Origin of the sequence: Endozoicomonas sp. SCSIO W0465 (assembly GCF_023716865.1) — a bacterium.
In the GTDB taxonomy this organism is placed as follows: domain Bacteria; phylum Pseudomonadota; class Gammaproteobacteria; order Pseudomonadales; family Endozoicomonadaceae; genus Endozoicomonas.
The window spans coordinates 3,839,625-3,897,295 of record NZ_CP092417.1 but is presented as its reverse complement, the minus strand read 5'-3'; the positions used below and the strand labels follow the sequence as shown (position 1 = coordinate 3,897,295).

At 46.4% G+C, this 57,671-nt stretch carries 56 protein-coding genes and 2 tRNA genes; 20 read left to right on the top strand and 38 right to left on the bottom strand.

Translation table 11 applies throughout. The features are described 5' to 3' along the window. Positions 1-25: 25 nt before the first annotated feature. The gene (locus MJO57_RS17520; protein WP_252017514.1) at positions 26-1,276 is read left to right on the top strand and encodes a NupC/NupG family nucleoside CNT transporter; all 1,251 of its coding nucleotides are present in this window, start codon (positions 26-28) and stop codon (positions 1,274-1,276) included. A 182-nt stretch (positions 1,277-1,458) separates the two neighbouring features. Beyond that, on the top strand, positions 1,459-1,788 hold the full coding sequence (locus tag MJO57_RS17515; RefSeq protein WP_252017513.1) for a helix-turn-helix domain-containing protein: 330 nt from the start codon (positions 1,459-1,461) through the stop codon (positions 1,786-1,788). Positions 1,789-1,878: 90 nt separating this feature from the next. Here the strand turns inward: MJO57_RS17515 and MJO57_RS17510 are convergent, their stop codons facing one another. The 3 genes from MJO57_RS17510 to MJO57_RS17500 all read right to left on the bottom strand — a co-directional run bounded on the left by MJO57_RS17510 (position 1,879) and on the right by MJO57_RS17500 (position 4,838). Next, positions 1,879-2,151, bottom strand: a complete 273-nt coding sequence (locus tag MJO57_RS17510) for an HU family DNA-binding protein (RefSeq protein ID WP_252017512.1) — start codon at positions 2,149-2,151, stop codon at positions 1,879-1,881. 272 nt (positions 2,152-2,423) lie between these two features. Beyond that, the gene (locus tag MJO57_RS17505) at positions 2,424-3,284 is read right to left on the bottom strand and encodes a universal stress protein (RefSeq protein ID WP_252017511.1); all 861 of its coding nucleotides are present in this window, start codon (positions 3,282-3,284) and stop codon (positions 2,424-2,426) included. A gap of 294 nt (positions 3,285-3,578) precedes the next feature. After that, entirely contained in the window at positions 3,579-4,838 is a 1,260-nt protein-coding gene (locus tag MJO57_RS17500; protein WP_252017510.1) for a pepsin-like aspartyl protease, read from the bottom strand. A 348-nt stretch (positions 4,839-5,186) separates the two neighbouring features. Between MJO57_RS17500 and MJO57_RS17495 the strand changes: the two genes are divergently transcribed. After that, positions 5,187-5,900: a tRNA-(ms[2]io[6]A)-hydroxylase gene (locus MJO57_RS17495; protein WP_252017509.1), complete on the top strand. Its 714-nt coding sequence runs from the start codon at positions 5,187-5,189 to the stop codon at positions 5,898-5,900. Here the strand turns inward: MJO57_RS17495 and MJO57_RS17490 are convergent. The 3 genes from MJO57_RS17490 to MJO57_RS17480 form a co-directional block, all read right to left on the bottom strand. Then, positions 5,886-6,371: a hypothetical protein gene (locus tag MJO57_RS17490; protein ID WP_252017508.1), complete on the bottom strand. Its 486-nt coding sequence runs from the start codon at positions 6,369-6,371 to the stop codon at positions 5,886-5,888. The two genes, MJO57_RS17495 and MJO57_RS17490, sit on opposite strands and share 15 nt — an antisense overlap. A gap of 190 nt (positions 6,372-6,561) precedes the next feature. Further along, entirely contained in the window at positions 6,562-7,293 is a 732-nt protein-coding gene (locus MJO57_RS17485) for a UDP-2,3-diacylglucosamine diphosphatase (RefSeq protein ID WP_252017507.1), read from the bottom strand. Further along, positions 7,293-7,820 carry a peptidylprolyl isomerase gene (locus MJO57_RS17480; RefSeq protein WP_252027060.1) on the bottom strand — a complete coding sequence of 176 codons (528 nt, stop codon included), beginning with the start codon at positions 7,818-7,820 and terminating at the stop codon, positions 7,293-7,295. The genes MJO57_RS17485 and MJO57_RS17480 overlap by 1 nt, the downstream gene beginning before the upstream one ends. 301 nt (positions 7,821-8,121) lie before the next feature. On the opposite strand from MJO57_RS17480, the gene MJO57_RS17475 reads away from it, so the two are divergent. Next, positions 8,122-9,795 (top strand): glutamine--tRNA ligase/YqeY domain fusion protein, encoded by a 1,674-nt coding sequence (locus tag MJO57_RS17475; RefSeq protein ID WP_252027059.1) that lies wholly within the window; start codon positions 8,122-8,124, stop codon positions 9,793-9,795. Between the two features lie 47 nt (positions 9,796-9,842). Then, positions 9,843-11,222 (top strand): cysteine--tRNA ligase, encoded by a 1,380-nt coding sequence (gene cysS / locus MJO57_RS17470; protein WP_252027058.1) that lies wholly within the window; start codon positions 9,843-9,845, stop codon positions 11,220-11,222. A gap of 160 nt (positions 11,223-11,382) precedes the next feature. Here cysS and MJO57_RS17465 read toward each other — a convergent pair whose 3' ends face one another. From MJO57_RS17465 to MJO57_RS17450, 4 genes are all read right to left on the bottom strand, one after another. Next, positions 11,383-12,015 (bottom strand): deoxynucleoside kinase, encoded by a 633-nt coding sequence (locus tag MJO57_RS17465; protein WP_252017506.1) that lies wholly within the window; start codon positions 12,013-12,015, stop codon positions 11,383-11,385. Positions 12,016-12,179: 164 nt separating this feature from the next. Continuing rightward, complete coding sequence (locus MJO57_RS17460) at positions 12,180-12,491, bottom strand: TusE/DsrC/DsvC family sulfur relay protein (protein WP_252017505.1); 312 nt, start codon at positions 12,489-12,491, stop codon at positions 12,180-12,182. Positions 12,492-12,575: 84 nt separating this feature from the next. Further along, positions 12,576-13,172 carry an HNH endonuclease gene (locus tag MJO57_RS17455; protein WP_252017504.1) on the bottom strand — a complete coding sequence of 199 codons (597 nt, stop codon included), beginning with the start codon at positions 13,170-13,172 and terminating at the stop codon, positions 12,576-12,578. A 1,011-nt stretch (positions 13,173-14,183) separates the two neighbouring features. Continuing rightward, positions 14,184-14,906 (bottom strand): transposase, encoded by a 723-nt coding sequence (locus MJO57_RS17450; RefSeq protein WP_371924635.1) that lies wholly within the window; start codon positions 14,904-14,906, stop codon positions 14,184-14,186. Between the two features lie 25 nt (positions 14,907-14,931). Between MJO57_RS17450 and MJO57_RS17445 the strand changes: the two genes are divergently transcribed. After that, positions 14,932-15,966: a transposase gene (locus MJO57_RS17445; protein ID WP_252026884.1), complete on the top strand. Its 1,035-nt coding sequence runs from the start codon at positions 14,932-14,934 to the stop codon at positions 15,964-15,966. Here MJO57_RS17445 and MJO57_RS17440 read toward each other — a convergent pair. Further along, on the bottom strand, positions 15,927-16,484 hold the full coding sequence (locus MJO57_RS17440) for a hypothetical protein (protein ID WP_252017503.1): 558 nt from the start codon (positions 16,482-16,484) through the stop codon (positions 15,927-15,929). The two genes, MJO57_RS17445 and MJO57_RS17440, sit on opposite strands and share 40 nt — an antisense overlap. A 211-nt stretch (positions 16,485-16,695) precedes the next feature. On the opposite strand from MJO57_RS17440, the gene MJO57_RS17435 reads away from it, so the two are divergent. The 5 genes from MJO57_RS17435 to MJO57_RS17415 all read left to right on the top strand — a co-directional run bounded on the left by MJO57_RS17435 (position 16,696) and on the right by MJO57_RS17415 (position 21,236). Next, on the top strand, positions 16,696-18,213 hold the full coding sequence (locus MJO57_RS17435; protein WP_252017502.1) for an IS1182 family transposase: 1,518 nt from the start codon (positions 16,696-16,698) through the stop codon (positions 18,211-18,213). A gap of 251 nt (positions 18,214-18,464) precedes the next feature. Continuing rightward, positions 18,465-19,193 carry a hypothetical protein gene (locus tag MJO57_RS17430; RefSeq protein WP_252017501.1) on the top strand — a complete coding sequence of 243 codons (729 nt, stop codon included), beginning with the start codon at positions 18,465-18,467 and terminating at the stop codon, positions 19,191-19,193. Between the two features lie 139 nt (positions 19,194-19,332). Next, positions 19,333-19,767: a DUF3429 domain-containing protein gene (locus MJO57_RS17425; RefSeq protein ID WP_252017500.1), complete on the top strand. Its 435-nt coding sequence runs from the start codon at positions 19,333-19,335 to the stop codon at positions 19,765-19,767. Positions 19,768-19,803: 36 nt separating this feature from the next. Then, positions 19,804-20,058 carry a DUF3081 family protein gene (locus tag MJO57_RS17420; protein WP_252017499.1) on the top strand — a complete coding sequence of 85 codons (255 nt, stop codon included), beginning with the start codon at positions 19,804-19,806 and terminating at the stop codon, positions 20,056-20,058. Positions 20,059-20,183: 125 nt separating this feature from the next. Next, a complete protein-coding gene (locus MJO57_RS17415) occupies positions 20,184-21,236 on the top strand; it encodes an aldo/keto reductase (protein ID WP_252017498.1) in 1,053 nt (350 codons plus the stop codon). Between the two features lie 135 nt (positions 21,237-21,371). Here the strand turns inward: MJO57_RS17415 and MJO57_RS17410 are convergent, their stop codons facing one another. Then, a complete protein-coding gene (locus tag MJO57_RS17410; RefSeq protein ID WP_252017497.1) occupies positions 21,372-21,995 on the bottom strand; it encodes an outer membrane beta-barrel protein in 624 nt (207 codons plus the stop codon). A gap of 287 nt (positions 21,996-22,282) precedes the next feature. Here MJO57_RS17410 and MJO57_RS17405 point away from each other — a divergent pair, with 287 nt between their 5' ends. Next, a complete protein-coding gene (locus tag MJO57_RS17405; RefSeq protein ID WP_252017496.1) occupies positions 22,283-22,480 on the top strand; it encodes a hypothetical protein in 198 nt (65 codons plus the stop codon). 336 nt (positions 22,481-22,816) lie between these two features. On the opposite strand, the gene MJO57_RS17400 is transcribed toward MJO57_RS17405, so the two are convergent. Both MJO57_RS17400 and MJO57_RS17395 read right to left on the bottom strand, forming a co-directional pair. Then, a complete protein-coding gene (locus MJO57_RS17400) occupies positions 22,817-24,067 on the bottom strand; it encodes an IS66 family transposase (protein ID WP_256493353.1) in 1,251 nt (416 codons plus the stop codon). Between the two features lie 128 nt (positions 24,068-24,195). After that, on the bottom strand, positions 24,196-25,533 hold the full coding sequence (locus MJO57_RS17395) for a transposase (protein WP_252017304.1): 1,338 nt from the start codon (positions 25,531-25,533) through the stop codon (positions 24,196-24,198). A 173-nt stretch (positions 25,534-25,706) separates the two neighbouring features. Here MJO57_RS17395 and MJO57_RS17390 point away from each other — a divergent pair, with 173 nt between their 5' ends. Then, positions 25,707-26,264, top strand: coding sequence for a recombinase family protein (locus MJO57_RS17390; protein WP_252017495.1), 558 nt, complete (start codon positions 25,707-25,709; stop codon positions 26,262-26,264). A 13-nt stretch (positions 26,265-26,277) separates the two neighbouring features. On the opposite strand, the gene MJO57_RS17385 is transcribed toward MJO57_RS17390, so the two are convergent. The 5 genes from MJO57_RS17385 to MJO57_RS17365 all read right to left on the bottom strand — a co-directional run bounded on the left by MJO57_RS17385 (position 26,278) and on the right by MJO57_RS17365 (position 31,888). Beyond that, positions 26,278-26,589, bottom strand: a complete 312-nt coding sequence (locus MJO57_RS17385) for a HigA family addiction module antitoxin (RefSeq protein WP_252017494.1) — start codon at positions 26,587-26,589, stop codon at positions 26,278-26,280. An 80-nt stretch (positions 26,590-26,669) separates the two neighbouring features. Then, positions 26,670-27,686, bottom strand: coding sequence for a macro domain-containing protein (locus MJO57_RS17380; RefSeq protein WP_252017493.1), 1,017 nt, complete (start codon positions 27,684-27,686; stop codon positions 26,670-26,672). A 4-nt stretch (positions 27,687-27,690) separates the two neighbouring features. Further along, positions 27,691-28,341 (bottom strand): DUF4433 domain-containing protein, encoded by a 651-nt coding sequence (locus MJO57_RS17375; protein WP_252017492.1) that lies wholly within the window; start codon positions 28,339-28,341, stop codon positions 27,691-27,693. Positions 28,342-28,371: 30 nt separating this feature from the next. Beyond that, positions 28,372-29,073 carry a M48 family metallopeptidase gene (locus MJO57_RS17370; RefSeq protein WP_252017491.1) on the bottom strand — a complete coding sequence of 234 codons (702 nt, stop codon included), beginning with the start codon at positions 29,071-29,073 and terminating at the stop codon, positions 28,372-28,374. Between the two features lie 16 nt (positions 29,074-29,089). Then, positions 29,090-31,888, bottom strand: a complete 2,799-nt coding sequence (locus MJO57_RS17365) for a type I restriction endonuclease subunit R (protein WP_252017490.1) — start codon at positions 31,886-31,888, stop codon at positions 29,090-29,092. A gap of 728 nt (positions 31,889-32,616) precedes the next feature. On the opposite strand from MJO57_RS17365, the gene ltrA reads away from it, so the two are divergent. Genes ltrA through MJO57_RS17345 form a run of 3 tightly spaced genes read left to right on the top strand, consistent with a single transcriptional unit; the run spans position 32,617 to position 36,247 of the window. Then, complete coding sequence (ltrA, locus tag MJO57_RS17355) at positions 32,617-33,879, top strand: group II intron reverse transcriptase/maturase (RefSeq protein WP_252017357.1); 1,263 nt, start codon at positions 32,617-32,619, stop codon at positions 33,877-33,879. Beyond that, positions 33,876-35,291, top strand: coding sequence for an IS4 family transposase (locus MJO57_RS17350; RefSeq protein WP_252017488.1), 1,416 nt, complete (start codon positions 33,876-33,878; stop codon positions 35,289-35,291). Before ltrA ends, MJO57_RS17350 begins: the two co-directional genes overlap by 4 nt. A 53-nt stretch (positions 35,292-35,344) precedes the next feature. Further along, positions 35,345-36,247, top strand: coding sequence for a tyrosine-type recombinase/integrase (locus MJO57_RS17345; protein ID WP_252017487.1), 903 nt, complete (start codon positions 35,345-35,347; stop codon positions 36,245-36,247). A gap of 215 nt (positions 36,248-36,462) precedes the next feature. Here the strand turns inward: MJO57_RS17345 and MJO57_RS17340 are convergent. Further along, a tRNA-Ser gene (locus tag MJO57_RS17340) sits at positions 36,463-36,553 on the bottom strand. A gap of 46 nt (positions 36,554-36,599) precedes the next feature. Beyond that, a tRNA-Ser gene (locus MJO57_RS17335) sits at positions 36,600-36,690 on the bottom strand. 207 nt (positions 36,691-36,897) lie between these two features. Between MJO57_RS17335 and MJO57_RS17330 the strand changes: the two genes are divergently transcribed. After that, a complete protein-coding gene (locus tag MJO57_RS17330) occupies positions 36,898-37,569 on the top strand; it encodes a Bax inhibitor-1/YccA family protein (RefSeq protein WP_252017486.1) in 672 nt (223 codons plus the stop codon). Between the two features lie 71 nt (positions 37,570-37,640). Here the strand turns inward: MJO57_RS17330 and MJO57_RS17325 are convergent, their stop codons facing one another. Both MJO57_RS17325 and MJO57_RS17320 read right to left on the bottom strand, forming a co-directional pair. Further along, positions 37,641-38,666, bottom strand: coding sequence for an ISL3 family transposase (locus MJO57_RS17325; protein WP_252017485.1), 1,026 nt, complete (start codon positions 38,664-38,666; stop codon positions 37,641-37,643). Beyond that, positions 38,667-38,828 carry a hypothetical protein gene (locus MJO57_RS17320; RefSeq protein WP_252017484.1) on the bottom strand — a complete coding sequence of 54 codons (162 nt, stop codon included), beginning with the start codon at positions 38,826-38,828 and terminating at the stop codon, positions 38,667-38,669. Between MJO57_RS17320 and MJO57_RS17315 the strand changes: the two genes are divergently transcribed. From MJO57_RS17315 to istB, 3 genes are all read left to right on the top strand, one after another. Continuing rightward, complete coding sequence (locus MJO57_RS17315) at positions 38,827-40,341, top strand: IS66 family transposase (protein ID WP_252017330.1); 1,515 nt, start codon at positions 38,827-38,829, stop codon at positions 40,339-40,341. The genes MJO57_RS17320 and MJO57_RS17315 overlap by 2 nt on opposite strands. Before the next feature lie 162 nt (positions 40,342-40,503). Then, entirely contained in the window at positions 40,504-42,057 is a 1,554-nt protein-coding gene (istA, locus tag MJO57_RS17310) for an IS21 family transposase (RefSeq protein WP_252017310.1), read from the top strand. A gap of 12 nt (positions 42,058-42,069) precedes the next feature. Beyond that, positions 42,070-42,825, top strand: a complete 756-nt coding sequence (gene istB / locus MJO57_RS17305; protein WP_252017309.1) for an IS21-like element helper ATPase IstB — start codon at positions 42,070-42,072, stop codon at positions 42,823-42,825. A gap of 3 nt (positions 42,826-42,828) precedes the next feature. On the opposite strand, the gene MJO57_RS17300 is transcribed toward istB, so the two are convergent. The 15 genes from MJO57_RS17300 to MJO57_RS17230 form a co-directional block, all read right to left on the bottom strand. Beyond that, positions 42,829-43,113, bottom strand: a complete 285-nt coding sequence (locus MJO57_RS17300) for a hypothetical protein (protein WP_252017483.1) — start codon at positions 43,111-43,113, stop codon at positions 42,829-42,831. A 287-nt stretch (positions 43,114-43,400) separates the two neighbouring features. Continuing rightward, positions 43,401-44,510: a glycosyltransferase gene (locus tag MJO57_RS17295; protein ID WP_252017482.1), complete on the bottom strand. Its 1,110-nt coding sequence runs from the start codon at positions 44,508-44,510 to the stop codon at positions 43,401-43,403. A 24-nt stretch (positions 44,511-44,534) separates the two neighbouring features. Further along, positions 44,535-45,248: a nucleotidyltransferase family protein gene (locus MJO57_RS17290; RefSeq protein WP_252017481.1), complete on the bottom strand. Its 714-nt coding sequence runs from the start codon at positions 45,246-45,248 to the stop codon at positions 44,535-44,537. Next, a complete protein-coding gene (locus MJO57_RS17285) occupies positions 45,245-45,844 on the bottom strand; it encodes an SIS domain-containing protein (RefSeq protein ID WP_252017480.1) in 600 nt (199 codons plus the stop codon). Before MJO57_RS17285 ends, MJO57_RS17290 begins: the two co-directional genes overlap by 4 nt. Beyond that, positions 45,841-46,881, bottom strand: coding sequence for a GHMP kinase (locus MJO57_RS17280; RefSeq protein WP_252017479.1), 1,041 nt, complete (start codon positions 46,879-46,881; stop codon positions 45,841-45,843). Before MJO57_RS17280 ends, MJO57_RS17285 begins: the two co-directional genes overlap by 4 nt. A gap of 263 nt (positions 46,882-47,144) precedes the next feature. After that, positions 47,145-48,482: a transposase gene (locus MJO57_RS17275; RefSeq protein WP_252017304.1), complete on the bottom strand. Its 1,338-nt coding sequence runs from the start codon at positions 48,480-48,482 to the stop codon at positions 47,145-47,147. Between the two features lie 47 nt (positions 48,483-48,529). Beyond that, entirely contained in the window at positions 48,530-49,486 is a 957-nt protein-coding gene (locus tag MJO57_RS17270) for an NAD-dependent epimerase/dehydratase family protein (protein ID WP_252027057.1), read from the bottom strand. Between the two features lie 71 nt (positions 49,487-49,557). Continuing rightward, positions 49,558-51,141: a glycosyltransferase gene (locus MJO57_RS17265; RefSeq protein ID WP_252017478.1), complete on the bottom strand. Its 1,584-nt coding sequence runs from the start codon at positions 51,139-51,141 to the stop codon at positions 49,558-49,560. Beyond that, positions 51,138-52,151 (bottom strand): STELLO glycosyltransferase family protein, encoded by a 1,014-nt coding sequence (locus MJO57_RS17260; protein WP_252017477.1) that lies wholly within the window; start codon positions 52,149-52,151, stop codon positions 51,138-51,140. Before MJO57_RS17260 ends, MJO57_RS17265 begins: the two co-directional genes overlap by 4 nt. Positions 52,152-52,158: 7 nt before the next feature. Further along, positions 52,159-53,166 carry a GDP-mannose 4,6-dehydratase gene (locus MJO57_RS17255; RefSeq protein ID WP_252017476.1) on the bottom strand — a complete coding sequence of 336 codons (1,008 nt, stop codon included), beginning with the start codon at positions 53,164-53,166 and terminating at the stop codon, positions 52,159-52,161. Further along, a complete protein-coding gene (locus tag MJO57_RS17250) occupies positions 53,163-54,329 on the bottom strand; it encodes a hypothetical protein (RefSeq protein WP_252017475.1) in 1,167 nt (388 codons plus the stop codon). The genes MJO57_RS17255 and MJO57_RS17250 overlap by 4 nt, the downstream gene beginning before the upstream one ends. Then, positions 54,326-55,036: an ABC transporter ATP-binding protein gene (locus tag MJO57_RS17245; RefSeq protein WP_252017474.1), complete on the bottom strand. Its 711-nt coding sequence runs from the start codon at positions 55,034-55,036 to the stop codon at positions 54,326-54,328. Before MJO57_RS17245 ends, MJO57_RS17250 begins: the two co-directional genes overlap by 4 nt. A 9-nt stretch (positions 55,037-55,045) precedes the next feature. Further along, on the bottom strand, positions 55,046-55,828 hold the full coding sequence (locus tag MJO57_RS17240) for an ABC transporter permease (protein ID WP_252017473.1): 783 nt from the start codon (positions 55,826-55,828) through the stop codon (positions 55,046-55,048). Between the two features lie 396 nt (positions 55,829-56,224). Further along, positions 56,225-56,917 (bottom strand): hypothetical protein, encoded by a 693-nt coding sequence (locus MJO57_RS17235; RefSeq protein WP_252017472.1) that lies wholly within the window; start codon positions 56,915-56,917, stop codon positions 56,225-56,227. Continuing rightward, entirely contained in the window at positions 56,914-57,561 is a 648-nt protein-coding gene (locus MJO57_RS17230; protein WP_252017471.1) for a transposase, read from the bottom strand. The genes MJO57_RS17235 and MJO57_RS17230 overlap by 4 nt, the downstream gene beginning before the upstream one ends. Positions 57,562-57,671: the final 110 nt, after the last annotated feature.

Here is a 57,671-nt window from a genome sequence, read left to right as displayed (position 1 = left end):
CATTCATCTGAGGTAACCTGTTCCCATGCAAATACTTATGAGTCTGGTGGGTATTGCCAGCCTTTTGGCGCTTGCCTTTTTACTGTCCGATAATCGAAAAGCGATCAACCTGCGAACGGTAGCTGGTGCCTTTGCCATTCAGGCCGGACTGGGAGCATTGGTTCTTTACGTTCCTTTAGGCCAGGAAATTCTGGGTGGTGTCTCCAACGCGGTAAGTAATGTTATCAGTTACGCCAATCAGGGTATTGGTTTCCTGTTTGGTGATCTGGGTAACTTCAAGGTTGGCTTTATTTTTGCCATTAATGTACTGCCGATTATCATTTTCTTCTCCTCTCTGGTAGCGGTGCTTTACTACCTGGGCATTATGCAGAAGGTGGTTATCTTTCTGGGTGGTGCACTGCAAAAAGTACTGGGTACCAGTCGTACTGAGTCTCTCTCTGCAACAGCAAACATTTTTGTCGGCCAGACGGAAGCCCCGCTGGTGGTAAGACCCTATATTGGTCGTATGACCAATTCAGAGCTGTTTGCCATTATGGTGGGTGGCCTGGCTTCGGTTGCCGGCTCTATCCTGGCAGGTTATGCGGGTATGGGTGTTGAGCTTAAGTACCTGATTGCAGCAAGCTTTATGGCGGCACCTGGCGGCCTTCTGATGGCTAAAATGATCAAGCCGGAAACGGATACACCGGATGATTCTGAACTGGTTGATGAAGAAGGTAGCAACGAAAAGCCTGCCAACCTGATTGATGCCGCTGCTTCCGGCGCTTCCTCCGGTATGAAACTGGCGGCTAACGTCGGTGCCATGTTGCTGGCATTCATCGCGCTGATTGCCATGATTAACGGTATTATGGGCTGGGTTGGCGGCTTCTTTGACTACCCACAGTTAAGCCTGGAAATTATTCTGGGTTATCTGTTCAGCCCTCTGGCATTTTTGATTGGCGTGCCGATGAATGAAATTGTGACTGCGGGTAGTTTCATTGGCCAGAAGCTGGTGGTGAACGAATTCGTTGCCTATATGGATTTTGTCAATTATCTGAACCCTGAAGCTGCTGCTGCTGCCGGTGTTGAAGTGCTGTCACAGCGTACTCAGATCATCATCACCTTCGCACTGTGCGGTTTTGCTAACCTTTCTTCGATTGCTATTCTCCTGGGTGGGCTGGGGGTTATGGCGCCACACCGTCGTCAGGATATTGCCCGTATGGGTATCAAGGCGGTAGCCGCTGGTACTCTGTCTAATCTCATGAGTGCAACCATAGCTGGTTTGATGCTGGCTCTGTAATTGTCTTATTCAGGCCATGGTTTAACCCTGGCCTGCTATCCTTTCCCTGTTTTTCACTTCATCTGCTGAATCTAACGCTTTTCAAGTAATGGCCGAATCACATAGTGAACGAATTATGTGTTGGGTATTTGTGTATTTTGCTGGCATGGATATCGGTCTGAACCTTTTGTGAGTGTGCAAGGATGAACCTGACAACAAGGATTTTATGCTCCCGTAAAGACAGGAAGCTTTCGCAGCAGGCGCTGGCTGATTTGATTGGTGTGTCCAGAAGTGCGCTGGCCCAGTGGGAAACCAGCATGAGCAGCCCCAGTCTTGATAATCTGCGCAAAATGGCTGAAATTCTTGAGGTGTCTTTCGAGTGGCTAGCTACCGGTCGTGGTAATCAGTATCTGGTCAGTTCTGATGAGGTGATCAGTGATTCTGAAGTGGATGGAGAGATTATCGGTCAGTTACACCGAATGAATCTGATGAAGAAAAGAGCCATTCTCAATGTGATGAGAGCAATGGCATAGGGAACCCGCAAAATCGTTCAGAATAAAGCGCCTTACTGGCGCTTTATTTGCTTTTTACTGCAAAGTTTCAGAAATGCAGCGAGCGATAGTCTATTTGATCATTTCCCTGAACTTATTGCCTGGCTTGAACTGAGGCAGTTTGCAGGCAGGGATATGAATTTCTTCACCGGTTTGCGGATTGCGCCCCTTTCTGGCGGCCCGGTCTGTTACTGAAAATGTGCCAAAACCAATAAGTTGAACGATGTCACCACTTGCCAGTGTCTCCTGTGTGTTGCTGATAAAGGCATTGACAACCAGCTCGGCCTTGCTTCGGGGCAGGTTAGCTTGTTCAGCGACTTGCTCAACCAGTTCTTTCTTGTTCATATCCAGTCTCAGGGAATTACCAGTTATGTGGAAAGAAAATACCAGAAGACAAGGGTTCGCTTCTGGCTTCGCTTGGCTCAGGATAAACCTGGGCAGGTGGTGAAACATAATCGGCCTGAAGTGTATCTCTTACTTTAAAAATCTATGAAGGGAGAAAGACCTTGATAGAATACTATAGAAGTTTTCAGGCGCTTTATCCGGTTTCATTACACAAAGAAGCGAGTTTATGTTGCGATAGCTGCCAGCATGGAGCTGGCTGCTATCATGTTGGCTTATCTGCCCAGTTCGCGCTCCAGTGGAATCATGTGATGTTTAGGCTGCAGTATCAGAATATCGGTTTTGACTTCAGAAATAAGATGCTCAGCGGTATTGCCGATTGCCAGGGCACTGATACCAGTTCTTGCGTGAGTTCCAAGAATCAACAGTTTGGCATCCGTTTCTTTCAGCAGTGCAGGGATCATTGTCTCTGTGGGGCCTGGCTCAATATGGAAATGGTCTTCATTCAGATTGAACTCCCGGGCGTATTCCCGGCAATGCTTTTCGTAATAGTCCTTGTCAGTCCATCCATCACCCTTATCCTGAATCACCAGCATGGTGGTCGGGTAAGCGGTGGCCAGGTGCAGCTCTGATGAAAACTCTTCAGCGATATCCGTCGCGTATTGCAGAATCGCCTGATTAAGAACGCTGTGATAGTGGTCTCTGGGGTCGGCATTAATGGCAGCAAGGATTTTGCCATTGGTCCAGTCGCTATTATCCTGGGCCAGTAAGACAGGAACCCGGCAGCGACGAAGGAGGCTCCAGTCTTCAGGCGTTGAAAAGGCTTTCTGGAGAGCGGTGGTTAACTTGGCATCTTTAACCACAAGGTGACAGCGCTCCATCTGACGCACATGAATAATGGTTTCGATAACTGAGCCATTCCACGTTTCATGTAGATAAACCTCCAGACCCTCAGCCATCAGTGGTTCAGCCAGTGCTTCCAGGCGAACCATTGACTCACCATCCGCTTTAGGGTTTGGAGCAAGAATATGCAGGGCAGCACCGGTTACCCGGCAGATCTGGCTGGCACGATCAAGGGCAAGCTGCTGGTCCTTTCTGGTATCAACCACGGCCAGAATCTTGGTGATTCTACGCATAATTTACCTCTCTTGCTGGATATTCTGTTTTTTATCGTTCCATCATGCATGAGCGTAACTGATGTTTTTATGACGACGGTCAATAAAATACTGTGCAGTTAGGAGTAGGTAGAGGGTGTCTGGTGAGAATTTACAGTAACAAAAGATATTTTACGACATTGGTTGTTCTTTTTGGCGGTTTGCTCTGTGCCAGTAAAGTAGGTTGTAGTTATACAATGGCATTTCCTGAGATTAATCCCGGACTAATAAGTTAACTGTACAACCGCTACCAGTTGCCTGGCAGCGGTTTTTTTACTACTGGTTTAAGCTTGACATGGGCGCAGGGTGAGAAGCAAAAAGCTTTCTCAACTCTCCGGGCGCACTCAGCTCCTCTGCCAGTGTGGCGAAAGCTATGCGGCTATCAGTCTTGTCAAACACAACATAGAAGCCCCGCATAAAGGCATCTCCGAAGATCCAGAAGTCCTGATTTCCAGGAGCCAGTCCTGCAGTGCATTGTTCCTGACCCCACCAGTCTACCTGTTTGACGACATAAAACTCGGGAGGGACGCTGTATCGGGTGTCATCAATGGTGAAAACAAGGTCTGGCTGTTCATCAAGGTTCGAGCAGTCCGGATTGATATTCAGGGCATTCTGGAGGTTGGTAATGTCATTGGCCGGGCCTACGATCAGCGAGGTGCCAGAGTCAACAATGGCTCTGCAGTTGCCCTGAGACTGGCAGCTCAGAGGGATGCTGTCGTTGTTAACGGCAATACCGTCAAAGGCAATGTTGTAGTAAAAATCAACCGGGCCACCTGTCTCAAGCGGTTGCAGTGGGTGCCAGGTGATATCCCCCTGGTAATAATCCGGATCCGGTTCACCAATAATCAGACGACCAGTACCATTGCCTGGCGTGTTGGATAGATAGAATGAGAAAACAGCTTTTGGAATCAGCCCTTGTGTAACTGCATTATCCATCCAGGGGGTGACCTGATCGCTGGCTATCGACTTGTAGGCAAGACCAAAGATGCCATCAAATGGTGAGTTTTGAAAGTCGTCGGACAGTTGACTGGCCAGACCGATGCCCTGATTGGTGACCGTGATGCCACCAAACGTGACGGTATCATAGCCAACATAGCCCTGCATACTTCCGGTGCCATACTGAATCGAGAGTTCCTGGTCTTCGGTGAAGAAAGTGCTGCTAAGGTTGGGATTGAATTTTTCCTTCCCCTCACAGCCCGGTGTGTAGCAGTTAGTTTCCGGTGTCCAGATATTGCTTGAGCCGGTATCCAGTACGCCCGTGAACTGTTGCTTTTGAGATCCCATGGTGAAGGTGCCGTAATACTGCGTATTCTGATGGTCAGTAAGGGGAACTTCACCGTCTTCCGGGGCTGGTGTGATCAGTTCACTGCTCTGGAGCCTCTGTTCCGTGGCAGGCTCATGAACCTGGATATAGGTTCTTTTTTCGCTGGAAACCGCCTGTTGATCGAAAAGCGACTTGTTGGCTACATCCCCTTGAGCTGCGAAGGCCTGAGACAGAAGAATGGGAGGAATTGCGGCAAACAGAAAACGGTTCATAGTGCCATCTCGAATGAGGGTAAAGGTGATGATCGTGCCTGTTCAAATTAGTCAATATCTCTCTTCTTATCCAACATGGCTTTTTATCATTTTGCTCATAATTTTGTGCAGCAAAACCTCTGCTCATTTCACCTGCTTAAGGTGTTTATGAATTCGGGGCATATCCCCTTATGAACCGGTGAGGTGGTAGGTACTGATGCATCTGACGTTTGTTGCTTCAGCGTTGTTTATGAGCCTGCCCGATCCCCTGCTTCATCAGAAAAAGAAGGATGATGATACCTCACTCCAATGCTTTCCTACCGGTAAGTTGATCGTGTTACCATACTGGCTCAGTCAGGTGAGCCAGTTATGACCGATATTTCTTACATTCTTGAATTCTTACCCTGTCCAACGCCTGAGGCATGGATTGATGAAGCGTGCAAACCGGAAAATCTGGCTGTAATTCTGGTTGATCATGCTAATAATGAACTTAAGGCAGCTCAATCAGCGATGGCAATCATGAGTCGATACCGTTCTGGAACGTATGGTCGCAATCGCGCCGGCAGTCACTCTGATGATGCCTTCGATGAAGAGAAAGTTGGGCTGCAACTTAAAACAGAAGATCAGTTAAGTCTGTTAAACAAAATGTCCAGACTGGCCCGCGAGGAGCTGCGGCACTTCGAGCAGGTGCTTGCCATTATGGCACGCAGGAATATTCCCTATGATCACCTGGGAGCCGGTCGCTATGCGGGCCGGTTAAGTACTGCCATCAGAACGTTTGAGCCATACAGGCTGGTGGATACCCTGATTATGGGCGCTTTTATTGAAGCCCGCTCCTGTGAGCGCTTTACTGCACTCGCTCCCTGGCTGGACGATGAACTGAAAACGTTCTACCAGTCACTGTTGCGTTCTGAAAGTCGACATTTTCAGGACTATTTGGCACTGGCAGAAGCGATTAATGGGGCATCTGTCGCTGATCGGGTGACAGTATTTGGCGAGATTGAACAAAATGCCATTGAGTCACCCGACCAGGTTTTACGTTTTCACAGTGGTGTGCCTGATTTTTCGTTAGACCAGAGTTGAGAGCTCATTCATTTCCATTTGGTTATGTTGTGCTGCAGACTGGCTCTCAGGCCGGATTGTGGTATCAGAGGCATTAGGTTGAGGGGACTTACTGCAAGAAAGTAGTTGTTTACCCGCGCTAAAAAGGTGATGGGTAACAAGCATGATTGATCCAGTTACCACTGCACTGGCAAAAAAGGACAAACGGGAATAATCGTTAAGCGTATTGTTATATTGGACACTTTCATCGGAAGTTAGATTTTTAAGGCAATGATGGTAAACAAAATCTTTGGCAGGTTGGTCAAAGTGAGACTGAATCGCACTACTGCATAAGACACTGACCAATCCAGAACCCAGCGCGCAAGCGCCATACAGAGCATATTTACCAGCCTTGACAGTGACCTTGGAAGTGACTGAGGTTGAGGGGGTGGGCTCTTGTCTATCGATTGGTTGGGATGTTACAGAATTACCTGTGGTGGCACTGCTAATCATAAATGAATCTCCTTCGTTATTGTTCAGTTTATTTTTATTGGCACTATATACAGACAATATCAGGAGATAATAAGTTCAATTTTTGAAAAAATTATGATTGGTCGTTTGTTTATGTGTTTTTGCCTCTGTTGGCTCTTCAGGATCTTATAGCGGTTTCCGGGGGGAGGGGCAGTTATATTTTTCTCACGGATCATGGATGTTTAATCGGGAAGGCATCCAGCGTTATGCCATTGCTGTCCAGCTCAATCTCCCAGCCCTGATTGGTCCAGTCCCCCAGTACATAGCGCTTGCCGACCCTGTTTTTCAGGGCAACGTCATGGATGTCCGGGCGGTGGGTATGGCCGTGGATCAGGGTATCTACCTGGAATCTCTCCATCGCATCAACAACTTCGGATAGGGTAACATCCATGATGTCCGGTGCTTTTCCGATTTTCGCTGCTTTGCTGTTTTGCCGAATTTTACGGCCCAGATTTTTGCGGTACGACAAAGGTGTCATACGCAACAGAGCCATCACCAGGGGGTTGCGGATAATTTTCCGGTAGTACTGATACTGCTTGTCATCAGTACACAGTAGGTCACCGTGCATCAGCAGGATTTTTTGGTTATTAATCGTTATCAGGGTCGGATCTTTCAGCCATTGTGCACCGGTTGAACGCAGGAAGGCTTTCCCGATAGCGAAATCCCGGTTGCCGGGCATCAGGTACAGGGTCTTGCCACTGTTTGTGTAGTGCCTGAGTTGCCTGGCAATATCGTACTGGAAGTCATCCATGGCATCGTCCCCAACCCAGTACTCAAAGAAGTCACCCAAAATATAGAGTGCATCAGCCTGAGGGGCCCGATCGGCCAGATAATGGCAGAAAGCCCGGGCAACTGCCGGGCTTTCCGGAGTGAGGTGAAGGTCTGAAATAAACAGAGCCTTCATCAGGCAGTTTCCGCCGTCTCAGGAGCCTCAGCTGATGCCAGGATTTCAGCGGACTCAATCATCACATCGTCTACCGGAACATCCTGATGGCCAGCACGGAAAGTGGTTTTAACCCCTTTGATCTGATTAACGATATCCATGCCTTCAACCACCTTACCAAATACACAGTAACCCCAGCCATCAGTGGTTTTTGCGCTGTGGTTAAGGAAGTGGTTGTCTTTGACATTGATAAAGAATTGGGCTGACGCCGAGTGCGGGTCCATGGTTCTGGCCATGGCAATGGAACCGGTTTCGTTCTTTAGGCCATTGTCGGCTTCATTTTCAATAGGCATCTTCGTTGACTTTTGCACCATGCCTGGCTCGAAACCACCACCCTGAATCATAAAACCATCAATAACGCGATGGAAAATGGTGCAATCAAAATGGCCGCTTTTTACATACTCCAGGAAGTTGGCAACGGTTTTTGGTGCTTTTTCAGCATCAAGGTCCAGTTTGATATCACCAAAGTTAGTGTGTAATACAACCATCATGTGGGTCACCACTTTTGTTAAATAACGTTCACAGACCCGGAAAGGGTCAGGAAAGCCACGGATTTTAGGTGTTTCTCCTGCCAGTGTAAAACCTATTCGTTAAACCGTATCAGATAATCAACACGGTTGAAGGTTGCCTGGTAAAGCTGTTCATGAACCCCGAAGGCCTGTCCTGTCAATTTCGTCAGCAGGAAATGAGTTATTTTCCAGAATTTGCAGATATGGTAGTCTCAGCCGATCATGGCGTAGGTGGATAACCCATATTCGCCAGTAACCCTTCATAGATGCATCAGTGACAATGACTGCTACCGACAAAGCCAGAAACTTTCTGGAACAGATTATTGAAAAAGACCTGGCAGAAGGCCGGGTCAGTCGTATTCACACCCGTTTTCCTCCTGAGCCGAACGGTTTTCTCCATGTAGGCCATGCCACTTCTATTTGTCTGAACTTTGGCCTGGCAGAAAAGTACCAGGGAGAATGTAACCTCCGTTTTGACGATACCAATCCGGAGAAAGAAGAGCAGGTCTATGTTGATGCCATTCAGGAAGATATTCGCTGGCTGGGCTTCCAGTGGTCCGGCGAGGTTCGCTATGCATCCAGCTATTTTGACCAGTTTTATGACTGGGCTCTGCACCTGATCCGTGCAGGCAAGGCCTACGTTGATCATCAGGACGCTGAATCCATGCGCATTAACCGGGGTGATTTCAATAAGCCCGGTGTTGAGAGTCCTGACAGAAACCAGTCTGTCGACGAAAACCTGGCTGAATTTGAGAAAATGCGGGCCGGTGAATACCAGGAAGGCAAGGCTTCCCTGCGGGCTAAAATCGATATGCAAAGCCCCAATATGAATATGCGGGACCCGGTTCTCTATCGAATTCGCAAGGTGCCTCACCATCAGACCGGCGACAAGTGGTGTATCTATCCAAGCTATGACTTTGCCCATGGTCAGGAAGACGCCATTGAGTATATTACTCACTCTATCTGCACTCTGGAGTTTCAGGATCACCGTCCTTTGTATGAGTGGTTCCTGGATAACCTGCCCGTTCCGGCCAGACCCCGTCAGTATGAGTTTGCCCGTACCAACCTGAACTACACCGTCACTTCCAAGCGCAAGTTGAAGAAACTGGTGGATGAAGGTGTGGTTAACGGTTGGGATGATCCGCGGATGCCAACCATCTCCGGTATGCGACGCCGTGGTTATACGCCGAATGCTATTCGTCGTTTTTCCGAGATGGTGGGGGTCAGCCGTTCCGACGGTACCGCTGATGTGTCGATGCTGGAGCATGCCATTCGTGATGACCTGAATACCAATGCAGCCCGTGCCATGGCGGTGCTCTCTCCACTTAAACTGGTGATCCGGAACCTGCCGGCGGGCGAGGTGCAGGAAATGGTGGCAGCGGCTCATCCGAACCGTCCGGAACTGGGGCAGAGAACCCTGCCATTTACCCGGGAAATCTATATTGATCAGGAAGATTTTACCGAGGACACCACGCTCTCCCGCAAGAAATTCAAGCGCCTGGTGATTGGTGACTATGTGCGCCTGCGAAGTGCTTATGTGATCAAGGCGGAAGACGTGATTCGGGATGACAACGGTAATATTGTTGAAGTTCATGCTGCTTATGTGCCGGGCACTGTTGGTGAAGAACCACCCGAAGGCATTCGTCCACGGGGTGTTATACACTGGGTTTCGGCAACCCATGGTAAACCGGCTGAGTTGAGAATCTATGATCGTCTGTTCAGTCACCCGGCGCCGGATCGTGGTGAAGAGGACTTCCTGAGTCATGTCAATCCCGACTCCCTGAAGGTGACACAGGCATGGGTCGAGCCATCACTGGTGAATGCGGCTCCGGAACAATCCTTCCAGTTTGAGCGGGAAGGTTATTTTGTGGCCGACCGTTGTTACCATTCAGCAGAGCATCCGGTGTTTAACCTGACCATCGGCTTGAAAGATACCTGGGCCAATAAAGCCTGAATGGGCTTTCATGGGTAATAACCGTCAGAAAGGATACCGATAAAGTGCTGCAGATTTATAACAGCCTGACTCGTAAGAAAGAGCCGTTTACCCCGCTGGATGGAAACCACGTGCGCATGTATGTCTGTGGTATGACGGTTTACGACTACTGCCATATTGGTCATGCGCGGACTGTGACGGCTTTCGATGTGGTGGCCCGTTATCTGCGCGCCCGTGGTTACGACCTGACCTATGTTCGCAATATCACCGATGTGGATGACAAGATTATTCGTCGGGCGGCAGAAAACGGTGAAGACTTTTTGGCCCTCACCGGCCGTATGATCGCGGCCATGCAGGAAGATTTTCAGCGGCTGGGTAATCTGCCGCCGGACCATGAGCCAAAGGCAACCGAATTTGTGCCCGGCATGGTTGACATGATTGAACAGCTGATAGCAAAAGGATTTGCCTATGCACCGGGTAATGGGGATGTCTATTACCGGGTTCACAAGTTTGCGGATTACGGCAAGCTTTCCGGTAAAATTCTTGCAGAGCTGGAAGCCGGTGCCCGAATTGAGGTCGAAGAGCAGAAAGAAGATCCGCTGGACTTCGTGCTATGGAAAGCCGCCAAGCCAGGGGAGCCGAGTTGGTCATCGCCCTGGGGCGAGGGGCGTCCGGGTTGGCATATTGAGTGCTCCGTAATGGGTAAGTGTTGTCTCGGTGATACATTTGATATTCATGGTGGCGGTTCTGACCTGAAATTCCCCCATCATGAGAATGAGATTGCCCAGAGTGAAGCCTGTAACGATGCCAGGTTTGTCAATACCTGGATGCATTCCGGCGCGATCCGTATTGATAATGTGAAGATGTCCAAGAGCCTTGGCAATTTCTTTACCATCCGTGAAGTGCTGGATAAGTACGACGAAGAAGTGGTTCGCTACTTTATGATCTCCAGTCACTACCGTAGCCCGATCAATTACTCTGAAGATAGCCTGAAAGAAGCGGGTGTTCGTCTTGAACGTTTGTACACTGCCTTGCAAGGCCTTGGTCTGGAAGGCGTGTCTGCACCCGAACATCATGAGTTTGAGCAGCGTTTCTTTAAGGTGATGGACGATGATTTCAATACTGCGGAAGGGCTTGCCGTATTGTTTGAATTGGTACGGCACCTTAATATCGTCCGCAGCCAGGACGAATCGGCAGCCCTGCCACTGGCTGCGCTGCTGGTAAAACTGGGCGGTATGCTTGGCATCCTGCAGCGAGATCCGGAAGCATTCCTGAAGTCGGGTGCGGATGTCGATGAAGCCATGATTGAAACCATGATTCAACAACGCAACGATGCTAAAAAGAGCCGTGACTTCACTGAAGCAGACCGTATCCGTGATGAACTTGCTGCCCGGGGAATCATTCTTCAGGACAGCAGGGAAGGTACAACCTGGCGGATTGAGCGCTAAGGTGACTGGTTATGCCGACGGGTTTATTCCTGTCGGCTTTCCCGGTAGGCTGTCCGAAATACATAAGTCAGGGGATATATTGTCAGTCACACAAGTAATATTTCACCAGATACATCAAAACCGGCCAGGCAGAATTTATGGGAATGACCCGGTTTTCACATCATGGATTGACCGGTTGAACTGTTTTCAGCAGTTGTTTTGCCAGATTTTTTTCACAGCCAAAATCATCCCAGTCCACGGTGATCAGTGGTGTGCCCATTGAGCGGCAGATCTGTGGCAGAATGGCCTCATGATAGTTATGAATGTCGCTGAGGTACGTTAGAGGAGTTCCATCTTCTGCACTTCTTGCTCTTTCAATCAGACGACGGTGGGCAATTTTCGGAGCGGTTCTGAGATAAATGACCGTGCTGATGACCGGATAATCTTTCAGTCTGCGCTGGATTTCACAGTAATGCAGCATATAGCGCTCATCGGGTGTTGCCATACCCAGAAAGTTCGCCTGGGTAAAAATCAAATCTGAGTAGAGGGAACGCTCAATCAGATAGTTGCGGTCAGTCGGCAGCTGCTCAACAATACTGGCTCTGCGATTGGTAATGTATTCCTGAAACTGAATGCGTTTAGCCGCATCATTAGGGTGATCAGTGAAATCCTGAAGTAGCCGTGTAAATTCCGGGTCATTCACTGGCTCCTGAATGGCATCCCAGCCGAGCTCTGCTGCAAGTTTGGGAAGAAGGGTTGATTTCCCTGCAGCAATGTTGGCTTCTACAGCGACAAAGTGATTGGTTTGCTTCATTAACGACCCCGGTGGCTGATGACACAACTCATGACGCTTTTGTACTGGCCATGTGAACTGGTCATGTGTGCTGACCATGTGTACTGGTCATGAGAAGGCCAGCCACTTTATGAGGTTAAGCTGCTACGATCAATAAGTAATAATAATCCGATGGTTTATTGAGATCAGAAGCAGTTGGTTGGGCGTGGCAGCCCGGCAATACGGGCGGCAACTCTGGCTGGACTTTCAGGAAAAAGCTGCATCAGATAGAGACTGTTACCCTTCTCTTTCCCAAGCGTATTGGCAATGTGTTTAACAAAAGGGCGTTGATTTGGGGCCAGTTCATATTGTTGATAGAACGCCCGTAGTGCATAAATGACTTCCCAGTGGGCGTCAGTGAGCGCAATACCCTCAAGAGCGGCCAGTTCAGTGGCAACATCGGCATTCCATTGGTCAAGGTTGGCCAGATAGCCATCGTTGTCGAGATTCAGGGGCATTGCTGATTCCAATACGAAAAATGAACAGGCGGGGATTTTACACCGGAGCTCTGCTCATAGACAGGATCTGGCATATCCTGAGATTTAAAGGGGTTGTAGTATTCCGGATGGTTTATTGTGGTTACGGCTTTGCCATCGACAGTTTTTGGAAAACTGGGTTTTGAGGTATTCAGCCTGATCCGACAGGATTCGCTGACTGTTTACCAGTGCAAGGTACTCGGCAGTATTGGGGCGATAGGGCAGGGCGATCAGTGACATTCCAGTGTTTTCCAGCAGTTTGTCACCTTTAAACTGATTACAGCGTCGGCAGGCAGCTACAACGTTCATCCAGTCATCCATGCCTCCCCTGGATTTTGGCAGTATATGATCGCGGGTCAATCCTTTTCTTTTGAAGAAGTGGCCACAATACATGCACCGGTAATTGTCTCTTTCAAACAGTGAGTAATTGGTAAGGGCCGGGTTGTTTCGGTAGGGGAAAAGGCGTTTACCACCACAGGCAACAATACTGGGAAGTTCGATAATGGTTCGATCTTCAAGCCATCGGTTATAGCCGCCATGGATTCGGTAAATAATGTCTCCCAGACTCCAGCGAACCAATTCTCTTGAGTAGAGGCATACTGTTTCCTGCCAGGTAAGCCACTCAACAGGCTGGCCGGCAGTATTCAACCGAAGAATATACACGACAGAGGCTCCCGTTTATCAATCCCTGACAAAGGTCAACCTGTAGGGCCACTCCCACTCACGATCAACACATTTGCTGAGCAGAGTTCTCTTTAACCGGGTAGGCCACTCCGACCATAATAGTCGTTTGGTTAATCATTTTATCGGCTCTATTACTCTGTTTTACCATTTCAGGCTAACACATTCAGTCAGTCATAATAAACCCGGAGTCATAATATGGCCTGATCCAGTTTATCTGACTGTTCGTACAGAATTTGAGGGCCTGATAACCATCATTTTTTGATTGTGGGGATTTTTGGCTAACCGTTACTGGTAAAAGTTGCTATAAGTAGCCTGTGATTGAAGTAATCCCCAGCATCCACCCGGGCCACATCAACCCTGAAGTGTGGAATATAGAGGTAGATTGTGAGTAAGGTTTCGGTAAACCCATTGGTGGCGCTCGCAAACCCTTGGGAATCAAGGAATGTTATTTTTAGTACGACATGACCATATCGCTACAACCCTTGAAAAATGGGAACTCTATATGGGTTCACCGAAACCTTACGATTGTGACATAAGCCGACTTAATAATGATCGCGAATTACCAGTGGACTGCCTTACAGGAAACACTGAAATTGAGATGTCGTTTAGCGAGGCAAAAACAGTGGTCAGAACTCTTCTAACTGCACTGGCGAAATCCAGAGCCACCTATAAAACAATCTTGATGAATTTGGTGCATAAGCAAAAATGCTAAGGGATGATCAAAATAAAACGGCGACTTGGTAGCGACATATCAAACTGATGAGTTAGAGCAATTGACAAAGTAGTTAGTTCTCGTCCAAAAACGCATCAGGCAATCATAATTAGATTGTACGTTCGTTTTGATATTTCCTGAAATTCCAGAGAGCTGCAAAAACTCTTCCCTTTTTTTCTCTAATCTGGGACGGATATTGGAGAAAAACGCGAAAAGCAGGCAGAAAACATCCTCCCACCATGCTGGAAAGGTACTTTCATGTAGCGTGGAGGTGGCTATCAGGATGGTGCCGGGTGTCTGGCCAGAATCACCAGGTTGTAACAGACCACCGATAACCAGCAATGAGAATCAAAACGCTCAGAACCCTTGCAGTGGCAACGTGATAGCCCAAAACATCTCTTTAGCCACGAAATTCCCGCTTCAATACCTGCCCGGAAGCGAAAGAGCGTTTTATACACATACTGACTTTTAGTCATCTCTTCGACTTCAAGTCCGCGCTTCTTATTAAAAGCTACATCGCTGATTCCCATGGCCTTGGCTTTTTCCAAATTAGCGCGACACGCGTATCCGCCGTCACCGCTTGTCTGGCGAGGTACACGACCATAAATTTCTTTTTGTCTTTCCATCATCGGAATGAATTGGTCCGAATCCGCTGGGTTACCTTCCTCAATAACCAGGTCCAGGATCAATCGACTTTTTCCCTGAACCAGGTTCAGTTTATGGCCATACTGTACTTGCCGCCTGTCTTTTACGATGATATCCGTATGGGGTTCATACAGGCTAACCACTTTTTCCTGGGCTGGCACCTTTTCACCCTTAAAGACCCTGCGCTCTGTCTGGGAGACTATTGCATCCACCAGGGGTAACAGGTGATCCACATCGGCCTGCCACTTGTCGGCATCATCAGCCAGGAGACACTGCCCCTGCTGACGGGCGTTTGCTAGCGTGACAGTAGTAGGACTTACGCATTGACAACAGGCTCTAAAATTTGATAATGCCAAAAAACAGATGTCTTCAGGGATGAAAGTGAGAACTACCACTCGACCGACCACTGCACGATGCACTCTTGCAAAATACATTGGCTTTTTGATTAGTGAGCCAAAATCATCAACATGCACAAGACTGGCCGAGGTTACCGACTTTTCTCACGATAGCGCAAACCGCTTTCTTAAGCGTGAAAACTATCAGCCCAAAGATATGTACGATGAAGCAGTCAAAAGTTTAAACCCTATTGGCGGCACCCTGAGCGTTGATGACAGCGTGCTCGACAAACCTTATAGCTACTCCGTGGCACTGGTTGGCCACTTTTGGTCGGGTAAACATCACCGAGTGGTTAAGGGAGTTAACCTCATCACCCTTTATTACACCGACGTATCCGGGCGCCATATGCCGGTGAATTACAGGATATACGACAAATCGGAAGACAAGACAAAAAACGACTACTTCCGTGAAATGTTGATTGAAGTGCTGGTATGGGGGCTGAAGCCAGCGTTCGTTACCGGTGACTCCTGGTACAGCTGCACGACTAACCTGAAGACGATTAAAAACCATCAGACTGGGTTTATGTTTGCCGTTGAGAAAAACAGGACAGTATCACTGGAAAAAGGTAAATGGCAGCAGGTTCAACACCTCGACATCCCCGACAATGGTCTGGATGTATGGCTCAAAGACTTCGGTAAGATCCGGTTGTTCAGGACGATGCTAAAAGACCAGCGTCGCCACTACGTGGTTTACTTGCCAGAGGAAGTCCCTTTTGAACGCAATGACTTCAAGCAGATCCATGACCAGCACTGGCAGATCGAACAGTTTCACAGGGCGATCAAGCAGGTTTGCCATATTGAGCACTTTCAGGTTCGCAGCGAACGACCCGTCAGAAACCATATATTTGCTGCAATTTTAGCTTTTGTTTATCTCCAGAAAATGCAGATAGAGCAGGAGTTTACGAATATTTATCAGCACCAACGGGGGCTGTTTAAAGAGACAATAGGCGCTTTCATTGAGAGTTTTGCAAAGGGGAAGGATCACCTCCTACCAAAATTTATCGGTGTCATCAATGCGTAAGTCCTAAGTAGCTTCGATAAGTACCTTCCGGGATTTAAAAGATCACTGTCGCAAGGAGGTTTGATATCCGATTCGGTGACTGTGCTGTCAATAGCCACAGTGCGCCCTTTTTCAATACCCTGATCTTTAGCGGTCATTAGCTGACAGTTATTAATCCGTTCCCATGTAGATGCAGTAAGAAGGCTGATGAGCCCATGCAAACTGGAGCGACTGGGGCGCTGGTTTGGTTCGAGGCGACAAAAGTCTCGAAAGAGCATGGAGTCCATCAAAACAAACGACAAGTAGTCATAATCACAATTCAAATACTGTTTCAGGAGTGCCGCACGAAGAACGGATTCTGCTGATAGTCCGTTCCGCCCAGTGTTCTGTTTATCACCAGAACTTAAGTCCTCATAAATCCAGTCATTGAACTGTGGATGGGCGTCAAGCCATTGCGAGATACCGGAAAGCTGGGAGCAGATTTCATGAGGTACGTAATGGAGTTCCATACTACACTGCGGGTTGCGTTTTTTGCGCATTTGGAGTCCTCTGTTTTTGGCAATCCCTTATGTTTCTTGCTCTTGGGAAGTTTAGTCGCCAGATAGCAGTAGGGCTCCACTTAATTTTTCAGGATAAAATCTACAGTTTTCAATTGGTTGTGTTTTTGGACGAGAACTAGGAGGCTGTCCGAGAATAGCCTGATTAAGTATAATCAGGCATCTTCTGCCCACTTTGTTGTTGCCGAAACGGATGTCATCAATCAAATTCAAAGATAACCCTGCTGATTTTGACCAGCACCTGATGTTCCCATCGAACATCTTCGACCTGCTGCCACCAGATCATGATTGCTTCGTTTTTGAAGATATCTTCAAGCATATCGACACCTCTGAAGTGGAAAAGCAGTATCACCATCTTGGCCAGAATGCCTACCACCCACGACTGATTATATCGATCCTGATCTATGCCTATAGCCATGGTGTGTTCAGCTCCAGGGAGATTGAACGGCGCTGCAATCAGGACTTGGCTTTCATGTATATCGCCAAACAGCACTGCCCAAATTTCCGGGTGCTCAGTGACTTTCGTAAAAACCAGGCCACCTTTTTTAAAAGCAGTTTCAAACAGAGCGTGCTGCTCGCCCGGGAACTACAGATGGCCTCGCTGGGCCACATCGCTCTTGATGGTTCCAAATTCAAAGCCGACTCATCAAAGCATAAGGCCATGAGCTACGCACGACTTAAGGCCAAAGAAGCTGAATTAATGGCTGAAGTTGAGGCCCTGATTAAAAAAGCCGAAACCAGTGACAGTGAAGAGGACGATGCTTATCAGCAGGAGACTGGCTACAGCATTCCTGAAGACTTGCAATTCAAGCAGGAACGGTTAGAGAAAATCCAGGAGGCCAAAAAAGCGCTTGAAGAACGGGAACAGGCCCTGAATCCCGATAAGCCGATAGACGACAAAAAGCAAATCAGCTTTGCTGATCATGATGCCAGGATCATGGGTAAAAAAGGCAGTGGCTATCAGTACAGTTATAACGCCCAGATCAGCGTCGACAGCGATAATGGTATCATTGTTGGCCAGCACATCAGCCAGCATGCCAATGACAAGCAGGAAGTAAAGCCTGCACTTGAAGCCATTGCAGAAGCAACAGATAACGCGTCCATTGGCAAAATGAGTGAGGATAATGGCTATTACTCAGGGCCCAACCTGCAAGCGTTTGATGATGCGAACATTGACGCTTACATGGCTACGGATCGACAGGAGAAGCCTGCAACAGAGGGACTGGAAGACTCTGACAGAAAGTTTGTCAAAGCGGATTTTATTTACCATGAAGCAGACGACAGCTTTACCTGCCCTGCCGGTGAGAAGCTGATTTATAACACGGCTAGCAAAGCAAAACACAAAAGCTACCGCGTCAGTAAAGATATCTGCCGGGATTGCCCGTTACGTAAAAGGTGCAGTGGTGACAACAAAGACCCGGGGAAAGTGATTCGCACAGACCGCCACGAAGCCATACGCCAGGCGATGAACCGCAAAATGGAAACCAAAGAGGCCAAAGCGGTTTATGAGCGTCGCAAGGTGATTGCGGAACCGCCTTTTGGCCAAATCAAGAACTCAGGATTCAGAGGGTTCAGTGTCCGGGGTAAGGAAAAAGTGGCTGGAGAATTTTCACTGGTCTGCAGTGCTTATAATTTCAAAAAAATTGTCAAATCGGTTTCAACGGGATCAATCCGTCTTGAAGAAGCAAAAAGGCTTAAAATGGCAGCATAAAGGCAAGCAAAAGGGTAAAAAACGCAATTTTTACCCCAAAACAGGCTAAATTTAGGTCAATATTTGATCAGCCAAGAAAATGCTGAAGCTTTCGTTTTTTCAATAGCTAGTTCTCGGACAGCCTCCTAGTTAGTGATTGTCTGGAGTCGAGTGGTTAGGGTTTTAACCATCAGGGACCAATTAAATAACTGCCCGGAACGCTGATAATTTGAAAAATGGCTGTAGAAGGGTGAACCAGGAGGCTGGCAGTGATGATAAATTTGCATGTTGTTCCCCCTCACGTTAGAAACCTGTTAATCAAGGACAGTGTTGATGGCATTAACTGTTTACCCAAGACAACTGAAGCACAGCAAAATATCCCCAAGAGCAGTAACTTGATGTGCCATGAAACCGCCCACAGACTTTCTTCCCGTGATATTACTGGTCATGATGATTCTGCTTCAGCTGGAAATGCAGTGAAATCCCGTAAAAGGCCCTTTTCTGCCGACTCAGATGTTGAAGTGGTGCCTCAGAAATCAGCAAAAAATGAGCCAATTACCGTTAGCAACAACGCTGCTGCATACATGGTTTGTTTTCGATACAAGATGAGCAAAATTATCGAAAAAGCCAATTTTCAGCTCTTGCTGGCAACACAGCAAAAAATGAACGAGTTGGAAAACAAAAAAAAGGAAATGGCCACTCTTGTTGAAAAGATAGAGAAGTGTGAAAGCAGTCTGAGTGATCCAATGCACCCAATGATATATGCCTTCAAGCTGATGTCACAAGATCTATCTTTAAAACAGTGGGCTAAATTGCAACGTGAGGTTCAAAAACTAACACTTTTGCTGGGGCAGATTGAGTGGAAAAAGCAATTCATCATGGAGAGTGTGTCTAAACAGGCGACTCAACTGATACTCACTTGTAAAGAGTTACCTGGAGTGGAGCAACTGGTAGAAGAATATATGAAAAACTTAAATTTAACCCCACCTCCTGCTTCATAAATGTCAATCATTACATTACCTGGAATCAGGCAATGCTTCGGGAAACGAGCGGGTCGCTGTTGAGATATAAACGGTGATATAAACGGTGAGACAAAAGGATAATCAGAAGGAGAAACCAGTGGATCGCTTGCAACGACTCATGTACTGGCTTGCCTGGCTTGGGATAACGCCTTTTATTATTTCGCTGTCACTATCAATCAAGGGCCAGTCGCTGTTTGAGACTAGCGGAGAGCATCTTTTCATTATCTATTCCGTCATTATCTGCAGCTTTATGGCCGGATCCTTATGGGGGCAGGTGGTTTACAGTGAGAATCGATCCAGAAGCATTATTAAACTCCTGACCAGTAATGTCATTGCGCTGTGGGTATTCGGCGGGCTTGTGGCAGGGCTGGCGAATCAACAGATGCTGGTGGTTCTCGCTATTGGCTATCTGGCAACACTGATCATTGAGTGCATTTATACCGGGCCTATGGCCGATGGGCGTGTAAAGTCTTATCTGTCCATGCGAGCAATGGTAACCCTTGTGGTGTTTATTTTGCACTGCTTTCTCTATGCTGCTCTGAATATTGCGTAAGAGAGAGCGTATAGATTGTCCTGAAGGAGGTAGTCAGTGGAAAAGCATATCGATATTCAAAAGTGTCTTTTGGCGTTTGCCCGAATATTGGAAAAGGGGGAACAGGTCGCTGAGGGCTATCTTCTGGAAGGCGTTACGGCAAGGTCACTGGATGACGGCTATACCGTTATTCTGGGCAATCGGGAGTGCCAGCTGTCCATCTATTTTCATAATAAATTCGGGATTGAATCCGCCAGCCAGAAAAGTACAGATGCTTTCATTAAGCTTCTGTATCGGATTGCAGAGGAATAACCGGCTCTTTGTCCGTAGGCCCGGTTCGGGGATAAGTTTACAGAGTTGATTTGATTATTCCCCCGATTGTGTTTTTCTATTACTGGTAATGCACGTTAACCCTTAAAATGCCGGGGAGTCGGTCAGTGAAAAAAATCAAACTGGGATGCAGTGAGCTGCAGGTGACGGAGATCTGCCTGGGATCCATGACCTGGGGGCAACAGAACTCCCTCAGCGAGGCTTTTGAGCAAATTGACTACGCGCTGGATCAGGGGGTTAACTTTATCGATACAGCCGAGATGTATCCGGTCCCCCCTAATGAAAACACCTGTGGTGATACCGAACGGTTTATTGGTGAATGGCTCCGGGCCAATCCCGGCAAGCGGGATGATGTTGTCATTGCTACCAAAATTGCCGGTGTCGGGCTACCGTGGATACGTAATGGCAGTCCAATCAGCGGTAAACGTATCAAAGAGGCCGTGGAAGGCTCGTTGAAACGTCTGAATACAGACTGTATTGATCTTTACCAGCTGCACTGGCCAAACCGGATCTCTCCGCATTTTGCCAGACACTGGCCGGGCATGGTTCCCCATACTCAAGTGGATCGTACGCAGCAGGAAGCGGAAATGCTGGATATTCTTCATGGACTGGAGGATTGCATTAACGCTGGCAAGATTCGCTATTGTGGCCTCTCAGATGATACCCCCTGGGGGCTTGGTGAATATATGCGGCTGAGTGAGAAGTATGATCTGCCCACAATGGTGTCGATTCAGAACGAGTTCAGTTTGATCCATGCCAAGGACTCACCCTATTTACTGGAATCCTGTGTTTTGAACGATGTCGCTTATCTGCCCTGGTCACCACTTGGCGGCGGTGTACTTTCTGGTAAGTACCGAAATGGCCAGATTCCGGCAGGTTCCAGATGGTCTGTCAAGCAGAGGAATGGTCAATTCCGCAATACCCCGATGACTCATAAGGCGATTGAAGGCTACCATGCGGTTGCAAAGCGCCATGGGCTATCTTTGGCACAGATGGCACTGGCCTGGGTATATCAAACAGAAGGGGTTACTGCAACGATTATCGGAGCCAGCTCGCTGGCGCAGCTTAAGGAAAATATTGACGCCTGCCACCTTAAATTATCAACAGAGGTGCTGGACGAGATCAATGCTGTCTTCCGTCAATACCCGGTACCTTTCTAAAGAACCATTATTTAACAGGAAAGGTATCGTCTGCCCAGTTTTGCAAATAATAAGGAAATCAATGATGCTGATACTGCCCGGGATAAAGTCCGGGCTGGTGAAATTTTGATTTGATACCAGCCTCCGGTTAATTGTTTAATAGAATACCTTGGCAAATAAACGGGTGAGGTTATTATCTGAAGTAGTGTGATAGTCCAAGCCTAATGCCCAGTGATCATTCACTACATATTCGGCACCGATGTTAAAGACATTGCTCTTATCAAGTAGTTTTTCATCGTAATCCTGATATGCATAGCCTGTTGTCAGCCAAAGGTCCCGCTCAAGTTGGAATCGCACATCGAGTGACGCGCTATAGAAGGTGATCTCGGTTTTAACTTCGCCAGAACCCAGGGTTGCAGACGAATCTGTTCTGCCAACAGCGATGCCGGGCAGAATATCAAGACGCTCAGTTGGCGAGATAACGAATTTGCTGCCGACAAAATAGCTGTGTCCATCAAGGCTGGCATCACTGACTAATTCATCATTATTTACTGAAGAGTAGGCATAACCCGCTTCAAGGATAAGCGGTAGGGCATCAAATTCATAAGCCCCTTGAACAAACCAGCTGGTTTCATCAATGGAGAGCTCATCAATTTCAGAATTCCCAAGTCCAGCCCCGACAGTGATATGGGAATAGTGGTAATTGTCCCCGGCGTTTACCAAAGTTGAAGTAACCAGTGATGCTACAGTGGTGAGCATGAGAAGAGGCTTTTTTCTCATTCTGTTTCCTTATTGTTAGTGTTTTTGTATTTAGTCTGCCTTGTATGTGCTTTGCAATCATACCTGCGAAAAGACAGATAAGCACGACATCTTAAGTGCAAATACTTATTACCCAGATGCGTCAGCACCACCTCAATATAAACATTTGCCCTTTACGTGTTGACCAGTTCTGGATGCGCGGCATAACATCCAGCGAGTCAACAATACCTTCACGCCGGTTAATCCAGTGAACAGAAGTCAGGAGCTGTCTATCAGGAAAGGGAAAAAGTGATTATAAAACGATGGTTTTGCGCAGAAGTTTCACCGGGGTGAAATTTTCGACCATTTCACCAGTCATTTTCAAGGCAAGTGATCAGGTAATGATGATTTGTCAAACAGGAAAAATAAAAAGTGGCGGAGGGACAGGGATTCGAACCCTGGGAGGGCTATTAACCCTCGCCGGTTTTCAAGAGCGAGCTGTCGTATTTCAATTGATTGATTTATAACAGCTTTATTGGCCAAGGGTGAAACCAAATCGGTTTTATTCAGTTGGAAGCCCTGGTGTACTTTTGATAACCAGATGTTAACCCTTTCACTTAGGGATGAGTGATTTGGATTCGCTGTACGACCCTTCTTACATGAGGGTTTCCTCTTTGAGGGCAGAAGCTATACCATAGTCCTGTCATATCAATTTTCGTCTGCATCATACGCCAGAAGCTCTTTTTTGATAGGGATTTAGGTTCTACAGGGAACAGTGTATAGGAGGTTATAACAGCGGTAAAAAAGCCAGCGGTGAAAAAAATATCGAGGATTACTATACCCCGGATATTTGCTGGCTGTAACTATTCAGCACTGAGCAAAGGCATATTACAGTAATTCCGAACAGCTCTATGAAGTGATTGATATATGTCCATTCCCTGTTTTCTGGCAGACGACAAATAGCTGCGAATCCGTGCAAACATAGAACCACCGTCTGCACTCCTGAAGCAGCCTGAGATTTTCTGCTTTAACTTGGCCATTCGAACATCCCGCTCACTGCCATTGTTATCGAAGGGAATGGTAAAATCTGACATGAAGCGCAGTGTCTCAGCCTTGAACTCAGTGAGTCGTTTGAAGAGATTGTAAGCTTTAGTATTCTTGACTTTCTTGCGCTTAAGCTCCTCTCGTTGCTTCTCCATATAGACGACTTCTTTCATTAGAGCCCGCTGAAGCAACCGGTCATAAATCTTCTCGATTCGTTCACAGACAACACTTGGCATCTGTAGCATACCTATGGTCTTAAAGCCCTTGCAGTAATGCCAGGAAAGCCTCAGTAGCTTCATCAATCGCAACGCCAGTTGATTGCTGTCCCTATCAACAACACCCAAAAGCTCCCTCAGGTGATGGGCATTGCAAAGTACGTGAGTTGCCGCATATGCAAAATAGGATTTCCAATGATCATGAACCAGAACGCCTGCAAATGTTAGCAGTATGCCCATCGTGTCCATGGCCTCACGACCTCGCTTTTCAGACAAGTAGTAGAGCGTCCATTGTTCATCCCGCATAACGTGTAGCCAGTGCAAAGAGCCCTCGGCCCGCATACCCGTTTCATCGGCTCCGGCAACAGACGATTCCCGCAAGGCGTCACGAATAACCTCTTCAGTAGAAGCCAGATTTTCATAGGTTCTGGCCACAAAATTGGCGACAGTGCCTGCACTTACACTCATTTTATAGAGAGTATTAAAATACTCTGACACGCGCTTAAAAGGCAGGAAATGGTATTGGTTAAGATAGACGGCCATAGCCTGTGTGGCTGAGCCATATTGTGCGGCAGCGGTAACACCTTCCGGGAATTCAGCCTGATTCCGACAACCACAAGTGCAGATTTTTACTTCAGCTCTATGGGCCGTTACTTCAAATTCACCCGGTCTCCCTGGTTCAAACACCTGTCGTTCAATATATTTGACCGGCTCACTATCAAGAAGAGACGCCTGACATTTATTGCATTCTTTAACCGGAAGGTACTCAATATAGTCAGGGATATCGACCTGTTTAAGACAAGTGCCCTGATGCCCTTTCTTTCCACCGGCTTTATTACCAGAAGACTGTCTCAGACTTTCTCGACTTTAGAGTCTGTATAAAACGATAATTCGGTCAGCTTTTTATAGTGAAGCAAGCCGAAATCAGTGAACTGTTTTTCCAAGTTCGTTATTACTTCCGTTTTTTGCCTAAAAGCCTTTAGTTATGCTGCTTCTGAATTATCCGGTATTAACTGGTCGATCAGATCGCGAAAATTGAACTCATATTTTTGCTTATATCTGTTCCAGCCCTTGCGAATAGAGAACCTCGGAATAATTCCTGAAAGAGCAATTTTCATCATGCCTGCAGTGGTTGTATCCGGGCTTCTCCAGGGTATCCGAGAAATATTCAGACATGCCTGATTTTTACAAACGGTTAATAACTGCAATAATGCATAGCCTGCCATTTTCAAATGCATCCATCGAAGCAGTGTTCGCAATTTCTGCTGCCATAAATGGCAACAGCCAAAAGCATGTTTGAGTTGGTGAAACATTGGCTCTACCGGCCATCTCCGGGAATAGGCACGAAGCACCTCCAGTCCCTCAAGTTCCGGATTGGTCGAGATGAATATTCTGCTTTCGGTCAGACCTTTGTCATTTTCAAAGCGACTCCAGACGACGCGTACTTCACGACCTTTAAGGAATCTGGCGCGACAGATCAGGGTACGATAACGTATTTTGCGAAATTTGCCGTACATCCATACTGTTGCTTTTTCTTCCGGCAGTTTCTTAACCTGTTCTGTCGTCATCTTGATGCCGTACTTTTTTGGGCGCCCTCGCTTCTTTACGGTGGGTGCTGGCGGCAAAGCATAGAGGGCCCGATTTGAAGGTATCTGACCAACAACTTCTATGTTCATTTCCAGAGCTGGCTTTATCAGTGTCCAGTTCATATACCAGCAATCGGTTAGCAGGCGTAGCACTCGATCCTTCACTTCATTGCGTACCACCCTGAGCATGGCCACGGCAATTTTCAGTTTGCTGGTGTTACCTGAAGCTGGTGTCGGAAATGAGATCACCGGTATGGCGGTAAATACTTCATCTGCAGCCCGCTCAAATATGATGGCCAGGGAAACCCAACACTGCCCCCAGATGTACGTCGGCCGATTGCGTTTCTTGCTGTGTTGATGATGTGTACGACAAGCAGGGGCTTTGTCGGAAAACCGTTCGATTACCCAGTCATCAAGCCCCAGGACCACAGGTTGATTCTCAGGAGCTTTGGAGCAGACCAGACGGATCAAGTGGCGTGCCAAGTTCTTCCATTGCCACTTGCCCTGAGATAGCCAGTGGTGGTAGCTGCTCCACACACAATGAAAATCAATTGTTAACAACGCCTGTGTAACAAAGCCGTCGGCTGAAAGCATGCAACCGAACAGCAGTTCGCAGAACGTTGGTACTGCAGTTGATGATAGCGCTCCAGCAAGAAAGGTTGTATATGAAGCGAGCTCCCTGAGGATTACTTGATGATCTGAAGTGAGCATGGCAACCATCTCGAATTTCGTCATTGGGGATGGTTGCTTTTAGCAGATTATGCGCCGGAACTATTGTGCTCTTAAAACTCTAAAGTCGAGCTACTGATCTTCCGTGTCCAATAAAGTCGTTGCTGGCCTATTGGACATAATGTCAATCTGAGTCTAGTTTTTCCTTTACTCGAATAAGCAGTAATGGAAGTAGATTTATGAAAGGCCAGAATGTCGGATACATCCGGGTCAGCAGTCTTGACCAAAACACTACCCGCCAGCTTGATGGCATCGAGCTGGATACTGTCTTTGAAGATCATTGCAGTGGCAAAGATATCAACCGTCCTCAATTAATAGCCTGCCTGCGTCATCTTCGTAAAGGTGACCGCTTGCATGTGCATTCCATAGATCGCCTTGCCCGCAGCCTTAAAGACCTTCAGGAACTGGTGGAAAGCCTGACCGAACAGGGTGTCAGCGTCCAGTTCCATAAAGAAAACCTGATCTTTTCCGGTGACAGTAACCCAATGCACAAGCTGATGTTCCAGATGATGGGGGCTTTTGCCGAGTTTGAGCGGAGCATGATTCGGGAACGGCAGCGGGAAGGTATTGCGGCTGCCAGAAAGCAGGGGAAGCAGATCGGAGCAAAACCGAAGCTGTCTTCTGAACAGGTTGATGAGTTGAAAAGGCGGGTAGCTATTGGTGATCAGAAGAAAAGCCTGGCGCAGGAGTATGGTATTAGCAGACAGACGCTGTACAACTTGTTAACCAGCGCATAACGAAAAGTTTAGGTCAGATTCTTTGTTGGACGGGCTCTATACGCTCAATGTCATCCTGCTCTGCCTGCTGCACCTTGAACAGGTCCCATCGCTGTTGCAGGTTCAGCCAGAAGTCTGCGGACATACCAAAAAAACGGGCAAGGCGAAGGGCTGTGCTGGGGGTAAGCCCCCGTTTGCCATTGACCAGCTCATTGACCCGTTGATAAGGGACATGAATCGCCATAGCCAGCTCTTGCTGGGTTATGTTCATTGGCAGCAAAAACTCTTCCCGCAGCATTTCGCCAGGGTGAGAGGGCACTCTATTGGTTGGAATGCGTGTCATCATAGCCTCCTAATGGTAATCCGTGATTACAACATCAGCTAGGCCAGAATTTTTGCCCGTTAAAAACCAGACCCCGAATAGCCTCACTGCCCCAAATGCGTCAACACCACCTCAATATGAGCAGGCTTAAACATCTGCCCTTTACGTTTCGACCAGTTCTGGATGCGCGCCATAACATCCTGCGAGTCCACAATACCTTCAAGCCGGTTAACCCAGTGGACGGAGGTCAGGAGCTCCATGCCATAGGGAGTTTCATAACCATCAATCAGCCTGGAGACTTCTTCCAGTCGTGAAAGGGCATCAGGGTCAGTACCAATATAGGCTTCTGCCTCATCAACGGCACCGGGCAGTAACTCTATTTCCCGTTCCGGGTTCTCATCGTCGCCTATACCGGAAATAAAGTGACCTTCCATTTTCTGCAGCAGAAAGCGCAGGTTGGTGGCATAGGGACCATAGTGAAAGGCTTCATACTTCAGCTTCAGGTCTTCACCCTGTTGCTGCAGAAGATAGGCCAGCTTATGAATTTCCAGCAGGGTAAGCCGGTAATCAAACCGATGGTAACGCTGCATCAGCAAAATCAGTAATGCCCGGGCACGGGTCATCGCTGGCCTGTCAGTCCTGATGGGCTGGTCATCTGCTGCCGGAGCCTCCGCCGGTTCATACAGTTGCACCTCCACATCGGGCAGGACGGCAAATGCTGCTTCAATTCTGGGCTTTACCTCCGACCACTGCAGGCCTCCCAGCCCACAACCAAGGGGCGGGATGGCTATGCTGCGAATGCCCCGGGACTGTACTTCTTCAATCAGTGCCGCCAGGCCGGATACCACATCTTCCATCCGGGAATTGTGCCGCCAGTGTCTTTTGGTTGGAAAGTTGATAATGGTCTTATGATTGAGCATGTCATCATACTCAAATACAAACATCTGCCCGGGGACCACCTGGTTTTGCCTGCAGGCTTTCTGGTAGGCCGCAAAGTTTTCCGGAAAGGCTTTTTTGAACTGCAGGGCGATACCTTTACCCATATAGCCAGCGCAGTTAACCGTATTAACCAGTGCCTCGGCATCAGACTTCAGCAAATTTCCTTTGGTAAGCTTGATCATATTGTTAACTCTGGTAATACCACTGTGGCACGACCCGGACGGGGGGAGAATAGGTATCCGTGAACCGGTTAAGGGTTTCCCTGACCCTGTCTGCCATCTCATCGTTAATGACGGCGATACCCTTGACCATCGACCAGGGTAATGATTGATGGATAAGAAACTCAGCCTGCTTCCGCCGTTTCCGGTCGTTGTCTTCCAGTGTATCGGCCCACTCACGGTGCAATATCAAAGGCCAGTCTAGCTGATCCATCTGGGCCAGGTCATCATACCACTGGGTAAAGGCGGCAATGCCGTGGCCATCGGTAAAAACAAAGCGGGCGTCGGCATCAGCAATTTCATGAGCCCAGCAGACCAGGTAGATCAGTGGCGCCTGCCCTTCATGGTAATCCCCGACACCGCTTTTACTCAGCTTATAAAGCATGGGCGACAGCGGCCCAAGGTAGAAGGGCAGATAATCATGAACCACCCCACCCGGACCACAGGGCACCGTCTTGTGATGGCGGCGCTCCTGGATGGCAACATCATGAATGGTCTTATAAATCAGTCCGTCTTCCGGGGCAAAGTTGGGGGCATGCAGAGCCTGCCGTTGCAGCAGCGTAGCCAGACAGTCAATATGAACCAAACGATAAAGCCGAACCGGATCAGGTATGGTCATCCCTTACTCCTTTGATAGTGCCATCAATCATCACACCTCCACCCCCAACCGTTCAATCTCCCCATGGCACCGCTGCCAGTCCGGGTAATGTTTCTCCACCAGATGCCAGAAGGCCGGATTGTGGCTCTTCTCTACCGTATGGCAAAGCTCGTGGACGATCACATAGTCCAGTACCGAGGGGGCCAGCTCCATACAGCGGGGGTGAAACTCAAGGATATTGTCATCGGAACAACTGGCCCACCGGCCTTTGAACTTGAACAGCCGGGCCGAGACCGCCTGCAAACCCGTTGCCCGTTGCCAGTGGCGAACGCGGGGCAGCAGCTTCTCCTTGGCTTTACTGCGGTAAAACACCTCAAGCGCCGGTTTCAGTACCGTGCGGGAAATACTGTCCCCCTGGGGGGACTGGATAAAGAAACGGCTGTTCGCAAAGCGGATCTGCGGCTGGCTCAGCTCCGCAGCGGGTTGCACCTGGCAGTACCAGGTTTTGCCCCGGTAGAGAATCCGGCTGCCGGTAACGAACGTCTCCTTGCAGGGCTGGTTCACTTCCTTCAGTCGCTCCCGAATCCAGCGGGCCCGCTGGCGGATTAACTGCCGCTGTTCGGCTTCGGGAATGGCTCTGCCCCGCAACAACACCGGCCGACCGCGCTCGACGGTGATGTAATGCCGCTTCAGCCCCGGTTCGGCCTGAAAAGTCCACTCGATGGTGGTTGTCCCGTAAGCAAACAGCGGCATGGTGGTAAGCATCCTGTCAGTTGTTCAGCAATATATGTAGCAGTTCGGTGGCGTGCTGACGAGCCACGGTCATATCCCAACCGGCCAGGGTGCGCAGCTTTTTGCGAATACAGGTTTGTAGCGGTTTGTGAATCTCCGTTTTCTCCTGCCATACCGGGCTGGCAATGGTCTGGCTGATCTCCTGATCGGCAAACAGTGCTTGCGTCCACACGGCGGCGGTTTCGCCATCGTCGTTCAGTTGGCTGCGCAGATAATCAAATACTGCCACCTCGGCCGGGGTATTGAACCCGGCCTGCTGACCGCCCGCTGCTTTGTCCCGCACCTGCTGGCAGAACAGCTCCAGTTGCAGTAGAAACTCCGCCTGCTCAATGCGGTTGGCCTTTTCGTCCGCCAGCAGTTGCTCCAGTGTCTCCTGCAATTTTCCGAAGAAGCCGGGGTTCTTTCGCATACCCACGGCAATGGTGTGCTTGAGCTGGTTTTTCATCACCAGCGCCTGACTGCCTGCGGCCTTGAGCTTGCGCAGGCGTTCCATATCCCCGGCATCCAGAATGGAGACCTCCCGCCCGATCAGGCTGCGTACCTCATCAGCGGCGATGTAATCATCCAGCAGTTGTTGCAGCAGGGCCGACTCCAGCTGACTCAGTGGGCCCTGATAGGCGTCATCGGGCAGGCTTTGGCGCACCGCATCCTTGATCGCTGCCAGCACCTGAAAGAACGGTTTGTAGCGGGCACCCCGTTCATCGGGGAGCACGGTGTCGAGGCGGGCATTAAACGCCTTGAAGGCCGCAAGAAAGTCATCCACCACATCCAGTCGTACGTCCGGGTCCAGGTACTGCTCAGCGTCGCGCTTGAAGGGTTCCGGCTGGTGGATCGGGTCGTGCTTTTTCGGCAACAGGTCCAGCACCTTTTGCAGCGCCGCTTCCAGTTTCGGCAGCTCGCTGTTGATATCGGTCCAGATCTGTTCCGGTTGCACGTCGCCGCTGTAGATTTTCAGGGCTTCGTCCAGGTACTCAACGACACCGTAATAGTCGACAATGTACCCGGCATTTTTGCCTTTGCGGGTGCGATTCACCCGGGCGATGGCCTGTAGCAGGGTGTGCTCTTTGAGGGGTTTGTCCAGGTACAGGGTGCTGACAATGGGCGCATCCCAGCCGGTCAGCAGCATATCGGAGACGATCAGCAGGCCAATATTGCAAAACCGGATGCCCTGGCCATCGGGCGCATTGTCGTCATTCTGGTTTTCGTCGCCGTAGGGTTTTTTGAACAGGGTGTTGACCAGTGCGGGTATCTCATCGCTGGGTACCGCCACCGGCACCTTACCGGCATTGCGCTCAGCCTTGATGCGCTCCTCGATGGTTTGCAGCGATTTTTTATCCAGTTGGTATTTGCCAGCGGCTTCCTGCACCTGATCGGCACCGGTGCGGCTTTCGGTGATAGTGCCCAGGGAGATCACCACCCGGCTCTCGAAGGTCTCCTCGCCATTGGCGGCCCGCTGGGCCATGATCCGGTCGAGGGTGTCTTGATAACGCACCGCCATCTCCCGACCGTTACACACCAGCAACCCCTTGAACCCCCGGGCTTTCACCGACGACAGAAAATGACCGATCAAATGCCGGGTATTGGCCTCGATACGATCACTGGCCGTGCGTCGTTTCTTCAGCAGCGCCTGTTTGAGTTTCGCCTGCCGACCTTCGTCTTCCTGCCCGAAGGTGTCGGTAAAGGCGCTGTCCAGCCGGGCATCGGTGGTCAGCTCAGTCATGCCTTCCTGGTATTTGATGGGCAGGGTGGCACCGTCGGCCACGGCTTCGTCCAGGCGGTAGGTGTCGATATAGTCCCCGGCACCAAACTCCCGCAGGGTGTCCTTGTCGTTTTTGGCAATGGGGGTGCCGGTGAAGGCGATAAACTTGGCATTGGGCAGGCTGGCCCGCATAAACGCCGCCAGAAAGCCGTACTGACTGCGGTGCGCCTCATCCACCAAGACATAAAAGTTGGGCTTGGTGGAGAGCACCAGAAAATCCACCTTTTCCCGGCTGATCTCCTGCCAGAGCGGTGGTAGCGGTATGCCGGTGTCGTCCAGTTTGCCAAAGTTGGCGTTGCTGTCTTCGCAGATAAAATAGTCGCCATCGTCTTCTACCCGGCGGATGCGGGTTTGGTGGTCGGCACTGTCTTCTTCCGGGTCGTGCCGGGCGGCTTTGATGGGTTTGCCGTCGCGCTCCTGAAACTTCTGCACGGTGCTGGTGAAAATGCTGCCGTAGTCGTTGCCCAGCATCTGCTGTAACCCCGCCACCGACGGTGCCTTGAGCGGGTGCAGGCCGATATTGGTGAAGGTGTTAAAAATCTGCCGGTCCAGGTCGGTGCGGTCGGTCAACACCAGAATGCTGGGGTTATTCAGGCCAATACTTTCAGCCCGCAGGTAGCGGGCGAGGTAGGCCATGGTCAGGGACTTGCCGCTGCCCTGGGTGTGCCAGACCACGCCGCCGCTGCCATCCGCGCCAACCACACCGTTGCCGTCAGCCCTGGTGAGCCGTGCCAGCGTCTTACGCACCGCTCGCCACTGCTGGTAACGGGGCAGCTTTTTAAGGGTGCGACCGTCTTCCACTTCAAACAGCACAAACTGGCAGACCAGCTCCACAAAACGGGTCGGCTCAAACAGCGCCCACAGCAGACGGTCCTGTTCGCTGGGTTCCGTGCCAAGCAGCTGTCGTACGATGGCTTCTTCTGCATCGTCCAGCCGGTAGCGAAAGTAGAAGGCTTCCGGTGTGTAGATGGCACCGTAACGGGCCTGACCCCGGTTAATGGCCTGTCTCTTGATCACAAATAGCTACCTTGTTCTATCATTTCTCACTGATAAAACAGGTCATGCTTCCACTTTCTCCTAAACCATGGTCAGAACTAACTTTTGGATGTGCTGATTTGGGCGATACTCGACGTACAAAACGACTTGGTACGCCCGGCATGGGCATGAACTGATGGGGTGAAAGTCCCCTGTGGGAGAACCTACATCTGACTGGCGGTAAAGACGCCTGCTGATGACAACCACTAGCTTAAGGCAAGTGCAGTCCCGCGAGGGGCTGTGCGGAGGCAGTCTGAGTGCAAAGGTGCGAGCCGACGTACAGAAATCGCATATAAGGCTGAGTCTCTGGGCGAGTGAGCCAAGGATCACAAAGCCCTATGGTTCGTGAGACACGGTAAATGCGGCGGTTGTGCACTGAAAGTTCATGTCCTTATCCGGGGAGATCTGTTCAACATGCGATTGGTAATTCCCAGTTCTCAGCCACTGGTTACAACAGGCTCGGCGAACAGGTCTCATCATCCTGTTCGAGCAAACCCGATGGCAACCAATAGCGCCAGCAGAGGTAACTCCGCGTGGTGATTGGACAGAAGTCAGCAGAGGCCATAGTAGCTGTACGACAGAAGCCATTAACGGATGGGAAGTCGTTAGCGAAGGGCCGAACATCGACGACAAAGAGGAGACTGATTCCCTCAAGGCGATGCAGCCGTCCGGCGACTCACCGTACTTGGCGACAGAATCTTTAACCAGCTTTGAACCATGATCTACTAAATTGCGTACTTGAACCGGCTAATCTGGCAAGTGCATGGAAACAGGTCAAAAGCAACAAGGGTGCTCCGGGTATTGATGGAGTCACTATTGAAGCTTATCCAGACTTTGCCAAACAGCATTGGCCTTCAGTGCGTCAAGCCTTATTGGACGGAACCTACCAGCCATCACCCGTGCGCCGACATGTTATAGAAAAGCCGGACGGCGGTGAGCGTTTGCTGGGAATCCCTACCGTGATGGATAGGGTCATACAGCAGGCCATTGTGCAGGTGCTGACCCCTGTCTTTGATCCGGGTTTCTCTCCAAACAGCTTCGGCTACCGACCGGGACGGTCAGCACACGACGGAGTCCGTCAGGTTAAGCAGTTGATCAACCGGGGGCTTCATTACGCTGTTGACGTTGATCTGAGTAAATTCTTTGATACGGTTAATCACGACGTTTTGATGTCGAGGGTCTCCCGTAAGGTCCGCGACAAACGCCTTCTGAAACTGATTGGTAGCTACCTGCGCTCCGGTGTCATGATTGAGGGCAATGTCTACCCGACCAGGGTTGGCATGCCACAGGGTGGGCCTTTATCACCCTTGCTGTCTAATGTGGTCCTCGACGAACTCGACAAGGAGCTTGAATATCGGGGTCATTGCTTTGCAAGATACTGTGATGATTTTGTGATTCTCGTCAAAAGTCAGCGTGCAGGGGATCGGGTGATGCACAGCATTACCCAATTCATTGAACGCAAATTGAAACTGAAGATTAACTCCCGGAAAAGTAAAGTTGTGAAAGCAACAGAAAGCGAATTCCTGAGTTTCACCTTCACAGGGAAGAAAGTTCGCTGGGCCCAGAAGTGTCTGGACCGATTCAAATACCGGATACTCAAGTTGACCAGTCGTCGCTGGGGTGTCTCAATGCAACATCGGTTACGCAAATTGGCACAATATATCCGGGGTTGGATGGGGTATTTCCGGTTATCGGAATATCACCGACCAATTCCCCTGCTGGATCAATGGATACGTCGGCGAATCCGTTGCTGCTTTCTGAAGCAATGGCGCAAGCCGAAAACCCGTTTTAAGAATCTGGTCAGGTTAGGCGTTGATAAAATTAACGCCGCCAAGATCGCAGCCAGCAGCAAAGGGTATTACCGTCTGAGTAAAACCTATGCGGTACAACAGGCACTGAATAACAGTTACCTCGCGAAAATTGGGCTTGTTTCATTGAAAGACTTATGGATCAGGTTTCACCATCATCGTTGAACCGCCCGGTGCGGACCCGCATGCCGGGTGCTGTGGGGAGGGCTGGAGAAAGACCGGCCCTTACCCGATTCAAAGTTGCTGCCGAGCTTTCAGCTCATACCGGTAATTCTTTGTCATCTTCATGCGAAGGTTATACCGCACTGGTAACTGGAGCTTACCGGCTGATTGAGAATGAGGCCGTAAAGCCTGAAGCAATAGCTGAGGCAGGCTTTCAGGCAACTGCCAAAATAGCGAGACAGTCTCGCCTACTTCTGGCTCTCGAAGATACAACAACCCTGGGTTATAAACATGCTGTCAGATCCGAGCTTGGTGATCTTGGAGGTCCTGAAGGCTCTAAAACCAGAGGATTCCACGTCCACTCTGTCTTCTTGGTTGATGCGGATACAGAGCGAAGCATTGGGCTTATTGATCAAGAACGATGGGTTAGAGAGGACGTTCAGCGGGGGAAAAAGAACCAACGTCGTCAGCTACCTTACGAGGGAAAGGAAAGCTTTAAGTGGCAAAGAGCCTCTGAAAACACAGAACAAAGGATGGGGGGTAAAATGCCTGACATCATCAGTGTTTGCGACCGGGAGGCGGATATATACGAATATATGCACTACAAACTGGATAACCGACAGCGGTTTGTTGTAAGAGCTACACAAAACAGAATCCTGGTGGATGGCGAACTCTTATTATTTGATTCCTTAGCTCAGACTGAAGTGTTGGGGAAATATACGATAGTGGTTCCTCAAAAAGGAGGTAGAAAGAAGCGAAAGGCAACGCTGCAGGTCAAAAGAAAGAAGATGACAATACAGGCGCCGCAAAGGCCAGGCGGCAGGCCGGAACCGGTAACTATGAATATTGTGTCGGCTGAAGAGATTGGCAATGACTCCGAAGACCGTTTGCACTGGGTACTATTGACAACTGAAGATATTGAAACATTCGAAGACTGTCGCTCTATCATTCGATTTTACGAGCTCCGATGGCGAATAGAAGAGTTCCATAAGGCTTGGAAATCGGGAGCAGGAGTAGAAAGGCTTCGTCTGCAATCTCCGGATAACATTGAACGACTTGCGGTCATATTAATGTTTGTCGCTGTCAGACTAATGCAAATCCGTGAAGCATTAATGTTACCGAATGACAGGCAGCACAAAGACAGAAAGCTTTGGAGTGAAAAAACACTCGCGAATGAGGTGGTCAGTGATGATGAATGGCAGGTTCTCTGGCTAACCTATGAAAAAAAAGCGTTGCCCGATAAGCCGCCAACAGTCACTTGGCTGCTTCAAACGATTGCTCGGCTTGGTGGTTGGGGTGATTCAAAGCATACAGGGCAGCCCGGCTGGTTAGTGGTATGGGAAGGCTGGGCGAAATTGCAGGATCGGGTAAAAACCTGGCAGATAGCCCGGCAGTTCAGCGCTGGAGAGATGTGATCAAGAGTCAGATTTATGTGGGGGTGCTGAACAGTTACGATCAGGCTTTGAAGGTGCTGGCAGAACTGTTTGACCGAATTGATAAGAATTCGGGATTGATGACCGGGATGAAGCGGCTGTTTGATCGTTATGAGCAGGAAGTAGTGCCGACACTGGGAACCCGCACCCAAAAGGATAAGAAGGAACACCTGAAGCGGTTGTGGCGCAGTTTCGGTCATATGGAGCCGGATCAGATTACAACGGCCATGGTGCAGGCTTATGTGGACCTGCGGGGTAAGAGCAGTCCCAGTCAGGCGAACCAGGAAGCAAGTACTCTGAGCCAGGCACTTAGACGTGCGAGAGTCTGGGGTATGATGAATAGTGCGAATCCGGTGGATGGTATTATCCGGCATCAACTGAAGCCCAGGGAGCGACTGCCGACCCTGGCTGAGCTGGAGGTCTTTAAACACCATGCTTCGCCTTTCATTGCTGCCTATACGGAGCTGAAACTGGAGATCGGCTTACGGCAGGAGGATTTGCTGAATCTCAACATGAAAAAGCATTTCTTTGATGACGGTATTCGGGTGCGAACGGGAAAAACCGGTAAACGGCTTTTCTTTCCCTGGACGGACCACCTCCGTTCAGTGGTAGCGAGAATTCGTTCATTCAATAAGGTGGACAGTGATTACCTGATGTGTGGCCGAGATGGTCTGGCATTAAAAAAAGGAACGTTCAGCGATCGCTGGAAGCAGAGTATGGCGAAGGCATTGTCTGCTGAGGAAGGTCCGTTGCTTGAGCGTTTTCATGAACATGATATCCGTGCCACTCACGCGACGCTGGTGGAGGAGAAGGTGGGGGTAGAGGCCGCATCGACGAATCTTGGGCATGATAATGTGAAGACAACCCGTATGTATCTGCGCAGTAAAAAGTATGAACGCACGGTGCCATTTTCAGAGCTAGTAAACGACAGTGTTTAGGATTTGGTCAGGAAGGGCCAAAAACAGCAAAATTTCACCGTACGATTGTTCCGCAGGCCATTGTAATTGTCTATCAGGAAAAGAAAAAAGGGCGATTATAAAACGATGGTTTTGGGCAGAAGTTTCACCGTGGTGAAATTTTTGACCGTTTCACCGGTCATTTTCAAGGTAGGAGATCAGACAATGATGATTTGTCAAACAGGGAAAATAAGAAATGGCGGAGGGACAGGGATTCGAACCCTGGGTAGGCTATTAACCTACGCTGGTTTTCAAGACCAGTGCTTTCAACCGCTCAGCCATCCCTCCACAGGACTTTTTTCTTTCGCGGGTCGCGTAAGAAATTATGCTGATATGGCGGAGGGACAGGGATTCGAACCCTGGGTGGGCTATTAACCCACGCCGGTTTTCAAGACCGGTGCTTTCAACCGCTCAGCCATCCCTCCGCGACGAGAGAAATACTACCTGAAATCAGAATTCTGTCAACGCCTTGATAAACGGTAATCTTTTTCTATGCTCCCTGCTCAGGGAATCTGAAAGATAGTGAATGATATTGAGGTATGCAAAATGTCAGGAATGGTTAAAACTATAGCCCCAGTAAATTGGTCTGATATAATGTTCTGTATTACATCTATTACAGAGGAATGATAAAGATGGATCGCAAACCCGTAATGACCGCTACTTCCACTGGCCTGGGCGCTGGCGTTGAAATCAACAAGGTGCTTCGCAATACCTATATGCTGCTGGGCATGACGCTGCTGTTCAGTGCTGTCACTGCCGGCGTTGCCATGGCTCTGCAGATCAGCCAGATGACGGCGCTTATTCTTTCTCTGGTTGGTTTTGGCTTATTGTTTGTCGTTAACAAGACCGCTGATTCTGCCAAGGGTATCGTCGCTGTTTTTGCCTTTACCGGTGTGCTGGGTGCAGCATTGGGGCCAATGCTTAACCATTACCTGGGTATGGCTAACGGTCCATCCCTGATTATGCAGGCCTTAGGTGGAACAGCCGTGGTTTTCTTTGCGCTTTCCGGCTATGTTCTGACGACCCGTAAGGACTTTTCCTTCATGGGTGGCTTTCTGATGGTTGGTTTGATCGTGGCTGTAGTTGCAAGTATCGCCCTGATCTTCTTTAACATCCCCGCTGCCAGTATGGCTCTTTCCGCCCTGATTGTGCTGCTGATGTCTGGTTTTATCCTGTTTGACACCAGTCGTATTATTCATGGTGGAGAAACCAACTATATCCGGGCCACTGTTTCACTTTACCTGGATATTTATAACCTGTTCACGGCACTGCTTCACCTGCTGGGTGCTTCCAGTGACGACTGATTTCTAGTTTTTGCTTTTTTCAAGCCCTGCCTTTGGTGGGGCTTTTTTGGGGGCTTTTACAGGTTGGCTGATCATTTCAGAGCCTCCTGTCTAATTTTCAAATATAGGTAATCAAGGTCATTGTAACCGCATGCTTTATAGATGATCCGTTTGATAACCCCATTGAAGGCTTCGATTTTCGCGCTGGTTATACGATGCTGGCAGTATGACAGTAACCCTTCTCTAGCTCTGTCTAACCCCTTGGCGAACTTCTTTAACTCGGATATCCCTGTTTCTTTGGCAAGTGCTATCCAGTTGTCCAGGCACTTTCTGGCACAGGCTTTATATTTGTACGTCCATAGCTGTTTTAGCATATCTTTCAGGATATATGCCTGATTGAGATCCTCATTCATGGCTAACAACTCCTTCAGATTACTTTGCCCTTTTGGTGTTAAATTCTCAGGATTTCTGAACAGGTTAAAGCGTTGCCCTTTGATAAACGGCTTGTCCTCTTCTTCTGCCTGTCGCCACTCCCTGCGCCTGATTTGGTCAATCACATCGTTGTAATTGGCAATAATATGAAACTTGTCGTATACAATATCGGCGTTTGGCAGATGCTCTCTCACTGAAGCCTGATAGCTTCCACCACGGTCAATACCAACGCATTCAATGCTTGCTTTTTGTTCTTCTGTCAGACTGGAAAGGAACCGATCCAGAACTTCTTTCTTTTTTCCTTCACCAAGGAACAGCGTTTCACCGGTATCAGCATTCAGAGCAACGGTTAAAAAATGATGCCCCTTACCAATGGATTTTTCATCGATAAGAAGAGCGCGAATACCATCCCGCTTGGGTGCAGGCAGCATCTTCATGAGCATCTCTTTATCCCAGCGACGAGCGGTGCCGCCAGAGATAGCAATGAATTCAGGAACCTTGTCACATGGCATATAGCGGCATAGATGGCTGACATGCCTTTTAAGTCGCTCTGTTGCTTGAGCTTTAGGTGCAAGCCCCGGAGGCGTGACTGTTTCTATATTACCGCAACGAGAGCAACGCCCTTGAAATGCAGTGAAGAGAAGATTTACCTGAAGAGTCTGCATATTCTGGTAACTCTTGAACACTCATTCTGGTAACACTTGAACACCCATTCTGGTAACACTTGAACACCTATTCTGGTTTCTTTTGAACACTTGTAACTGTTCAGCACCCCCACATAAATCTGGAATTTTCTGATTTTTATACCATCCTCTTAAGCACCATTTTTCCACAATATTCGCCAGCATGATTCCAGAACTACCCGCAACTATGTCGGCTGAGATTCTCTTGAAAGAGAATGCAGAGCTGCGGATGAGAGTTGCCTGTCTGGAAGAGCGATGTCGAGAATTGGAAGAAAAGGTTGGCAAGAACAGTCAAAACAGCAGCAAGCCGCCATCGTCTGATGGTTATCAAAAACCTTGTAAAAACAGTAATTCTCCAGATCATTCTGACGACCTTTCCGCAGATAAAGGTACCGATCCATCGGATGAAAAACCCAATCCTAAAAGTCTGAGACAGTCTTCTGGTAATAAAGCCGGTGGAAAGAAAGGGCATCAGGGCACTTGTCTTAAACAGGTCGATATCCCTGACTATATTGAGTACCTTCCGGTTAAAGAATGCAATAAATGTCAGGCGTCTCTTCTTGATAGTGAGCCGGTCAAATATATTGAACGACAGGTGTTTGAACCAGGGAGACCGGGTGAATTTGAAGTAACGGCCCATAGAGCTGAAGTAAAAATCTGCACTTGTGGTTGTCGGAATCAGGCTGAATTCCCGGAAGGTGTTACCGCTGCCGCACAATATGGCTCAGCCACACAGGCTATGGCCGTCTATCTTAACCAATACCATTTCCTGCCTTTTAAGCGCGTGTCAGAGTATTTTAATACTCTCTATAAAATGAGTGTAAGTGCAGGCACTGTCGCCAATTTTGTGGCCAGAACCTATGAAAATCTGGCTTCTACTGAAGAGGTTATTCGTGACGCCTTGCGGGAATCGTCTGTTGCCGGAGCCGATGAAACGGGTATGCGGGCCGAGGGCTCTTTGCACTGGCTACACGTTATGCGGGATGAACAATGGACGCTCTACTACTTGTCTGAAAAGCGAGGTCGTGAGGCCATGGACACGATGGGCATACTGCTAACATTTGCAGGCGTTCTGGTTCATGATCATTGGAAATCCTATTTTGCATATGCGGCAACTCACGTACTTTGCAATGCCCATCACCTGAGGGAGCTTTTGGGTGTTGTTGATAGGGACAGCAATCAACTGGCGTTGCGATTGATGAAGCTACTGAGGCTTTCCTGGCATTACTGCAAGGGCTTTAAGACCATAGGTATGCTACAGATGCCAAGTGTTGTCTGTGAACGAATCGAGAAGATTTATGACCGGTTGCTTCAGCGGGCTCTAATGAAAGAAGTCGTCTATATGGAGAAGCAACGAGAGGAGCTTAAGCGCAAGAAAGTCAAGAATACTAAAGCTTACAATCTCTTCAAACGACTCACTGAGTTCAAGGCTGAGACACTGCGCTTCATGTCAGATTTTACCATTCCCTTCGATAACAATGGCAGTGAGCGGGATGTTCGAATGGCCAAGTTAAAGCAGAAAATCTCAGGCTGCTTCAGGAGTGCAGACGGTGGTTCTATGTTTGCACGGATTCGCAGCTATTTGTCGTCTGCCAGAAAACAGGGAATGGACATATATCAATCACTTCATAGAGCTGTTCGGAATTACTGTAATATGCCTTTGCTCAGTGCTGAATAGTTACGAACACTTTTTGATGATTTCCAGAATCACCGTTCAAGCTTCCAGAAACGCTGTTCAACAGACCATAAACCGGTCTAATACAGCTAACAAATATCTTCTTATGCATTGATTTTCCATAACTTTGGCCGTTCTTATCTGTACCAAGAGAGGGAACCGGCCATGACAGAAAACAGGATTACCATGCGTAAGCTACTAGAAATACTCCGGATGCGGTTTGGCAGCCAACTCAGCTTCCGACAAATTTCCCGCAGTGTACGGGTCAGTGTGGGGACGGTATCCAACTACGTTAAGGCCTTTCAGGAATCGGAATTAAGCTGGCCCCTGGCAGAGGATATATCTGAGCCTGAGCTTATTCAGGCGCTGTTTCCCGATGCCTCGATAGCCAATCGAAAAGGGTTGATTGATCCTGACTGGGCTGAGGTGCATCAGGAACTGAAGCGCAAGGAAGTGACCAAACAACGACTCTGGGAAGAATACTGTCAGGCCCACCCCCTCAATGCCTACAGCTATGCCCAGTACTGTCACCGTTACAATCAGTGGCGTGGTTGTCAAAAGCGATCTATGCGACAGCTGCACAATGCAGGTGAAAAGTTATTTGTTGATTATGCCGGGCCAACCATGCCAATCATCAACCCGGACACCGGCGAAATTGCCCACAATGCCCAGATATTTGTGGCAGTGCTGGGAGCGTCCAACTATACCTACGCTGAAGCGACTCTGTCACAAAAAACAGAGGACTGGCTGGGGTCTCATGAACGGGCCTTTGAGTTCTTTGGTGGGGTGCCAGAAATTGTTGTGCCAGACAACCCAAAGTGCGCAGTTATCAAAGCCTGTCGGTACGAGCCGGATCTCAACCCATCATACCAGCACCTGGCTTGTCACTACCAGGTGGCAGTCATTCCGGCACGCCCCTACAAACCCAAAGACAAGGCCAAAGCAGAAGTCGGTGTACAGGTAGTGGAGCGGTGGATACTGGCCAGGCTTCGTCATGAAATGTTCTTTACCCTGGCAGAGCTGAACCTGCGGATACGTGAGCTGTTAATCGAACTGAACCTGAAGCCCTTTAAGCAGTTGCCAGGAACGCGACGTAGTGCGTTTGAACAACTGGATGAACCAGCCCTCAAGCCACTGCCGAAGCAATCTTTTGTGTTCGCTGAGTTTATCAAGGCCCGGGTGAATGTGGATTATCATATTATCTGCAAGGGGCACGCCTACTCGGTTCCCCATCAGCTTGCCAGGCAGGAAGTAGAAGTACAGGCGACTGAGCACTGCGTCACGATCTACGCTAACGGTAAAGTGGTGGCCAGCCACGCTCGCAAGCACACACGTGGATTTACGACGTTAGCAGTTCATATGCCGGAACGACATCGTCACCATCAGGATTGGACGCCTGAGCGTTTACTTAACTGGGCTAACGACATTGGTCAGGAAGTCTATTGTTTTATTCAATCACTGCTGGATAGCAAGGAGCATCCTGAACAAGCCTATCGAGCTTCATTGGGGCTGCTAAACCTGCAGCGGGAATATGGAACTGAACGACTCAACAACGCCTGCGCCCATGCCAGGAACATCGGGGGTTATCGGTTAAAAAATGTCCGATCAATCCTCCAGTCAGGCAAAGACCTGATGCCATTGGAGCCACAGTTAAAACAAACGACAGGTCCCTTGCATGATGATCACGAAAATATTCGTGGCGCTATTTGCTATCAATAACCGGAGGCGAACATGATCAATGAAACACTGGCTCGCCTTAGGTCACTGCGACTGACCGGAATGGCAGATGCCCTCAATCAACAGCTGGACCAGCCGGGCACCTACAGTAGCCTTAGCTTTGAAGAACGACTGTCGTTGCTTACTGAGCAGGAAGAAACAGAGCGAAACAATAAACGTCTGGCTCGGCTGCTCAGAAGCGCCCGGTTTAAACTGGCTGCCCGGATACACGACATTGACTATGAACACCCCAGAGGTCTCAAACAGAACCAGATGGCCAGCCTGTCTGGAGGAGGCTGGCTTGACCGGTACAGGAACCTGTTGATCACCGGACCTTGTGGTTCCGGTAAGAGCTACCTGGCCTGCGCCCTTGGGCACATGGCTTGTCTGAAAGGCTACAGTGTCCGGTACTATCGGATGTCCAGGCTACTGGATGAACTGATCCTTGCCCACGGTGATGGCAGCTACAGCAGGCAGTTGAAACAACTGGCAAAAGTAGACTTGCTGATTCTGGACGACTGGGGCCTGGAACCACTGACGCAGCAACAAAGGAACGATCTGCTGGAAGTCATGGATGACAGGCACGAGCAAGGTTCCACGTTGGTTACCAGTCAATTGCCCACCCGGAAGTGGCATGCCAGCATTGGTGATGAAACTCTGGCCGACGCCATTCTTGACCGGCTTATGCACAATGCCCACCGGATTGAACTCAAAGGCGAATCCATGCGCAAAAAGCTTGGAAAATTGGACGCAGTTGAACACCTGGTCTAAAAATCACACTGGGCAATGTGTAAGGAGTTCAGGGTGTTCAAATGAAACAGAATAGGTGTTCAAGTTAACCAGAATACGCAGAGTCCCCAGTGGCAGATCCTGAACGCTTCGATCGTTTGTCTTCATCTGCCCCATAGGTGTTTCGCACTTACTACATCTGACGTGTTGTATACGGCCATCCCGACGGAGATGGACAAAGGCATGTTTGATATTCCAGTCAATATCAATTCGCTCGATTACCCAGCCAGGAAATGCGAACATAGGACGAAGTGATGGGGTTGCAGACATGTCTGATCCTTCAGAAGTTTTGATCCTTACAAATCAATCTTCCTCTGAAGGCTATTTCTGTTGCAACCCCTCACTTTTCATCCGCCAACCTGTAAAAGCCCCCTTTTTTGTTTGTGGAGTAGTTATAGTTTTCCGGAGACATAGACACGGGGTAAGTTCTCAACAAGCGCTGGAAGCAGGATAATTTCGGTCAGCCGTCTATCCTCTCAGCATGGCTTTTTCAGAACACCAGCAGCTACAACCTGAAGATCTACTGAGATTCATCACTCCGAGTTTCTGGTAATTTTTTAAGATAACAGCGAATAATATATATGTGCGTATTGCTTTACCATCCGGTCGACAGTAAACAGCTTTTCATAACGAACTCTGGCGTTTCTACCAAGCTGAAAAGCCAGAACTGGATTATTCCAGAGAGTGAGCATTGCCGCTTTTAAGGCGGTGGGATTAGAGGGAGGAACGACCAGGCCTGTCTCATGATCAACATTGATATAAGTAGTACCTGTGCCGATTTCACTGGAGATAAGAGGCTTGCCATACATAGCACCTTCAACCAGGGTGATGCCGAAAGCCTCTGACCTAAGATGAGAGGGGAATACAACGCTTAAGCATAATTCTAACAAGGCACATTTATCTTCATCAGGCAAAGCACCCAAAAAATAGATGTTTTTCAGGTTTAGCTGCTGTGCTTGTATCTTCAGTTCCTTTTCAAGGGAACCAATGCCAACAAGAACAACAGGTAAATCAACACCTTTCATAGATTCCAAAAGAATATGGAGGCCTTTGTAATATCGGAAGGAGCCAATAAAAAGGAAAAAAGGGGAGGTGATAGTTTGTTGCCACTTGAGTTTTAGGAGATTTGATGCAGGAATTGCAGCATGATCATCTATGCCTACCGGAATAACATCAACTTTCTTTTTTATATTTTTCAGTACGCAGCTGGTATTTAAGTAATTTGAAGAGGTAGCGATGACTCGATCAACACTCTTGAGAAAGAAGTACATTAATGGTTTATAGAAAAAATAAAGATATTTTTGTTTCACAATATCGGAATGATAGGTAACTACGGTCGGTTTTTTTATCCTGTTAACAAAGTGAACAACATCCATAAATGGCCAGGGAAAATGATAGTGAATAATATCAGCATTATCAGCAAGCTCTCTGAAGTCACTGAAGACTGAGTATGAAAAACCCGTCGACGCCAGGTAAAAGTCAAGATTAGAGCGATGTACCAGATGGTTATTAACTCTCTGATTTCTTGCACATCCATTTGAACTTAATGACAATACCTCGGATTGAACACCCTGCTTAAGCCCATTCTCCGCCAACTGAAAGATCAGATTTTCAACTCCACCATAACTATCAGGGTAATAGGTTTTAAAAAAATGTAATACATTCATAACCGCTACATCGAAAACTGAAATTCAGGTTTTAAATAGATGTGGGAAATGATTCTTAAGTTCAACTTGTGCCAGTTTATAGGATTCAGGTGTACCAATATCAATAAAATATTGCTGTGAATGGAACAGGCGAAAATTATCTTCTCTACTTAAAGTGCTAAAAACATCATACTCAATAGAAAACGCATTATCAGGAGGAAATCGATCCAGCATTCTTTTAGGTAATATGTAAACACCCGCACTGATTGTTCCAAGGCCAGTTTTGCCTTTTTCGGTAATTTTTGTTATCAGGGAACCTTCATACTCAATACGACCATAGCGGTGAGTATTATCTACATCATAACCAAAGATAACGGGTGCTTTATATTTATCAAAGAACAGAGAGGCGGCATCTACATCCATATCAAGAAAACTGTCACCATTCATCACCAATGCATAATCTGTAGACATTTTTTGGGTAGCAAGCTTAATGGCGCCACCAGTACCTAATATTTTATCTTCAACAACGAAAGAGAGTGATGGGGAAAATTTCTTGTTTTGAAAATAATCAATGATAGCCTGGGCCCTGTACCCTAAAGATAAGATAATATGCTGAATTCCCTCAGACTCAAGGGCATGGATCAAAATTTCAAGAAATGGCTTACCAGAAATGGGAGCCATTGGCTTTGGAATATCCCCAATCTCTGATCGTAAACGGGTGCCTAAACCCCCAGCTAATATAATAGCTTCAGAAATCATAACGATTTATCTTTATCAAACATCTTAGCTTCCACAGCGCCACATAAAATATGACCTAATAGTAGATGTCCCTCCTGAATACGGGGAGTCGAATCATGAGGGACTCGTAAAGTAATATCACACCGTTCAACCATTGCCTTACTTTCAGGCTTTATTCCCGTAAGGCCGATACAAAAGATATCTCGAGCGCGGGCAACATCCAGGGCTTGTAAAATATTGGGGGATGTTCCAGAGGTGGAATAGGCTATAAGTACATCACCCGGGTTACCAACGGCTTCAATTTGACGTGAGAAAATAACTTCAAACCCATAATCATTGCCAATAGCGGTTAACGCAGAAGTATCTGTGGTTAATGCAATGGAAGGTAGGCCAGGGCGGTTGAACATAAAACGTGATACAAATTCAGCAGACATATGTTGTGCATCGGCGGCACTGCCGCCATTTCCTGCAAACATCACTTTTCCATTATGCTCAAAACAATGAATGATTTTACCCACTGCCAGGTTTAGTGCCTGAATAAGCACTTCATCATCCTGTATTTGAGCAATCAGGGAATAATGTTGGGCAAGGCTCTGTGAAATGTAATCAATACTCATTGGTTAATCGTCCAGCATTGAGAGCCTTCATAACAGAACTGGCAGTTACTGGTCCAGCCACCATTTTCTTTTAACACCTCAACCACCGCATTTTTACGCTCAGGTTTGACAAAGAGCATCATAAAACCTCCCCCTCCTGCACCGGAAATTTTTCCACCCAGGGCACCGGCTTCCATGGCTGACTGAAATACGGAATCAATCATCGGATTTGATATAGACTGAGCCGTTTGTTTCTTGCTCTCCCAGCTTAAATTCAAATGGTCTACAAACTGATTGAAATCACCTTTGAGCAAGGCTTCCTTCATGGTTAGCGCAGATTCTTTGATACTGTGCATGGCCTCAATGGACTTGGTTTCACCATTCTGGATCTTCTCAACCTGTTGATCAATAATCGAACCGCTTAATCTGGACTGGCCGGTGTAGTACAGGATCAGTGATGCCTCAAGCTCACAAACAATCCACTCTTTGATCCGTAACGGATTAACCAGCACCCGGTTATCTGCATAAAACTCCATAAAATTAAAACCACCAAAAGTGGCTGAATATTGATCTTGCCTGCCCCCATGTAAATTACAATCTCCCCGTTCTATGGAAAAGGCCAGATGAGCGATCTGATAGTCATCAAGGCCGGTACCAAAATACTCATCAAAACACTTGATCATGGCAACCACCAAAGTTGATGAAGCGCCGAGACCGGAGCCAACAGGGGCATCGCAGTAGGTAGTAACCTTTACAGTAATGGGCTGGTTGTTATTGAATTCACCAATCGTACGATTATATACCGCTTTATGTAAATTCAGGGTACCATCCATTGGAAATGGAAAAAGATCTCGCGGTATTGATACATCAATAGCTCGATCCGTTGCAACAAAATTAATATTACTGTCTTCTATTTCTTCAATGGTGCAGTAGGCATAACGTTCTATAGTGGCATTTAGAATATAACCGGTATGAACATCAGCATAGGGGCTTACATCTGTTCCACCTCCAGCGATGCCTAATCTTAACGGTGCTCGGGATCTTACTAATTTGGTCATATCGATATTACCCTTTCGGGAACAGCTATCCTGACACGGAGGGCCTGACACAGCGCAAATAAAAGAATTGAAAGATTTTAAGTCAATAAAAAAGCAAATAGTTGATGTAGTTTATAATTGAACTTATTTAGTTTTTTCTGCTCGACTTTAGAGTCTGTATAAAACGATAATTCGGTCAGCTTTTTATAGTGAAGCAAGCCGAAATCAGTGAACTGTTTTTCCAAGTTCGTTATTACTTCCGTTTTTTGCCTAAAAGCCTTTAGTTATGCTGCTTCTGAATTATCCGGTATTAACTGGTCGATCAGATCGCGAAAATTGAACTCATATTTTTGCTTATATCTGTTCCAGCCCTTGCGAATAGAGAACCTCGGAATAATTCCTGAAAGAGCAATTTTCATCATGCCTGCAGTGGTTGTATCCGGGCTTCTCCAGGGTATCCGAGAAATATTCAGACATGCCTGATTTTTACAAACGGTTAATAACTGCAATAATGCATAGCCTGCCATTTTCAAATGCATCCATCGAAGCAGTGTTCGCAATTTCTGCTGCCATAAATGGCAACAGCCAAAAGCATGTTTGAGTTGGTGAAACATTGGCTCTACCGGCCATCTCCGGGAATAGGCACGAAGCACCTCCAGTCCCTCAAGTTCCGGATTGGTCGAGATGAATATTCTGCTTTCGGTCAGACCTTTGTCATTTTCAAAGCGACTCCAGACGACGCGTACTTCACGACCTTTAAGGAATCTGGCGCGACAGATCAGGGTACGATAACGTATTTTGCGAAATTTGCCGTACATCCATACTGTTGCTTTTTCTTCCGGCAGTTTCTTAACCTGTTCTGTCGTCATCTTGATGCCGTACTTTTTTGGGCGCCCTCGCTTCTTTACGGTGGGTGCTGGCGGCAAAGCATAGAGGGCCCGATTTGAAGGTATCTGACCAACAACTTCTATGTTCATTTCCAGAGCTGGCTTTATCAGTGTCCAGTTCATATACCAGCAATCGGTTAGCAGGCGTAGCACTCGATCCTTCACTTCATTGCGTACCACCCTGAGCATGGCCACGGCAATTTTCAGTTTGCTGGTGTTACCTGAAGCTGGTGTCGGAAATGAGATCACCGGTATGGCGGTAAATACTTCATCTGCAGCCCGCTCAAATATGATGGCCAGGGAAACCCAACACTGCCCCCAGATGTACGTCGGCCGATTGCGTTTCTTGCTGTGTTGATGATGTGTACGACAAGCAGGGGCTTTGTCGGAAAACCGTTCGATTACCCAGTCATCAAGCCCCAGGACCACAGGTTGATTCTCAGGAGCTTTGGAGCAGACCAGACGGATCAAGTGGCGTGCCAAGTTCTTCCATTGCCACTTGCCCTGAGATAGCCAGTGGTGGTAGCTGCTCCACACACAATGAAAATCAATTGTTAACAACGCCTGTGTAACAAAGCCGTCGGCTGAAAGCATGCAACCGAACAGCAGTTCGCAGAACGTTGGTACTGCAGTTGATGATAGCGCTCCAGCAAGAAAGGTTGTATATGAAGCGAGCTCCCTGAGGATTACTTGATGATCTGAAGTGAGCATGGCAACCATCTCGAATTTCGTCATTGGGGATGGTTGCTTTTAGCAGATTATGCGCCGGAACTATTGTGCTCTTAAAACTCTAAAGTCGAGTTTTTTCTGGCAAGATCCTGGTTTTCACAATACCAATCCCATGTTTCTTCGAGAGCTTTCCTTAGACTCCATTTTGGCTTAAAACCAATACTATCTAGTTTTGACAAGTTATAGCTTCTATAATCTTGTCCGCTGGGTTTTTTCCTGTCCCATTGATAAGAATTCTTCATGTTTGCAATATCAGCAATGTATTCAACAATTTGTTTAATTGAGTATACAGAACCACTGCCAATATTAACCGGACCTGAAAGATTCTGCATTATATCAATGGTAGCCCTGGCTGCGTCTTTTACGTAAAGGAAGTCACGTTTAGCACTACCGTCACCCCAAACATCAACACACTTACCTTGTATTTTCGCGTCGTAGAATTTTTTAATAAGAGAAGGTATAACGTGACCAAATTCTGTATCAAATCTGTCATTGGGGCCAAACAAATTACAGGAAACCACGTATGCCCAATCCAGATCATAACTCTCTTGATAAGCTTCACACATGGCAAGCATTGCCCGCTTGGCCTGGGCATAACTGTTTTCACTTTCGTGAGGGCGTCCGTTGAAAATCATATCTTCCTTTAATAGAAGTGAAGGAGATGGATAAGGGTAGACACAACCAGTTCCCATAACGGTTATCTTTTTAGTACCAGCCAAATGTGCTCCCTGAATAACATTGGTGTTAATCATAATATTTTCATAAAATGACTGAGCTTTGTTACACATATTGCCCATGATGCCATAGACTTTTGCTGCACAATGGAATATATATTCAGGCTTATGGTATTGGAACAGCTCTAATGTTTCTTTTTGCTTTGTCAAATCGCACTGAGATCTTTCAATCGGGACAATATTTTTCCATCCGTTATTACTTAGTAAGTTTAATAAGTTATAGCCAACTAAACCGTTTGATCCAGTTAATAATATCTTCCTATTTTTAATCATCATTTTCAATTTATACCTTATATAAAAAAATCAGTATACGAGTGTATTTGTAGATTATTGATAAGAGGTTGTTCTTAGTTTAATGCAATAAAAAGCTTCAGTCTTTTGAATATTTTTTTAGAGAGTGTTTCGATGTTTTTTTTTGATGATAATAGTTTGCAAATTAAAAACAAGAAACGTTTTATAATAGATAGAAGCTCTCTCTCTATTGATCGCTCATAGAAATTATTATGTTTCGAATCATTAATCATAGAGAGTATTAGGGATTGATGATATTTAGATATTTTCTCAATTAAGTCATGTTCTTTAGTATTCAAATACCAAAATGAATTTTCCTTGGCTCTTCTAGTAACAAGACAATCATTGATTTCTATTGTGGGATAAATCTTTTTATACTTGTCAAATAAAGTTTGATTTAAGAATAGTATGTTATTGTATAAATCAAAATAGGAAATAGTGACTCCAATTGATTCTGGTTTTATTAATTTTATCCACACAGAAGATAGCTGACTTTCAGATAGTTTTTTTCCTGCTTTTTTTCTTTTTTGAACTAATTTATCGTTTAAAAGATAATTTCGATTGTTAAAAACATTTCTTAATGTTTTCTGTAAGTCTGTTTGCAAAGACTCAAAACAAGCTCCTAATAACATATAATGAGAGAAACTATGGAATGAAGGCGCAAAATTCTTGCTATCAACCCAAAATATATTATTTTTAGTGTCTATATAATCAAGAATTTCAAGAAGAGGTGGGATTGATGATGTTACCACTGGTAACCCTATACTAAGCGCTTCAGCTATTGTAGTAAAATATCCTGTAATTTTTTGTGGGAATACATAAGCATCAAATGATTTGAAAATATCTTCTATTTCATTTTGTGGAAGATGGCCTTCAGTTATGGTGATACATGATTTTGATTTCTTCGAATTAGCTATAGCGGATTTTATCTCTCTACGCATTAATGAATCTGGTATTCCTGTTAGATGAAGATGTAGCTCGATATCTTCATTTGATTTAAATTCATTAGAAAATGCATTAATCAAAAGTGGTACATCTTTTTTAAAGTCCACAGTTCCGATAAAACCAAATTTAAATACACGGTTGTTGATTTTCTTAGAGTATAATAGGTAATCTTCATTTATAACTAAGCAGTGAAGTCCAAAACAGCATATTTTAACGCCATAGTAGATTAATGATTGGGCAATAAATCTTGATGGAGTCAGGCATATATCGAATTTATTATTTATGAAGTCAATCCAGTGCAAAGGTGGGATTGTGCCATCATAAACGCAATAGTAACCTCGGATATGTCCATTCCTTTTTGAAAAATTTAGTCGTGTATACTGGCATACATCATAGTTATTTGGAATTATGTGTGTATAAAACACAAAATCATACTGAAAATAAAAATCTTTGCTGTTAGCAGGTTTGAATTCACGATTATTCATCAAAGTTAAATAATCATTTTCAGCAGACTCATGCACTATCACATCCAAGAAAATATTAATAGATGAATCGTTTTTAAGTGTATGCAGAAATGATAAAGTGTGTCTCCCCAAAGGAGTGTATGAAAACTCACCTGATATTAAAACGTTTATATTGTTTATTTTATTATATTTTATTTTGTAACAATTAATCTCATCGGATGTTTCTTTCATACTATACCTATTAGTTCTAAGTCATCAAACCAAGCATCAATTAAACTGAATTCTGATTCAGTTACGATTCTATAAGGTTTGAATATTTGGTAGCATTTCTTCATGCTTTCTTTAAACTTTGTCTTTTTGCTATGTATTTCAGTTTCGTTAAGCTCTTGGCATATTTTTTTGATGTAAGAATACAATCTCACTTCTTGGCGAAAATCATCTATCAAAGAGTGATAGTTACGACTCTGATAGACTGTGGCTGAATGAATCATCATTGATAAATCAAACTCTTTTAAGATTCGTTGAATAACAAAAGATCGGACAATATCAGCTTCTCTAAACATTGGTGTTGCAGGATGGTACATCAGCGGAAAGAATTCTTTGAAGAAACTAGTGTTTTGAGTATTGAATGAACACCACGAATTTTTGCTTAATGCTATTTTTCTATTTTTGTGTTCAAACTGAAATGGAAGATCTAATATCAACCTGTATATCGCATCCACATCTGGTTCCCCATCAACTAGTCCATTTTGGATAGGACAATATTTTTTTTCAATATTTAAATAATTGAAATCAGTGAGATCTCTTTGGATATCTTCAAGGCTAAACCCACGCGGCCATATTTTTTGGTTTTCCGTAAAATACCTATAAATATTAATAAACCCTTTTTCATGAGTCATTCTAACGTCAAATGTATGTTCGCGATCTTTAAAAAAAATATCGTATGGTAAATTATCATCATCTGTTTCGACAATAACATCTGCTCCCATTTCCATTGCTTTAAGGTAAGCCAGATTCTTTCTGCAATAATTTCTCGTTGGGGCCAGTTTCGCATAAGAGTAACTGCTAGATAGCTGATCAATAATTGAGTAAAATGTTAATGATTCGGAACTGCGTATTGGCTTTGATATAGTGTCTCCTGCAATAACACATTGCCAATTATTTGCTTCAACTCCGGTACGAATCTTATCTAAGACGGGTTGCTCACCGTGAATTGATGTAAGAACCAGTATATGTTTCAATTTTTTATCACCTTGTTAAAAAGTATTTTTTAAGATTTACCTGCTCTCGCCAATAGTTAAGTAGGTCTTCCATTGTTTTTTCAAACTTTATTGTTGGCTCCCAACCTGTATGATTTTTGAATTTATTAGTATCAGGTACTTGAAGGTCCGCATCGATTGGCCGCAATCTTTCAGGTTCAGTTTCCACATCAATGGGAGAGTATTTCGCTAGGCCAATCAGCTTTGAGAGCATATCACGTATTGAGAGTGTGAAAACACCACCAATATTGTAATATTCACCAGGAGTAGGGTTGATAGTTAACATCATATAATAAGCACGAACAGCATCCCTTACATCTGCCCATGTTCTTAGTGAGTCGAGATTGCCAGTTTTAACAACAGGATCAATCATGCCTGCTTCAATCATTGCTATTTGTTTCGCAAAGCTACTCTCTGCAAATATATCTCCCCTTCTCGGCCCGGTATGTGTGAACATTCGAGTTGTGATTACGCACATACCATAAGCTTCTGCATAATATCGGCCAATCAGATCTGTACCAACCTTTGAAATGGCATAGGGAGAAGCAGGGTGGAATGTACACTCTTCATTAATTGGTAGCTTGTCACTGGAGACGCGACCAAAGACTTCTGAACTTGAGCAAATATGAATGATAGCCTCTTTGCTGTGTCTTCTAAGTGCACCTAGCAATCTTTCCGTTCCTTGAATATTGGTGTCCATTGTGTCCAGTGGGCTATCAAAGGAAGTTTTCGGATAACTTTGGGCTGCTAAATGAAATACATAATCCGGAAGTGAAATTTGAACAGCATGGTCTATGGACATGCTATCTCGAAGATCTGCATATAGCAGATGTATGCGATCACCGTTATTTATACGTTTAATATGTTGACGTATATTGTCTAGCGAAGATCTCCAACGTAAAACCCCATATATTATCCAGTCTGTTTGATCAATTAAATAATCAAGCAGGTGAGAACCAACCATGCCTGTTATACCTGTAATAAGCACCCTGGTCATATGGGTACCTCATTTATGCCAAGAGAATCAATGTAAGTTTTGATATTTGAAGAAAAACTATAACCTTCAAACTTAATTTCATATGCACTTTGAAAGTACAGTGCATCTTTAATGGCAGAGACCATGCTGGCATCTGAGTTTACATCAAATAAAAAAGGTTTTTTATTTAAGAAATAGTTTAATTCTGTGATTAGAGCTGTATCTGAAAAAATAACCCTTTTACCATATTGGATAGCAAGGCTGGCAATCCCACTACCTGACTGTTCTGTTTCCAAATAAGGGATAATTACTAAATCAACATTCTCTATTAATGTTAGAAAAATATCATCTTCGGGTGCAGTTAAAATATAATAACCTTTGTAGTGTGTATCTTTACCATATAATTCATTAGATACTAACCATGAAGCATTATTTTTATCATTTAATTTACCATAACCTTGATTCGTTGGATGGGTTGATCCGGCTATTACTAAATTATAATCTTCCCTTTTTGCAACTCTCGCCACTTGTAGAAAGTTTTTGTAATGGGATACAAAACCAAAAACGCCTATTACCTTGTTATCATTATTAAACCTTTCTTTTAGTATGATATTATTCTTAGATTTGATATTTTCTGGCCATAAAATTGGATGCACAAAAACTTTAGCATCTCTACGAATTCTTGCTATTCTACTTCTCTCTCTATTTGTATGAACAATAAATACAATTTTTTTTTTACATGCTGTAATTATTATTTCTTTGTAACTTTTATAAATGTTTTTTTTTACATAATTCATTAAAAGATTATCAGTAAGATTTTTGAAACCATGGATTTTATAGCTTTGATATATTGTTTTTATTATGTTAGGTGTTTCCTCTTCAACTCGGTGCATTGTTATTGATTTTATTCTATTTGTATTAATCATTTTTTGGACAAGTGCTGTGGCCAATTTTGGTGTTGGTCCATATAGACTCAGCTCAAGCTGTAGGTTAACAGCATCAAATGATTTTAATTTTTCAATAATTTCTTTGATATTTTTTGAATTATGATTTTTCTGTAGACTGACAGGTATTTCTATGGGCTCTATATCATAATATTCCTGAATCCCATCAATTATTGCTTTAGTGTAAGTTGCATTCCCACACATTATATTGAATGATGATATGATTCCAAGTTTTATCATAAGTCTGAAATATCTATAGTTCCACACTCAAGTCTTACAAAACTATTGCAAAATTTTTTTAATAATTCCATGTTATGGGATGCAAAAATTAAAATTGAAGAATTATTTATATGCTCAGTTAGTTTTGATTCTGCTCTATTCCTGAAGCTATCATCACCCACACTAAAAAATTCATCCATTACTAAAATATCAGGCGTACTTACAGTCGATACTGAAAACATTAACCGCATCAACATTCCTGATGAGTAAGTACGAATTGGTAGTGATAAGAAATCCTGAAGCTCTGAAAATTCTGCAATACTTTGGGTTAATGATTGGGATTCATTATCTGTTATATTTTGCAGTCGCAATAAGCGTTTTATATTGTCGTAACCTGATAATTCAGGCTCCATACCTGCTCCAATTTCTATTAATGGAGCAATTGACCCTTGACGTTTGATCGTACCGGAGGTTGGCTGATAAATTCCGGTTATACATCGAAGCAGGGTCGATTTACCAGCTCCATTATGACCAACTATGCCAATGCGATCACCACTTCTAATATCCAAATTGATATTAGTTAGTGCTCTAACTACTGTATTTTTTCGTGAGTTTATGGCTATCCGTCCACCTGTAGCCATACGTAGCAAATGATGCTTTATTGAAGTGCTTTCTGTATTGTATAGAGGGTATTCCAGAGAGACACTTTCAAGCTTGATAAAGGTCATTCCTGCTCCCTAAAGCCAGTAAGGGATTCGATATCGGTATTTTTCAATCATGATTGCCATAACCATAAATCCGATTATCAAGGTACTTGTCATCACAACATAGGAAAATGATGGGCTTGCATGACCTGTAAGCGGGTCCCGGATTGCACTGATCAAATAAGTAAACGGGTTTAACCATATAACCATTGCTTTAAGACCCAGTTGATCTGGTTTGTAGATAACCGGGCTTAGAAAGAACAGGATTGTCATCATTGATGTGATGGCTGGTGAGAGATCTCGATATCTCGCACCTAAAAATCCAAGAATGACTGAGATCCAAATTAAATTTCCAATAACCAGTATAAGTCCCGGAATGATCAAAAAGGTGTTATATCCAAAGTTTGGTGGATATAGACAAAACACAATAAATATAATTAAAAAGTTATGTGCCAGAATAATTAGATTTCTGATGATTGCCACCAGTGGATAAATCAATATCGGGTTTATGGTATTCCGGATAATAGCTGTGTTCACGATAAAACAGTTCGGAGTTTCCATTATACACGACGAAAGAAATTGCCAGATAACCAGGCCTATACATAACGCTGGAATAAAAGTCGATTTGTTTTGATTGAAGAGTATGCTCCAGACATAACCTAAACCTAAGGCGCTGATTGCTGTGGTCATTACCAGCCAAAAGGGACCTATTACTGATCGGGCATAACGTACTTTAATGTCATCCCATGCGAGATTAATAACCAGATTTTTTTTTCGATAGGTTTCAATTAGTTCATGGTAGGCATTTCTGAACATATGACCTCATTTGTTAGGTCTAAGTTTTGGTGAAAACACGAAGTGCTGCATCTTGTTAGGAATCGAATATTTGTGATGTTAAAATCCAAGGCTCTATTTTGATTACGAACTGCTCTACAGTGAAAACTGACTGTAGGTCACGAAAAACAAGGATTGGGCAACATTACCGGACAATATGCTGACAACCTTTGTAGATAAAGGGCTTCAGCAATGTTCAACCCAGTAGCAGTCTGAAATCCTACAAGAGCCAAATCCAATATTCTTTTACAGGAACTCGACTTTAGAGTCTGTATAAAACGATAATTCGGTCAGCTTTTTATAGTGAAGCAAGCCGAAATCAGTGAACTGTTTTTCCAAGTTCGTTATTACTTCCGTTTTTTGCCTAAAAGCCTTTAGTTATGCTGCTTCTGAATTATCCGGTATTAACTGGTCGATCAGATCGCGAAAATTGAACTCATATTTTTGCTTATATCTGTTCCAGCCCTTGCGAATAGAGAACCTCGGAATAATTCCTGAAAGAGCAATTTTCATCATGCCTGCAGTGGTTGTATCCGGGCTTCTCCAGGGTATCCGAGAAATATTCAGACATGCCTGATTTTTACAAACGGTTAATAACTGCAATAATGCATAGCCTGCCATTTTCAAATGCATCCATCGAAGCAGTGTTCGCAATTTCTGCTGCCATAAATGGCAACAGCCAAAAGCATGTTTGAGTTGGTGAAACATTGGCTCTACCGGCCATCTCCGGGAATAGGCACGAAGCACCTCCAGTCCCTCAAGTTCCGGATTGGTCGAGATGAATATTCTGCTTTCGGTCAGACCTTTGTCATTTTCAAAGCGACTCCAGACGACGCGTACTTCACGACCTTTAAGGAATCTGGCGCGACAGATCAGGGTACGATAACGTATTTTGCGAAATTTGCCGTACATCCATACTGTTGCTTTTTCTTCCGGCAGTTTCTTAACCTGTTCTGTCGTCATCTTGATGCCGTACTTTTTTGGGCGCCCTCGCTTCTTTACGGTGGGTGCTGGCGGCAAAGCATAGAGGGCCCGATTTGAAGGTATCTGACCAACAACTTCTATGTTCATTTCCAGAGCTGCTTTATCAGTGTCCAGTTCATATACCAGCAATCGGTTAGCAGGCGTAGCACTCGATCCTTCACTTCATTGCGTACCACCCTGAGCATGGCCACGGCAATTTTCAGTTTGCTGGTGTTACCTGAAGCTGGTGTCGGAAATGAGATCACCGGTATGGCGGTAAATACTTCATCTGCAGCCCGCTCAAATATGATGGCCAGGGAAACCCAACACTGCCCCCAGATGTACGTCGGCCGATTGCGTTTCTTGCTGTGTTGATGATGTGTACGACAAGCAGGGGCTTTGTCGGAAAACCGTTCGATTACCCAGTCATCAAGCCCCAGGACCACAGGTTGATTCTCAGGAGCTTTGGAGCAGACCAGACGGATCAAGTGGCGTGCCAAGTTCTTCCATTGCCACTTGCCCTGAGATAGCCAGTGGTGGTAGCTGCTCCACACACAATGAAAATCAATTGTTAACAACGCCTGTGTAACAAAGCCGTCGGCTGAAAGCATGCAACCGAACAGCAGTTCGCAGAACGTTGGTACTGCAGTTGATGATAGCGCTCCAGCAAGAAAGGTTGTATATGAAGCGAGCTCCCTGAGGATTACTTGATGATCTGAAGTGAGCATGGCAACCATCTCGAATTTCGTCATTGGGGATGGTTGCTTTTAGCAGATTATGCGCCGGAACTATTGTGCTCTTAAAACTCTAAAGTCGAGTACAGGAATCAACCCTATCATTGTTATTATTGTTATTATTGTTA

What these genes read in the sequence shown, in the direction of transcription:
- MJO57_RS17520 (WP_252017514.1), top strand. Translation starts at nt 26, where the DNA reads ATGCAAATACTTATGAGTCTGGTGGGTATTGCCAGCCTTTTGGCGCTT.
- MJO57_RS17515 (WP_252017513.1), top strand. Translation starts at nt 1,459, where the DNA reads ATGAACCTGACAACAAGGATTTTATGCTCCCGTAAAGACAGGAAGCTT.
- MJO57_RS17510 (WP_252017512.1), bottom strand. Translation starts at nt 2,151, where the DNA reads ATGAACAAGAAAGAACTGGTTGAGCAAGTCGCTGAACAAGCTAACCTG.
- MJO57_RS17505 (WP_252017511.1), bottom strand. Translation starts at nt 3,284, where the DNA reads ATGCGTAGAATCACCAAGATTCTGGCCGTGGTTGATACCAGAAAGGAC.
- MJO57_RS17500 (WP_252017510.1), bottom strand. Translation starts at nt 4,838, where the DNA reads ATGAACCGTTTTCTGTTTGCCGCAATTCCTCCCATTCTTCTGTCTCAG.
- MJO57_RS17495 (WP_252017509.1), top strand. Translation starts at nt 5,187, where the DNA reads ATGACCGATATTTCTTACATTCTTGAATTCTTACCCTGTCCAACGCCT.
- MJO57_RS17490 (WP_252017508.1), bottom strand. Translation starts at nt 6,371, where the DNA reads ATGATTAGCAGTGCCACCACAGGTAATTCTGTAACATCCCAACCAATC.
- MJO57_RS17485 (WP_252017507.1), bottom strand. Translation starts at nt 7,293, where the DNA reads ATGAAGGCTCTGTTTATTTCAGACCTTCACCTCACTCCGGAAAGCCCG.
- MJO57_RS17480 (WP_252027060.1), bottom strand. Translation starts at nt 7,820, where the DNA reads ATGGTTGTATTACACACTAACTTTGGTGATATCAAACTGGACCTTGAT.
- MJO57_RS17475 (WP_252027059.1), top strand. Translation starts at nt 8,122, where the DNA reads ATGACTGCTACCGACAAAGCCAGAAACTTTCTGGAACAGATTATTGAA.
- MJO57_RS17465 (WP_252017506.1), bottom strand. Translation starts at nt 12,015, where the DNA reads ATGAAGCAAACCAATCACTTTGTCGCTGTAGAAGCCAACATTGCTGCA.
- MJO57_RS17460 (WP_252017505.1), bottom strand. Translation starts at nt 12,491, where the DNA reads ATGCCCCTGAATCTCGACAACGATGGCTATCTGGCCAACCTTGACCAA.
- MJO57_RS17440 (WP_252017503.1), bottom strand. Translation starts at nt 16,484, where the DNA reads ATGCGCAAAAAACGCAACCCGCAGTGTAGTATGGAACTCCATTACGTA.
- MJO57_RS17435 (WP_252017502.1), top strand. Translation starts at nt 16,696, where the DNA reads ATGTCATCAATCAAATTCAAAGATAACCCTGCTGATTTTGACCAGCAC.
- MJO57_RS17430 (WP_252017501.1), top strand. Translation starts at nt 18,465, where the DNA reads ATGATAAATTTGCATGTTGTTCCCCCTCACGTTAGAAACCTGTTAATC.
- MJO57_RS17425 (WP_252017500.1), top strand. Translation starts at nt 19,333, where the DNA reads ATGTACTGGCTTGCCTGGCTTGGGATAACGCCTTTTATTATTTCGCTG.
- MJO57_RS17410 (WP_252017497.1), bottom strand. Translation starts at nt 21,995, where the DNA reads ATGAGAAAAAAGCCTCTTCTCATGCTCACCACTGTAGCATCACTGGTT.
- MJO57_RS17395 (WP_252017304.1), bottom strand. Translation starts at nt 25,533, where the DNA reads ATGACGAAATTCGAGATGGTTGCCATGCTCACTTCAGATCATCAAGTA.
- MJO57_RS17390 (WP_252017495.1), top strand. Translation starts at nt 25,707, where the DNA reads ATGAAAGGCCAGAATGTCGGATACATCCGGGTCAGCAGTCTTGACCAA.
- MJO57_RS17385 (WP_252017494.1), bottom strand. Translation starts at nt 26,589, where the DNA reads ATGATGACACGCATTCCAACCAATAGAGTGCCCTCTCACCCTGGCGAA.
- MJO57_RS17380 (WP_252017493.1), bottom strand. Translation starts at nt 27,686, where the DNA reads ATGATCAAGCTTACCAAAGGAAATTTGCTGAAGTCTGATGCCGAGGCA.
- MJO57_RS17375 (WP_252017492.1), bottom strand. Translation starts at nt 28,341, where the DNA reads ATGACCATACCTGATCCGGTTCGGCTTTATCGTTTGGTTCATATTGAC.
- MJO57_RS17370 (WP_252017491.1), bottom strand. Translation starts at nt 29,073, where the DNA reads ATGCCGCTGTTTGCTTACGGGACAACCACCATCGAGTGGACTTTTCAG.
- MJO57_RS17330 (WP_252017486.1), top strand. Translation starts at nt 36,898, where the DNA reads ATGGATCGCAAACCCGTAATGACCGCTACTTCCACTGGCCTGGGCGCT.
- MJO57_RS17315 (WP_252017330.1), top strand. Translation starts at nt 38,827, where the DNA reads ATGATTCCAGAACTACCCGCAACTATGTCGGCTGAGATTCTCTTGAAA.
- MJO57_RS17320 (WP_252017484.1), bottom strand. Translation starts at nt 38,828, where the DNA reads ATGCTGGCGAATATTGTGGAAAAATGGTGCTTAAGAGGATGGTATAAA.
- istA (WP_252017310.1), top strand. Translation starts at nt 40,504, where the DNA reads ATGACAGAAAACAGGATTACCATGCGTAAGCTACTAGAAATACTCCGG.
- istB (WP_252017309.1), top strand. Translation starts at nt 42,070, where the DNA reads ATGATCAATGAAACACTGGCTCGCCTTAGGTCACTGCGACTGACCGGA.
- MJO57_RS17300 (WP_252017483.1), bottom strand. Translation starts at nt 43,113, where the DNA reads ATGTCTGCAACCCCATCACTTCGTCCTATGTTCGCATTTCCTGGCTGG.
- MJO57_RS17295 (WP_252017482.1), bottom strand. Translation starts at nt 44,510, where the DNA reads ATGAATGTATTACATTTTTTTAAAACCTATTACCCTGATAGTTATGGT.
- MJO57_RS17290 (WP_252017481.1), bottom strand. Translation starts at nt 45,248, where the DNA reads ATGATTTCTGAAGCTATTATATTAGCTGGGGGTTTAGGCACCCGTTTA.
- MJO57_RS17285 (WP_252017480.1), bottom strand. Translation starts at nt 45,844, where the DNA reads ATGAGTATTGATTACATTTCACAGAGCCTTGCCCAACATTATTCCCTG.
- MJO57_RS17280 (WP_252017479.1), bottom strand. Translation starts at nt 46,881, where the DNA reads ATGACCAAATTAGTAAGATCCCGAGCACCGTTAAGATTAGGCATCGCT.
- MJO57_RS17275 (WP_252017304.1), bottom strand. Translation starts at nt 48,482, where the DNA reads ATGACGAAATTCGAGATGGTTGCCATGCTCACTTCAGATCATCAAGTA.
- MJO57_RS17270 (WP_252027057.1), bottom strand. Translation starts at nt 49,486, where the DNA reads ATGATGATTAAAAATAGGAAGATATTATTAACTGGATCAAACGGTTTA.
- MJO57_RS17265 (WP_252017478.1), bottom strand. Translation starts at nt 51,141, where the DNA reads ATGAAAGAAACATCCGATGAGATTAATTGTTACAAAATAAAATATAAT.
- MJO57_RS17255 (WP_252017476.1), bottom strand. Translation starts at nt 53,166, where the DNA reads ATGACCAGGGTGCTTATTACAGGTATAACAGGCATGGTTGGTTCTCAC.
- MJO57_RS17250 (WP_252017475.1), bottom strand. Translation starts at nt 54,329, where the DNA reads ATGATAAAACTTGGAATCATATCATCATTCAATATAATGTGTGGGAAT.
- MJO57_RS17245 (WP_252017474.1), bottom strand. Translation starts at nt 55,036, where the DNA reads ATGACCTTTATCAAGCTTGAAAGTGTCTCTCTGGAATACCCTCTATAC.
- MJO57_RS17240 (WP_252017473.1), bottom strand. Translation starts at nt 55,828, where the DNA reads ATGTTCAGAAATGCCTACCATGAACTAATTGAAACCTATCGAAAAAAA.
- MJO57_RS17235 (WP_252017472.1), bottom strand. Translation starts at nt 56,917, where the DNA reads ATGAACATAGAAGTTGTTGGTCAGATACCTTCAAATCGGGCCCTCTAT.
- MJO57_RS17230 (WP_252017471.1), bottom strand. Translation starts at nt 57,561, where the DNA reads ATGACGAAATTCGAGATGGTTGCCATGCTCACTTCAGATCATCAAGTA.